At 67.5% G+C, this 57,038-nt stretch carries 49 protein-coding genes and 1 riboswitch (2 of these 50 running past the window's edge); of the genes, 22 read left to right on the forward strand and 27 right to left on the reverse strand.

Annotation, left to right across the window (positions count from 1 at the left end; translation table 11 throughout):
* Together CSC65_RS02565 and CSC65_RS02570 are read right to left on the reverse strand one after the other, a co-directional pair.
* Positions 1-486, reverse strand: the 5' portion of a protein-coding gene (locus tag CSC65_RS02565) for a CoA transferase subunit B (protein ID WP_162408410.1). The gene continues 144 nt to the left of window position 1, outside the view; 486 of the gene's 630 nt are visible here — the first part of the coding sequence; its start codon is at positions 484-486; its stop codon lies beyond the left edge, outside the window.
* On the reverse strand, positions 486-1,196 hold the full coding sequence (locus tag CSC65_RS02570; RefSeq protein WP_162408411.1) for a CoA transferase subunit A: 711 nt from the start codon (positions 1,194-1,196) through the stop codon (positions 486-488). Before CSC65_RS02570 ends, CSC65_RS02565 begins: the two co-directional genes overlap by 1 nt.
* A 159-nt stretch (positions 1,197-1,355) precedes the next feature.
* Between CSC65_RS02570 and CSC65_RS02575 the strand changes: the two genes are divergently transcribed.
* On the forward strand, positions 1,356-2,702 hold the full coding sequence (locus CSC65_RS02575) for a phosphohexomutase domain-containing protein (protein WP_162408412.1): 1,347 nt from the start codon (positions 1,356-1,358) through the stop codon (positions 2,700-2,702).
* A 22-nt stretch (positions 2,703-2,724) separates the two neighbouring features.
* The gene (locus CSC65_RS02580) at positions 2,725-4,128 is read left to right on the forward strand and encodes a mannose-1-phosphate guanylyltransferase/mannose-6-phosphate isomerase (protein WP_162408413.1); all 1,404 of its coding nucleotides are present in this window, start codon (positions 2,725-2,727) and stop codon (positions 4,126-4,128) included.
* A 38-nt stretch (positions 4,129-4,166) separates the two neighbouring features.
* Here the strand turns inward: CSC65_RS02580 and galE are convergent, their stop codons facing one another.
* The 5 genes from galE to rfbB all read right to left on the reverse strand — a co-directional run bounded on the left by galE (position 4,167) and on the right by rfbB (position 8,714).
* Positions 4,167-5,141: a UDP-glucose 4-epimerase GalE gene (galE, locus tag CSC65_RS02585; protein ID WP_162408414.1), complete on the reverse strand. Its 975-nt coding sequence runs from the start codon at positions 5,139-5,141 to the stop codon at positions 4,167-4,169.
* Positions 5,142-5,279: 138 nt separating this feature from the next.
* Positions 5,280-6,218, reverse strand: coding sequence for a dTDP-4-dehydrorhamnose reductase (gene rfbD / locus CSC65_RS02590; RefSeq protein WP_162408415.1), 939 nt, complete (start codon positions 6,216-6,218; stop codon positions 5,280-5,282).
* Positions 6,215-6,775 (reverse strand): dTDP-4-dehydrorhamnose 3,5-epimerase, encoded by a 561-nt coding sequence (gene rfbC / locus CSC65_RS02595; protein ID WP_162408416.1) that lies wholly within the window; start codon positions 6,773-6,775, stop codon positions 6,215-6,217. Before rfbC ends, rfbD begins: the two co-directional genes overlap by 4 nt.
* Complete coding sequence (rfbA, locus tag CSC65_RS02600; protein ID WP_162408417.1) at positions 6,772-7,662, reverse strand: glucose-1-phosphate thymidylyltransferase RfbA; 891 nt, start codon at positions 7,660-7,662, stop codon at positions 6,772-6,774. Before rfbA ends, rfbC begins: the two co-directional genes overlap by 4 nt.
* The gene (rfbB, locus tag CSC65_RS02605; RefSeq protein ID WP_162408418.1) at positions 7,659-8,714 is read right to left on the reverse strand and encodes a dTDP-glucose 4,6-dehydratase; all 1,056 of its coding nucleotides are present in this window, start codon (positions 8,712-8,714) and stop codon (positions 7,659-7,661) included. Before rfbB ends, rfbA begins: the two co-directional genes overlap by 4 nt.
* Positions 8,715-8,928: 214 nt before the next feature.
* Between rfbB and CSC65_RS02610 the strand changes: the two genes are divergently transcribed.
* Genes CSC65_RS02610 through wecB form a run of 3 tightly spaced genes read left to right on the forward strand, consistent with a single transcriptional unit; the run spans position 8,929 to position 11,755 of the window.
* Positions 8,929-9,675, forward strand: coding sequence for an electron transfer flavoprotein subunit beta/FixA family protein (locus tag CSC65_RS02610; RefSeq protein ID WP_162408419.1), 747 nt, complete (start codon positions 8,929-8,931; stop codon positions 9,673-9,675).
* Positions 9,675-10,625 (forward strand): electron transfer flavoprotein subunit alpha/FixB family protein, encoded by a 951-nt coding sequence (locus tag CSC65_RS02615; protein WP_162408420.1) that lies wholly within the window; start codon positions 9,675-9,677, stop codon positions 10,623-10,625. Before CSC65_RS02610 ends, CSC65_RS02615 begins: the two co-directional genes overlap by 1 nt.
* Entirely contained in the window at positions 10,622-11,755 is a 1,134-nt protein-coding gene (gene wecB, locus CSC65_RS02620; RefSeq protein WP_238390247.1) for a non-hydrolyzing UDP-N-acetylglucosamine 2-epimerase, read from the forward strand. The genes CSC65_RS02615 and wecB overlap by 4 nt, the downstream gene beginning before the upstream one ends.
* 53 nt (positions 11,756-11,808) lie before the next feature.
* Here the strand turns inward: wecB and CSC65_RS02625 are convergent, their stop codons facing one another.
* The 12 genes from CSC65_RS02625 to CSC65_RS02680 form a co-directional block, all read right to left on the reverse strand.
* Complete coding sequence (locus CSC65_RS02625) at positions 11,809-14,193, reverse strand: LTA synthase family protein (protein WP_162408421.1); 2,385 nt, start codon at positions 14,191-14,193, stop codon at positions 11,809-11,811.
* Positions 14,180-15,454, reverse strand: coding sequence for a glycosyltransferase family protein (locus tag CSC65_RS02630; RefSeq protein ID WP_162408422.1), 1,275 nt, complete (start codon positions 15,452-15,454; stop codon positions 14,180-14,182). Before CSC65_RS02630 ends, CSC65_RS02625 begins: the two co-directional genes overlap by 14 nt.
* Positions 15,455-15,476: 22 nt before the next feature.
* Positions 15,477-16,289, reverse strand: coding sequence for a methyltransferase domain-containing protein (locus CSC65_RS02635; protein WP_162408423.1), 813 nt, complete (start codon positions 16,287-16,289; stop codon positions 15,477-15,479).
* 4 nt (positions 16,290-16,293) lie between these two features.
* Positions 16,294-17,301 carry a glycosyltransferase family protein gene (locus CSC65_RS02640; protein WP_162408424.1) on the reverse strand — a complete coding sequence of 336 codons (1,008 nt, stop codon included), beginning with the start codon at positions 17,299-17,301 and terminating at the stop codon, positions 16,294-16,296.
* 67 nt (positions 17,302-17,368) lie between these two features.
* Positions 17,369-20,299, reverse strand: a complete 2,931-nt coding sequence (locus CSC65_RS02645; protein WP_162408425.1) for a glycosyltransferase — start codon at positions 20,297-20,299, stop codon at positions 17,369-17,371.
* Positions 20,289-21,749, reverse strand: coding sequence for an ABC transporter ATP-binding protein (locus CSC65_RS02650; RefSeq protein WP_162408426.1), 1,461 nt, complete (start codon positions 21,747-21,749; stop codon positions 20,289-20,291). Before CSC65_RS02650 ends, CSC65_RS02645 begins: the two co-directional genes overlap by 11 nt.
* Positions 21,739-22,545 (reverse strand): ABC transporter permease, encoded by an 807-nt coding sequence (locus CSC65_RS02655; RefSeq protein ID WP_162408427.1) that lies wholly within the window; start codon positions 22,543-22,545, stop codon positions 21,739-21,741. The genes CSC65_RS02650 and CSC65_RS02655 overlap by 11 nt, the downstream gene beginning before the upstream one ends.
* On the reverse strand, positions 22,542-23,732 hold the full coding sequence (locus tag CSC65_RS02660) for a cystathionine gamma-synthase (protein WP_162408428.1): 1,191 nt from the start codon (positions 23,730-23,732) through the stop codon (positions 22,542-22,544). Before CSC65_RS02660 ends, CSC65_RS02655 begins: the two co-directional genes overlap by 4 nt.
* A 231-nt stretch (positions 23,733-23,963) precedes the next feature.
* Positions 23,964-25,340 (reverse strand): pyridoxal-phosphate dependent enzyme, encoded by a 1,377-nt coding sequence (locus CSC65_RS02665; protein ID WP_162408429.1) that lies wholly within the window; start codon positions 25,338-25,340, stop codon positions 23,964-23,966.
* Positions 25,341-25,648: 308 nt separating this feature from the next.
* Positions 25,649-25,864 (reverse strand): HP1242/YdcH family protein, encoded by a 216-nt coding sequence (locus tag CSC65_RS02670; protein ID WP_162408540.1) that lies wholly within the window; start codon positions 25,862-25,864, stop codon positions 25,649-25,651.
* Between the two features lie 410 nt (positions 25,865-26,274).
* Positions 26,275-27,156, reverse strand: coding sequence for an OmpA family protein (locus CSC65_RS02675; protein ID WP_162408430.1), 882 nt, complete (start codon positions 27,154-27,156; stop codon positions 26,275-26,277).
* On the reverse strand, positions 27,153-27,551 hold the full coding sequence (locus CSC65_RS02680; RefSeq protein WP_425501295.1) for a DUF4398 domain-containing protein: 399 nt from the start codon (positions 27,549-27,551) through the stop codon (positions 27,153-27,155). Before CSC65_RS02680 ends, CSC65_RS02675 begins: the two co-directional genes overlap by 4 nt.
* 119 nt (positions 27,552-27,670) lie before the next feature.
* Here CSC65_RS02680 and CSC65_RS02685 point away from each other — a divergent pair, with 119 nt between their 5' ends.
* Complete coding sequence (locus CSC65_RS02685; RefSeq protein WP_162408431.1) at positions 27,671-28,807, forward strand: PilT/PilU family type 4a pilus ATPase; 1,137 nt, start codon at positions 27,671-27,673, stop codon at positions 28,805-28,807.
* Positions 28,808-28,846: 39 nt separating this feature from the next.
* Here the strand turns inward: CSC65_RS02685 and maiA are convergent, their stop codons facing one another.
* Positions 28,847-29,530 (reverse strand): maleylacetoacetate isomerase, encoded by a 684-nt coding sequence (maiA, locus tag CSC65_RS02690; RefSeq protein WP_162408432.1) that lies wholly within the window; start codon positions 29,528-29,530, stop codon positions 28,847-28,849.
* Positions 29,531-29,624: 94 nt separating this feature from the next.
* Complete coding sequence (locus CSC65_RS02695; protein WP_162408433.1) at positions 29,625-30,623, reverse strand: fumarylacetoacetate hydrolase family protein; 999 nt, start codon at positions 30,621-30,623, stop codon at positions 29,625-29,627.
* A 388-nt stretch (positions 30,624-31,011) separates the two neighbouring features.
* Here CSC65_RS02695 and CSC65_RS02700 point away from each other — a divergent pair, with 388 nt between their 5' ends.
* From CSC65_RS02700 to CSC65_RS02710, 3 genes are all read left to right on the forward strand, one after another.
* On the forward strand, positions 31,012-32,382 hold the full coding sequence (locus tag CSC65_RS02700) for a DEAD/DEAH box helicase (protein WP_162408542.1): 1,371 nt from the start codon (positions 31,012-31,014) through the stop codon (positions 32,380-32,382).
* An 83-nt stretch (positions 32,383-32,465) separates the two neighbouring features.
* Complete coding sequence (queD, locus tag CSC65_RS02705) at positions 32,466-32,819, forward strand: 6-carboxytetrahydropterin synthase QueD (protein WP_162408434.1); 354 nt, start codon at positions 32,466-32,468, stop codon at positions 32,817-32,819.
* A 221-nt stretch (positions 32,820-33,040) separates the two neighbouring features.
* Positions 33,041-33,430, forward strand: a complete 390-nt coding sequence (locus CSC65_RS02710; protein WP_162408435.1) for a phasin family protein — start codon at positions 33,041-33,043, stop codon at positions 33,428-33,430.
* A 173-nt stretch (positions 33,431-33,603) separates the two neighbouring features.
* On the opposite strand, the gene bioD is transcribed toward CSC65_RS02710, so the two are convergent.
* Together bioD and CSC65_RS02720 are read right to left on the reverse strand one after the other, a co-directional pair.
* Entirely contained in the window at positions 33,604-34,269 is a 666-nt protein-coding gene (bioD, locus tag CSC65_RS02715) for a dethiobiotin synthase (RefSeq protein WP_162408436.1), read from the reverse strand.
* On the reverse strand, positions 34,262-34,999 hold the full coding sequence (locus tag CSC65_RS02720; RefSeq protein ID WP_162408437.1) for a TMEM175 family protein: 738 nt from the start codon (positions 34,997-34,999) through the stop codon (positions 34,262-34,264). The genes bioD and CSC65_RS02720 overlap by 8 nt, the downstream gene beginning before the upstream one ends.
* Positions 35,000-35,116: 117 nt before the next feature.
* Between CSC65_RS02720 and CSC65_RS02725 the strand changes: the two genes are divergently transcribed.
* The 3 genes from CSC65_RS02725 (at position 35,117) to btuB (ending at position 38,308) form a co-directional block, all read left to right on the forward strand.
* Positions 35,117-35,605 carry a GAF domain-containing protein gene (locus CSC65_RS02725; RefSeq protein WP_162408438.1) on the forward strand — a complete coding sequence of 163 codons (489 nt, stop codon included), beginning with the start codon at positions 35,117-35,119 and terminating at the stop codon, positions 35,603-35,605.
* Positions 35,602-35,994 carry a TfoX/Sxy family protein gene (locus CSC65_RS02730; RefSeq protein ID WP_162408439.1) on the forward strand — a complete coding sequence of 131 codons (393 nt, stop codon included), beginning with the start codon at positions 35,602-35,604 and terminating at the stop codon, positions 35,992-35,994. Before CSC65_RS02725 ends, CSC65_RS02730 begins: the two co-directional genes overlap by 4 nt.
* 110 nt (positions 35,995-36,104) lie before the next feature.
* Positions 36,105-36,345: riboswitch (cobalamin riboswitch) on the forward strand.
* A gap of 121 nt (positions 36,346-36,466) precedes the next feature.
* Positions 36,467-38,308, forward strand: coding sequence for a TonB-dependent vitamin B12 receptor (gene btuB, locus CSC65_RS02735; RefSeq protein WP_162408440.1), 1,842 nt, complete (start codon positions 36,467-36,469; stop codon positions 38,306-38,308).
* A gap of 375 nt (positions 38,309-38,683) precedes the next feature.
* Here the strand turns inward: btuB and dinB are convergent, their stop codons facing one another.
* Positions 38,684-39,775, reverse strand: a complete 1,092-nt coding sequence (gene dinB / locus CSC65_RS02740; protein ID WP_162408441.1) for a DNA polymerase IV — start codon at positions 39,773-39,775, stop codon at positions 38,684-38,686.
* 232 nt (positions 39,776-40,007) lie between these two features.
* On the opposite strand from dinB, the gene fabA reads away from it, so the two are divergent.
* Complete coding sequence (gene fabA / locus CSC65_RS02745; protein ID WP_162408442.1) at positions 40,008-40,523, forward strand: 3-hydroxyacyl-[acyl-carrier-protein] dehydratase FabA; 516 nt, start codon at positions 40,008-40,010, stop codon at positions 40,521-40,523.
* A gap of 1 nt (position 40,524) precedes the next feature.
* A complete protein-coding gene (fabB, locus tag CSC65_RS02750) occupies positions 40,525-41,739 on the forward strand; it encodes a beta-ketoacyl-ACP synthase I (protein ID WP_162408443.1) in 1,215 nt (404 codons plus the stop codon).
* 215 nt (positions 41,740-41,954) lie between these two features.
* On the opposite strand, the gene CSC65_RS02755 is transcribed toward fabB, so the two are convergent.
* Positions 41,955-44,000: a M3 family metallopeptidase gene (locus CSC65_RS02755; RefSeq protein WP_162408444.1), complete on the reverse strand. Its 2,046-nt coding sequence runs from the start codon at positions 43,998-44,000 to the stop codon at positions 41,955-41,957.
* Between the two features lie 183 nt (positions 44,001-44,183).
* Positions 44,184-45,287, reverse strand: coding sequence for a PLP-dependent cysteine synthase family protein (locus CSC65_RS02760; protein ID WP_162408445.1), 1,104 nt, complete (start codon positions 45,285-45,287; stop codon positions 44,184-44,186).
* 148 nt (positions 45,288-45,435) lie between these two features.
* On the opposite strand from CSC65_RS02760, the gene CSC65_RS02765 reads away from it, so the two are divergent.
* Positions 45,436-47,181, forward strand: coding sequence for an alpha/beta hydrolase (locus CSC65_RS02765; RefSeq protein ID WP_162408446.1), 1,746 nt, complete (start codon positions 45,436-45,438; stop codon positions 47,179-47,181).
* 72 nt (positions 47,182-47,253) lie between these two features.
* Positions 47,254-49,218 carry a pyridoxal phosphate-dependent decarboxylase family protein gene (locus CSC65_RS02770; RefSeq protein WP_238390248.1) on the forward strand — a complete coding sequence of 655 codons (1,965 nt, stop codon included), beginning with the start codon at positions 47,254-47,256 and terminating at the stop codon, positions 49,216-49,218.
* Positions 49,219-49,320: 102 nt separating this feature from the next.
* Here CSC65_RS02770 and glmS read toward each other — a convergent pair whose 3' ends face one another.
* The gene (gene glmS, locus CSC65_RS02775; protein ID WP_162408447.1) at positions 49,321-51,153 is read right to left on the reverse strand and encodes a glutamine--fructose-6-phosphate transaminase (isomerizing); all 1,833 of its coding nucleotides are present in this window, start codon (positions 51,151-51,153) and stop codon (positions 49,321-49,323) included.
* Positions 51,154-51,396: 243 nt separating this feature from the next.
* On the opposite strand from glmS, the gene CSC65_RS02780 reads away from it, so the two are divergent.
* The 6 genes from CSC65_RS02780 to CSC65_RS02805 form a co-directional block, all read left to right on the forward strand.
* A complete protein-coding gene (locus tag CSC65_RS02780) occupies positions 51,397-52,671 on the forward strand; it encodes an efflux RND transporter periplasmic adaptor subunit (protein ID WP_162408448.1) in 1,275 nt (424 codons plus the stop codon).
* A gap of 58 nt (positions 52,672-52,729) precedes the next feature.
* Positions 52,730-53,458, forward strand: coding sequence for an ABC transporter ATP-binding protein (locus tag CSC65_RS02785; RefSeq protein WP_162408449.1), 729 nt, complete (start codon positions 52,730-52,732; stop codon positions 53,456-53,458).
* 10 nt (positions 53,459-53,468) lie between these two features.
* A complete protein-coding gene (locus CSC65_RS02790; protein WP_162408450.1) occupies positions 53,469-54,770 on the forward strand; it encodes an ABC transporter permease in 1,302 nt (433 codons plus the stop codon).
* Between the two features lie 127 nt (positions 54,771-54,897).
* Positions 54,898-56,136, forward strand: coding sequence for an ABC transporter permease (locus tag CSC65_RS02795; protein WP_162408451.1), 1,239 nt, complete (start codon positions 54,898-54,900; stop codon positions 56,134-56,136).
* Positions 56,133-56,687, forward strand: coding sequence for a nuclear transport factor 2 family protein (locus CSC65_RS02800; RefSeq protein WP_162408452.1), 555 nt, complete (start codon positions 56,133-56,135; stop codon positions 56,685-56,687). Before CSC65_RS02795 ends, CSC65_RS02800 begins: the two co-directional genes overlap by 4 nt.
* Before the next feature lie 36 nt (positions 56,688-56,723).
* On the forward strand, positions 56,724-57,038 hold the start of the coding sequence (locus CSC65_RS02805) for a sigma-54-dependent transcriptional regulator (RefSeq protein ID WP_162408453.1). Its footprint extends 1,023 nt past the window's final position; 315 of the gene's 1,338 nt are visible here — the first part of the coding sequence; its start codon is at positions 56,724-56,726; the stop codon falls past the right edge of the window.

A 57,038-nucleotide genomic window follows, 5' to 3' on the forward strand; every position in this document is an offset into this window, starting at 1 on the left:
CAGCGGCAGCGTGCATTCGGGGAGGATCTTGTGCTCGCCGTTCTTGGCGGTGTGCTCCATCAGCACGACCACGCGCTTGACGCCGGCGACCAGGTCCATCGCCCCGCCCATGCCCTTGACCATCTTGCCGGGCACCATCCAGTTGGCCAGGTCGCCGGTGTCGGTGACCTGCATCGCGCCCAGGATCGCCAGGTCGATGTGGCCGCCGCGGATCATCGCGAACGAGTCGTGGCTGCCGAAATAGCTGGCGCCCGGACGCGCGGTGACGGTCTGCTTGCCGGCATTGATCAGGTCGGCGTCGACCTCGTCCTCGCTCGGGAACGGGCCGATGCCCAGCAGCCCGTTCTCCGACTGCAGCCACACGTCCACGCCCTCGGGGATGTGGTTGGCGACCAGGGTCGGCAGGCCGATGCCCAGGTTCACGTAGGCGCCGTCGGTCAGTTCGCGGGCGGCGCGCTGCGCCATCTCGTCGCGGGTCCAGGCCATCACTTGTTCTCCTGGCGCACGGTGCGCTGTTCGATGCGCTTCTCGGGAGTCGGGTTGACCACGATGCGGTCCACGTAGATGCCGGGCAGGTGCACCTGGTCCGGGTCGATCGTCCCGGTCTCGACCAGTTCCTCGACCTCGGCCACGCAGACCTTGCCGGCCATCGCGCACGCCGGATTGAAGTTGCGCGCGGTCTTGCGGAACACCAGGTTGCCGGCCTTGTCGGCCTTCCAGGCCTTGACCAGCGACACGTCGGCGACCAGCGCGGTTTCCAGCACGTAATGCTTGCCGTTGAACTCGCGGGTCTCCTTGCCCTCGGCCACGACCGTGCCGTAGCCGGTGGCGGTGAAGAACGCCGGGATCCCCGCCCCGCCGGCGCGCAGGCGCTCGGCCAGGGTGCCCTGCGGGTTGAATTCCAGCTCCAGCTCGCCGCCCAGGTACTGGCGCTCGAACTCCTTGTTCTCGCCCACGTAGGACGAAATCATCTTGCGGATCTGCCGGGTCTCCAGCAGCTGGCCCAGGCCGAAGCCATCGACGCCGGCATTGTTGGAGATCGCCGTGAGCCCCTTCACGCCCGAATCGCGCAGCGCGGCGATCAGGGCCTCGGGGATGCCGCACAGGCCGAAACCGCCCACCGCCAGGGTCTGGCCGTCGGCGACCAGGTCGGCCAGCGCGGAATTCGCGTCCGGATGGAGTTTGGAAGCGGCCATACCTGCCCTCGTCTGGAAACCCAAGACCCGGATTCTAGCGGCGCATGCTGCGGCGCGACACGTACTTTCGGGCAATGGCTGACCTGGGACTGACCGCGGGGCGGGCGCCGGGCCCGGCGCAGCGACTAGAATCGATGTCCGTCCCCCGCGAGAAACCCGATGACCCTACCCGCCTTCAAGGCCTACGACATCCGCGGCCGCGTACCCGACGAGCTGGATGAAGAACTGGCCCGGAAGATCGGTGTGGCGCTGGCGGACCAGCTGGGGCCCGGCCCTGTGGTGCTGGGTCACGACATCCGTCTGAGCAGCCCGGGCCTGCAGGCCGCCCTGTCGCACGGCCTGCGCGGCAAGGGCCGTGAGGTGGTGGACATCGGCCTGTGCGGCACCGAGGAGGTGTATTTCCAGGTGGACCACCTAGGGGCCGCCGGCGGGGTGATGGTCACCGCCAGTCACAACCCCATGGATTACAACGGCATGAAGCTGGTGAAGGAGCGGGCGCGCCCGATCTCCTCCGACACCGGCCTGTTTGCGATCTCCGATGCGGCGCAGGCCGATGTCTCGCCCCCGGCGCCGTCCGCGGCGGACGAGCGCGCCCACCCCGACAAGAGCGCCTATATCGCCCACCTGCTTGGCTACGTGGACAGCTCCGCACTCAAGCCGCTGAAACTGGTGGTCAATGCCGGCAACGGCGGCGCCGGCACGATCGTGGACCTGCTCGCGCCACACCTGCCCTTCGAATTCGTCCGGGTGTTCCACGAGCCGGACGGCAGCTTCCCCAACGGCATCCCGAATCCGCTGCTGCCGGGTAATCGTCAGGCCACGGCCGACGCGGTGCGCGCGCATGGCGCCGATTTCGGCATCGCCTGGGATGGCGACTTCGACCGCTGCTTCTTCTTCGACGAGCACGGCCAGTTCATCGAGGGCTATTACCTCGTGGGCCTGCTCGCCCAGGCGATCCTGGCCAAGCAGCCGGGCGGCAAGATCGTGCACGATCCGCGCCTGGTCTGGAACACGGTCGAGCAGGTCGAGGAGGCCGGCGGCGTGCCGGTGCTGTGCAAGAGCGGGCACGCCTTCATCAAGGAGAAGATGCGCGCCGAAGATGCGGTCTATGGCGGCGAGATGAGCGCGCACCACTATTTCCGCGAGTTCGCCTACGCCGATTCCGGCATGATCCCGTGGCTGCTGATCGCCAGCCTGGTTTCCAGCAGCGGCCGCAGCCTGGGCGACCTGGTCGAAGCACGCGTGCGCAAGTTCCCGTGCAGCGGCGAGATCAACTTCCGCGTCGCCGACGCGAAAGTCGCGGTAGCACGAGTCCTTGAGCACTATGCGCCGCTGTCGCCGACGCTGGACCACACCGATGGACTCAGCGCGGATTTCGGCGCTTGGCGCTTCAACCTGCGCAGTTCCAATACCGAGCCGCTGCTGCGGCTGAACGTGGAGGCGCGCGGCGATGCAGCGCTGCTGCAAGCACGCACCGATGAGCTTTCTGGACTGATCCGATCCTGACCCTGCCTGGGAACCGCTTTCGATGAACGATCTCCTTCCCGTGATCCTGTCCGGCGGCTCCGGCACGCGTTTGTGGCCGCTGTCACGCGAGGCCTATCCGAAGCAGTTCCTGCCGCTGGCCGGCGAGTTGACCATGGTGCAGGCCACCTGGCGGCGGGTGGCCGCCATCGCCGGCCGGGCGCCGCTGGTGGTGGCCAACGAAGAGCATCGGTTCGTCGCCGCCGAGCAGCTGCAGCAGGTGGGCGCCACGCCCGAAGCCATCCTGCTGGAGCCGGTCGGTCGCAACACCGCGCCGGCCATCGCGGTCGCCGCGCTCGAGGCAGCCCGCGAGGGCGGCGATGCCATACTGCTGGTACTGCCGTCGGACCATGTCGTCCGCGATGAAGCCGCCTTCCAGCGCGCCGTCCTGGCTGCCATGCCTGCCGCCACTGCCGGCAAGCTGGTCACTTTCGGCATCGTGCCCACCGGTCCGGAGACCGGGTACGGCTACATCAAGACGGCGGCCGGGCCGCAGGTGCGGCCGGTCGAGCGCTTTGTCGAGAAGCCCGACCTGGCCACCGCGCAAGGCTATGTCGCCTCGGGCGAGTACTTCTGGAACAGCGGCATGTTCCTGTTCAAGGCCTCGCGTTACCTGGCCGAACTCCAGAAGTTCAACCCCGGGATCCTGGCTGCTGCCCGGCTCGCATGGGAGCAGGCCACGCGTGACCTGGACTTCGTGCGGCTCGACAAGGAAGCCTTCGCCGCCGTCCCTTCCGATTCCATCGACTATGCGGTCATGGAAAAGACCGCAGACGCGGTGCTCGTCCCCCTCGACGCCGGCTGGAGCGACGTCGGCTCGTGGACCGCGCTGCGCGACGTCTCGCCCCAGGATGCCAACGGCAACGCCCACCATGGCGACGTGATCGCGATCGACTGCCACGACACCTACGCCTATGGCGACCGCCTGATCGCCCTGGTCGGCCTGGACGACGTCATCGTGGTCGAGACCCCCGACGCGGTACTGGTCGGCAAGGGCGAGCGGATGCAGGAGGTCAAGGAGGTCGTGGCCCGGATCAAGCGCGACAAGCGCTCCGAAGCGACCTGGCACCGCAAGGTCTATCGCCCGTGGGGCGCCTACGACTCCATCGACAACGGCGAGCGCTTCCAGGTCAAGCGGATCTCGGTCAAGCCCGGCGCCACGCTGAGCCTGCAGATGCACCACCACCGTGCCGAGCACTGGATCGTGGTCAGCGGCACCGCCGAGGTGACCCGCGGCGAGGAGGTGATCCTGCTGACCGAGAACCAGAGCACCTACATCCCGCTGGGCGTGACCCACCGCCTGAAAAACCCCGGCAAGCTGCCGCTGGAGCTGATCGAGGTGCAGTCGGGCAGCTACCTGGGCGAGGACGATATCGTCCGCTTCGAGGACACGTACGGGCGGGCCTAGTTGACTGTAGGAGCGGATTATTGGGGACCCTGGTCCATTCAGAATCGCTGGTCGCGGTGCCAGCGCCAGGCGCTTTCGATGATTGGCTCAAGCGTAGTCCAGGTCGGCCGCCAGCCCAGGATTTCGCGCGCCTTACGACTGGAGGCCACGAGCGTGGCTGGATCGCCAGTGCGTCGCGGGGCCACCTCATAGACGATGTCCCGGCCGGCAACCTTGCCGGCGGCGGCGATCACTTCGCGCACTGAGAAGCCTTGACCATTTCCTAAGTTGAATGCGTGCGTCCCCGGATTCGTATCCATGTAGCCTATTGCCAACGCATGAGCTTGGGCCAGGTCCTGCACATGAACGTAATCGCGCACACAGGTACCATCGGGTGTGGGGTAATCGTCGCCAAATACCTTCAATGCCGGGCCAGTACCGAGTGCGGACTTGAGCACGTTCGGGATTAGGTGGGTCTCGCAGGCATGCGCCTCGCCGATTCCATGCTGCGGCAGCGCGCCAGCGGCATTGAAATAACGCAGCGCCACCGAGCGCAAGCCATACGCAACCGCAGCATCGGCGAGGATCTGCTCCACCATCAGTTTGGAGACTCCGTAAGGATTGATCGGCGCCTTCAGATGCTCCTCGTCGATCAGATCGCAGATCGGGCTACCGAACACCGCCGCGGTGGAGGAGAACACCAGCCGCTGCACCTCATGCCGGCGCATGGCCTCGAGCAGGTTGAGAGTGCCAGTAACGTTGTTGGCGTAATACGCATACGGCTCCTGCACCGACTCGCCGACCAACGAACGCGCACAAAAGTGCACCACCGCATCAAAGAAACGACCGGCGAAAGCATGCTCCAGCGAAGCCGGATCCAGCAGATCGGCCTCCAAAAATTCGCCCCACTTCACCGCCGCGCGATGGCCGGTAGAAAGGTTGTCCAAGACCGTGACCGTGTCCCCTCGCTCAGCCAACCACTGCGCCATGTGGCTGCCGATGTAGCCCGCCCCACCGCACACTAGAACCTTCATCCGACGCCCCCCGCTGCCCCTTCTTTCTCATTGTAGCTTCCTTCAGGGGTGAGCCGCAGGCTTCGGAAGATTCAACACAACGGAAATCCACCGGAGCGACGCATCGGAACATGGCGTCATGCTGACACCTGCGGGGCACTACGCCACAAGGTGGCTACAGTAACGCTGGACGGCCAGTTCAGTGATCACGTTACGGAGACTTGGCCGCCAATCAGGCAGATCGATTCCAAAGTCGCGATGGAAGCGGGAAGTATCTAACCGGGAGTAGGCAGGCCGGCGCGCAGGCATTGGATAATCGGCAGTCGTGATCGGCACTACTTTCGGCACGTGCGCGAGCAGACCAGCGACTGACGCATCCTCGAAAATCGCTTCAGCAAAACCGTGCCAGCTGGTCTCGCCGGAAGTGGCCAGATGCCAAGTGCCACCGAGATGCTCCCCACCCACCAATACCTGCGACAGCATGATGGCGGTGGCATCGGCGACCAGAGCCGCTGGTGTCGGCGAACCGACTTGGTCGGCCACCACGCGCAATTGGTCGCATCCGGCGCCCGCCCGAAGCATGGTCCGCAGGAAATTGTGACCATGGCCCCCATAGATCCAGGCAATGCGAAAGATGAAGTGCCGTGCACAGGCCGTGCGCACGGCGTGCTCGCCGGCCAGCTTGCTGGCGCCGTATACACCCAGCGGCGAGGTAGGATCGTCTTCGCGATACGGACGCGCACCCTGCCCATCGAAGACGTAATCGGTCGAGTAATGGACGAACGGAATGCCGGACGCCGCGCAGGCTCGCGCCAATGCGCCGGGCGCTTCGCCATTGGCGACGAAAGCCGCCTTGCGATCGCCCTCGGCCTTATCGACCGAGGTATAGGCGGCCGCGTTCACGACCGCCGACGGCGCGACATCCTCGACCAAGGCTGCAAGCGCGCGCGGATCAGACAGGTCGGCGACCCGGCAGGCTTCGCCAGTATCGAGCGTGCCGTTGCGAGTCGCCGCGACCACATCACCCAGAGTCGACAGGCTTCGGCACAACTCGCGCCCGACCTGGCCGTTGGCACCAACGACGAGTAGCTGCGTCATTTGGCGTAAGCCGGAAGGCGATCGCTGGGAATATCGGTAAGCAGGGGCGCGGCCTTGTCCTTGGCCGACATGACCGGATCGTCGGACACCGGCCAGTCGACGCCGATGCTGCAGTCGTTCCAGCGCACGCCGGCATCGGCTTCCTTCACGTACGCATCCGTACAAAGGTAGTTGAGCACCGCGTGCTCGGAAAGCACTGCGAAGCCGTGGGCGAACCCTTCCGGGATCCAAAACTGGCGGTGATTCTGCGCGCTGAGGATCACAGCCTCCCAGCAGCCGAACGTCGGCGAACCTCGGCGGATGTCGACCGCGACGTCATACACCTTACCTTCCAACACGCTGACCAGCTTGCCCTGTGGGCGCGGCCACTGATAATGCAAGCCGCGCAGCACGCCCTTGACCGAGGTCGAAACGTTGCTCTGCACGAACTTCGTCGGCAAGCCGTAGCGATCGAAGCGCTCCGCGTTCCAAGCTTCGAAGAATATGCCGCGCTCATCACCGAACACCACCGGTTCGATCACCACGCAGCCGGGCAGGCCGGTCTCAATTATCCTCATCGAACCACCTCACCACGCCTGGCGATCTCCAGCAGGTATTGGCCGTAGCCATTCTTCACGAGTGGAGCTGCCAAGCCTTCCAACTGGCCTGTGTCGATCCAGCCGTTGCCGAAGGCGATCTCCTCGGGACAACAGACGCGCAGTCCCTGCCGTGCTTCGATCGTTTCGATAAAGGTCGAAGCTTCCAGCAGCGACTGGTGGGTACCCGTATCCAACCAGGCATACCCGCGGCCCAACTGTTCGAGGTACAGATCACCGTGCTCGAGATAGCGCTTGTTGAGGTCGGTGATCTCCAGTTCGCCGCGTGACGAGGGCCTGAGTTCAGAGGCGTACTCGCTGGCCCGGCCATCGTAGAAATACAGGCCGGTCACCGCATAGTTGGAGCGCGGTTGCGCCGGCTTTTCCTCGATTCCGACCACGCGCCCCTCACCGTCGAATTCGGCCACGCCATAGCGTTCCGGATCGCGCACCCAGTAGCCGAATACGGTTGCACCCTGCTGGCGCTCCCCGGCGCGCCTCAGCAGAGCGGTCAGGCCGTGGCCATGGAAGATGTTGTCACCCAGCACCAGGCAGCTGGGCTGGCCGGCGACGAAGTCGCGGCCGATCAGGTAGGCCTGGGCCAGTCCATCCGGGCTGGGCTGCACCGCATACTCGATGCGCATGCCCCACTGCGAACCGTCGCCCAGCAAGGTCCGGAACAGCGCCTGTTCGTGCGGGGTGTTGATGATCAGAACCTCGCGGATCCCCGCCAGCATCAGCACGCTGAGCGGGTAGTAGATCATCGGCTTGTCGTAGACCGGCAGCAGCTGCTTGCTGATCGCGCGGGTGATCGGATACAGCCGGGTACCGGAACCACCGGCCAGGATGATGCCCTTGCGTGCGCTCATGCCGTCACCCCGATGCGCTCCAGACGATAGCTGCCATCGAGCACCCGCTGCACCCAGTCCTGGTTGTCCAGGTACCAGTCGACGGTGGTGGCGATGCCCTGTTCGAAGGTGTACTTCGGCTCCCAGCCCAGCTCGTCCTTCAGCTTGGAGGCGTCGATCGCGTAACGGCGGTCATGGCCCGGGCGGTCGGCGACGAAGGTGATCTGGCTGCTGCGCGGCTGGCCGTCCTCGCGCGGGCGGCGCTGGTCCAGCAACGCGCAGATCGCGTGGACGACCTCGATGTTCTGCTTTTCGGAATTACCGCCGACGTTGTAGGTCTCGCCCACCCGGCCCTTCACCAGCACCGTGCGGATCGCTTCGCAGTGGTCGGCCACGAACAGCCAGTCGCGTACCTGCTTGCCATCGCCATAGACCGGCAGCGGCTCGCCGGCCAAGGCCTTGGCAATCACCAGCGGGATGAGCTTTTCCGGGAAGTGGTACGGGCCGTAGTTGTTGGAGCAGTTGGTGGTGAGCACCGGCAGCCCGTAGGTATGGTGGAAGGCGCGGACCAGGTGGTCGGACGCGGCCTTCGACGCGGAGTACGGCGAGTTGGGGGCGTACGGGGTGGTTTCGGTGAACTTGCCGGTCTCGCCCAAGGTGCCGTAGACCTCGTCGGTGGACACGTGCAGGAAGCGGAAACCGTCCCTGGCGGCGCCCTCCAGCCCCTTCCAGTAGTCGCGCACGGTTTCCAGCAGGCCGAGCGTGCCGACCACATTGGTTTCGATGAATGCGGCCGGCCCGTCGATCGAGCGATCCACGTGGCTCTCCGCGGCGAAGTTCACGACCGCATCGGGACTATGTTCGGCCAGGAGCCGGGCGACCAGATCGCGATCCCCTATGTTCCCTTCCACGAACACGTGGCCGGGGTTGCCCGCCAGGGACGACAGGGTGTCGAGGTTGCCCGCGTAGGTCAGGGCATCCAGATTGACCACCCTCACACCACGCGCCACCGCATCGAGGACGAAGTTGCCGCCGATAAAACCGGCGCCGCCGGTAACCAGCCAAGTTGCCAAGCGAGACTCCTGTCCGTTCGTGGAGCCGAAGAATCAAGGGTCGCTAGAATAGCGCCCCAATGAACCACCGGGTCGACGAGGTCCGCTCCCGGCGGCAGCCCGAGGGGACCATACCCGATCGCATGGAGCCCCCTCACCCGGTAGAATCGGCGGTCCGTCCCGGGCCTGCCGCCGCGGCCGGGCCGCCCCGCTATCCCGAAGGAATCCCCGCACGATGAAGATCCTGGTCGCCTACAAGCGCGTCGTGGACTACAACGTCCGCATCCAGGTCAAGCCGGATGGCTCCGGCGTGGTCACCGACGGCGTCAAGCTCTCGCCCAACCCTTTCGACGAGATCGCCCTGGAAGAAGCCCTGCGCCTGCGCGACAAGGGCATCGCAACCGAGGTGGTGGTCGTCACGATCGCCCCGGCCGATGCCCAGGCGCACCTGCGCAACGGCCTGGCGATGGGCGCCAACCGCGCCATCCACGTGGTCACCGACCAGCCGGTGCAGCCGCTGGCGGCCGCCCGCACCCTGCTCAAACTGGTCGAGAAGGAACAGCCGGACCTGGTGATCCTGGGCAAGCAGGCCATCGACGACGACGCCAACCAGACCGGGCAGATGCTGGCCACGCTGTGGGGCCGCCCGCAGGCGACCTTCGCGTCGAAACTCGAAGTCGCTGATGGCAAGGCCACCGTCACCCGAGAGGTCGATGCCGGCCTGGAAACGCTGGAAGTCGACCTTCCCGCCGTGGTCACCACCGACCTGCGCCTGAACGAACCGCGCTTCATCAAGCTTCCGGACATCATGAAGGCCAAGAGCAAGCCGCTGGAGACCCTGCAGCTGGCCGAGCTTGGCGTCGAGGCGGGCGCGGAACTGAAGACCACCGCATATGCGCCGCCGGCCAAGCGCAGCAAGGGCGTGATGGTGAAGGACGCGGCCGAACTGGTCGCTGCACTGAAGCAGAAGGGGTTGCTGTGATGACCAAGGTGCTGATTGTCGCCGAACACCTCGACGGCAAGCTCAACGGATCCACCGCGCGTACCGTCAGCGCGGCGCAGGCGCTGTCGCCCGAGGCGATCGACGTGGTCGTGCTGGCCGCCGATCCGGCCGACGTCGCAGCCGAAGCCGCGCAGATCGCCGGCGTGACGCGCGTGCTGGCGGTTGCCAATACCGCCAACACGCAGGCTATAGCGCAGGTGCTCGGCCCGCAGGTCGCGCAGCTGGCGGCCGGCTACAGTCATGTGTTCGGACCCTCGACCACTTTCGGCAAGGACCTGATGCCGGTGGTGGCAGCGCTGCTCGGCGTCAACCAGGTCTCGGACCTGATGGCGGTCGAGGGCAGCCACACCTTCAAGCGGCCGATCTATGCCGGCAACGCGATCATCACGGTCGACGCACCGGACGGGCAGACCGTCGTCGCCACCGTGCGCACCGCATCTTGGCCGGAAGCGGCCGGGGGCGGCAGTGCTTCGGTGGAGGCGGTGAACGTGGATGCCACCCTGCCTTCGCATACCCGCTACGTCGGCTTGGCCGCAGGCAAGTCGGATCGTCCGGACCTGCAGGGCGCGCGCCGCGTCGTCTCCGGCGGCCGCGGCGTCGGCTCGGAGGAGAACTTCCGTATCGTCTACAGCCTGGCCGACAAGCTAGGCGCGGCGGTGGGCGCCTCCCGGGCGGCGGTCGACGCCGGCTACTGCCCCAACGAGATGCAGGTCGGCCAGACCGGCAAGATCATCGCCCCGGAGCTGTACATCGCCATCGGCATCTCCGGCGCGATCCAGCACCTGACCGGGATCAAGGACGCCGGCACGATCGTGGCGATCAACAAGGACCCTGAAGCGGCGATCTTCGAGGTGGCCGACATCGGGCTGGTGGGGGATCTCTTCACACTGCTGCCGGAACTCGAAGCCAGTCTGGATATCCAAGCATGAGCAAGCGCGTAATGGTCGCCTTCGGGACACGCCCCGAAGCAATTAAGATGGCCCCAGTAGTCCGGGCGTTGCAGGCAACCCCCGGAATCGAGACCATCGTCGCGGTGACGGCTCAGCACCGGCAGATGCTGGATCAGGTACTTGAACTGTTCCGGATCGTGCCTGACGTCGATCTGGACCTGATGCAGCAGGGCCAGAGCTTGCCGGCCCTTTTCGGCAGGATTCTCGACGGCATGACCTCCGCATTGGCGCAGCACCGGCCGGATCTGGTTCTGGTGCACGGCGATACCAGCACGACCCTCGCGACAGCGCTTGCCGCCTTCTATGCGAAGGTGCCGATCGGGCACGTCGAGGCCGGACTGCGGACCGGGAACATGTCCGCGCCCTGGCCGGAAGAGGCCAATCGCCGCCTGACCGCGCCGCTGGCGGCCATCCATTTCGCGCCTACCGACGGCGCAGCTGGCAATCTACGCGCTGAAAACATCCCCGCCGACCATGTGCATGTCACTGGCAACACCGTGATCGACGCGCTGCTGTCGGTCGCACGCGAGATCAAGGAAAGCCCCAGGCTCGAACAGGAACTGTATGCGCGCTTCCCTTTCCTGGCCCCGGACCTGCGCATGGTGCTCGTGACCGGGCATCGCCGGGAGAATTTCGGACACGGCTTCGAGCAGATCTGCCAGGCGCTGGCCGATATCGCTGCCCGTGGCGACACCCAGATCGTCTATCCCGTGCACCTCAACCCGAACGTCCAGGAGCCGGTAAAGCGCATCCTCGGCGGCGTCCGCAACGTGATCCTCATCGAGCCCCAAGACTATCTGCCATTCGTGCACCTGATGATGCGCGCAGATCTCATCCTGACCGACTCCGGAGGCATACAGGAAGAGGCGCCGTCTCTGGGAAAGCCCGTGCTGGTAATGCGTGAAACCACCGAACGCCCCGAAGCGATCGAAGCAGGCACGGTACGCCTCGTCGGCACCGACCGCGCCCGCATCGCCGCCGAGGTGAACAAGCTTCTCGAAGACGTCGAGGCATATCGGGCAATGTCGCTGGCGCACAATCCTTACGGCGACGGCGACAGCAGCGCCCGCATCGCGTCACTCGCTGCCGAATTCCTCTCGGCGAGCTGATGTTTCGCGGCATCGCCGCCCGGTGGGCACGGACGCCCCAGTAACGCCGGCCCTTACTCGCCCACGACGATCCGTCCAATCCTCATCGCCTCGCCCTTCTCGCCGTCGACCAGCGATACTTCATGCGCCCCGTCGCGCAGCAGCATCGATGATGGCAGTCTGCCTGTCACCAGGTTGCCTGACTGACTCGTGGCCAGCGGCTTGCCGTCCAGCACGAGCCGGGCCTTGGCCGGCATGCAACCCGCCTTCACGAAGATGCCGATACCGCCCTCCGGAAGCGATGGAGGGTGCTCCGATCGCCTGATCACCTGAGGTCCCCATTCGTTGGCGGGACACAGGTTCGCCAGGCTCCTGCCATCGGGCAACAGGGCGCGCGGCGCGCGGGCGTTGACGGCAAACTCGGCCACCGGCTGATACGTACGCTCCAGAGTGCTTATGACGTCGATCCGACGGGGTCCTGGCGGCGCGACTTGGAGCAGCTCCTTTGGCACCAGCGCCAGCAACGTGTCTTCGCTGTCGCGGAACGTCTGCAACCTCTGGTTCTCGAACCGCAGCTGCAGGTCGCGCCGCAAGGGCTCGCTCGATTTGAACCACAGGCTGAGGCCCTCTTCGGGAATCGGATCACCGAGGGAAATTTCCTGCGGCCCCCAGGATTCGAAAGCAGCCAGGTCCGCAACTCGCACACGCTGCGTCCGCTCCGGCAGCGACCCGACGTCCTCCCAGGGCAGGGAGCGCGCCAGATCCGGAAGTAGGCCAGCCGACGGGTCGGCCACACCATCCTTCCGTTGCGACAGGAGCACATTCAGCGAAGCGAAGTACTTGGACATCGGAAGGCCGACCGCATCCATCATCACCGCCGGGAGCTCGTAAGTGCTTAGGTCCATCGACCCAGGAGCAATAGCTCCGCGCGTGTCCACGACCAGCCACGGGACCGGCTGCTGCTGCGCGGACTTCCCGTCGCGAAACCCAAGGCTGTCGAACACCGGGGAGAGCGCCGGCAGGTGGTCGCCATAGAACACCAGCACTGCTGGCCTGTCGCGCTTTTTCAGCGCTTCCCACAACTTGAGGAGGGAGGCGTCCGCGTTCCGGTGGTGGTGCAGGTAACGCTGCAGCTCCGTGGCCTCGTCGCTGCCCAGCCTTGAAGGCAGATCGGGAACCGACGCTTCGACCTGCTCACCCCGCCTCTCGTCCCAGGGCGAGTGGTTTTCCATCGTGATCGCCATCACGAAGGTCGGCTCGGTTTCACTCAGAATCTCGGTGATCCGGTTCACCAGCGCGGCATCGCCGATATAGAGACCGTCCCGCTCTTCGGGAGAAAACTCGTTGATGCCATGGAACGAGTCGAAGCCAAGCTTCCGGAAGTAATCGGCGCGGGAATAAAATGCGGGATCGTTCGGATGGACCGCACGCGTGGCGTATCCATGCGCCTTGAGCGCACTGGCCAACGACTGCACAGGCCTGTCACGGAATGCGGCATAGGGGTGCTGTACGTTGGAGTAGGCCGCAAGCAGAGGGATGCCCGTCAGGAACTCGAACTCGGTACGCGTCGTGAGCCCTCCGAACGTCGGGGCCGTCATGTTCCCGTGCAAGCCGAGCGCGGACAGCTCGCGGTAATGGGCGCCACCGGCATCGGGCCCGATGCCGTTGAGCCTCGACGGATCGAAATACGCTTCGCTCTGGATCACTATGATATCCGGCAGGTCTCCCTTCGCCCTACCTTCCGCGAACCACTTAAGCTGCCGCTCGTGTTCGCCCTGGAACGCCTGAACGCGCGCCCCGTCAACCGGCACATCGGTCGGTGTCATGGCCAGCCTCGCATAGACGAGGTAGTAAGTGCCGCCCAGCGCATGCGCAGCAGCAACCTGGTCCCAGTGCGGGAATTCGCGTTCGTCTGCGCCGTAGAGCCTGTGCCAAGGACCGGTCGCCGTTATCAGGGCCGCCAGCAGGATGCCACATGCCGTGGAAAGCGCCGCGCGACCACGCAGCGTCTTCGCTCCGGTCGGCGGTTCCATCCAAGCAAGCATAATCATCAACGCCAACGCTATCCACCATCCAGGGCCGAACTCGACGTACTGCTTCATCATGTCGGCATGGACAAGCACATTACCGATCATCGCCGCGTCGCCCGGCAGGATCGGCAGGTGCAGGTTCGCGATCTTCGCCGCCTGAGCCGCCTGGAACGCGGCATGGAGGGCCGATGCGAACATCGCCGAGAACACGCCCTTTCGCGTCGCCCCCCACAGTGCCAGCCAGAAAAGGACCCACGGCAGGGCGTTGCGCGCCAGCAGGCCAGGGTCGGCAGTGGCAAGGGCCGGATCCAGCCACTTGACGGAAACGACCACGGTGAACAATCCGAGTACGGACACCAGCCAAACGGGAAACCACTTCTGTGGCATGTGGAATCGCGCAAGGCGGTTCAGTTGCTCATTCTTGTGCATGTACGTCTTGTAAATCGAACTCGGAAAGGATACGGGCCAACGACGCCACCTGCGCTCGCCATGTGTAACCGCATGCGGCGTTGGCATTCATATCGAAGCGGCTATCTAGCGATCCTTCGCTCCAATCCGCCACGAGCCGTTGCAGCTCCAAGGATATCCCGGCTGGCGCCACAGAAACTCCCCGCCCCGTGGCGGCGAGAAGACCTGCAGTTTCATCGGCGGTCTCGGCGATGTGCATCACGGGACGCCCTGCGCCCAGATACTCGTAGATTTTCCCGGGGGTCTGTGGGAGGCCTGCGTTGCCAATACTGAGTAAAACATCCGCTCCTGCCTGCAGGCCCCGAGCATAGGCATGCGACACCTCGCCATGCAACATCACCCGGTCCGGAAACAGCTCGGCCGCCCGCACCAGTTCAGCCGGCGGTTCGGGTCCTGCGACGTGCAGCACTACACCATCTACTTCCCGCATAGCCGACAGCAACGGCACGACAGAGCGGAACGCATAGAGCCGCCCGGTATAGACCAAGTTCATCCGCTCCGGCGCCAGCGCGACCGGCTTTGGCGCGTCGCGATTGTCGAAACCCTGCGTGATGACCGTGATCCGGTGTTCAGGCAAGCCATGCCTGTGCGCGATCAGGTCCTTCGTGGCCCTGTTTGTCACGGTGACGTGCGTGGCGCCGGCAGAGACGTCCCGCTCGAGCCTGAATGCGGAGTTCCGCCAATGTGCCAATGTGTACTGCGCTAGGACCGGATCGGCTAGATCCGCGATCCACGGAACGCCGGCACGGACGAAGCTGGAGGCGAGCAACAGAGCGCCGCCAGGCTCGTGCATGACAATGGCACGGTCGACCGCTCCCGAGGCAAGCAATGATTCAACCAGCGGGCGCGCATTGCGTGCCCAGACCACGGTCGCGTCCGGGAAGCAGATCCAGTGCATTCCGCGGCGGAGCCGCCGCACCAGGCGGCCTTTCCAGTTCAATCCGACCGCCGGGGCGGGACGCTCCGCGCCTTCGCTGGCTACCGCGCCCCCGCCTGCGCCTGCGCGACGGCGCGCAGCACGGTTGACCAGGGACTCCAGCGGCCCCGGAGAGACCCGACGCACGTCCACTCCCAACCGGTCCGCTTCCACAACGCCGCACTCGCGGGTGACTACGGTGATGTGCGCGCCGGCCAATGCGAGCTCCGACGCGAATGCCGCAGCGCGGATCGACTGCGGACTGCGTACCGGCGGAAAATCGTGAGCGAGCAGCAGGACCCGCATCCCGTCGAGCCGGACTGTTGGACTATTGGTCACCAACTGAGTCCTGGCTTCGCGCGAAGAAGAGCCAGTCCGCGGCCGGCCTTCGATTGTTCGGTACGTCGGTCCGGCGAAGGATGAAATAGAACTCGCCCAGCTGCGGGATCTCGCCGTACTCGGCCAGTTCGTAGCCCAGCCATCCCAGCGCCAGGAACGGCTCGAGGACGCGGCTGCGGAACGTCGGTCCCTGGAACACGTGCACGTGCATCCCCGGATGGTGCGACTTGATCGCATGCTCGATGAATCCAGGATCAAGCCGGGGCGAAGGATCGACCGTCTCCCCGCCGACGCGCGAACCGTCGTAGAGCAGCCCCGCGTCGACGCAATGCTCCGGCAGGGACTTCTCGCCGCCGAACAGGTAGTCGGCAACGAAATGCGCGAACGCCGTGTCCGTTCGCGCGTGATCGAAACTGAACCTCTTGTCCGGCAGCGTGATGAAGACCGCGCCACCCTCGTTCAGGCATGGCTCGATCTGCTTGAGCCAACGGAACGGATCCACGAGGTGCTCGAGAACGTGGTTGGCCACGATCCAGTCCACGCGCCCCCGGAACGCCTCCCACAGCTCCTGCTCCGCGAGCCGTATGGTCACTGGGGCCACTTGGCGGTTTACCCCCTGCGCGCCGGCCTGCGACTGGAGCTCGTCGGTCCCGTAGTAGTCGGCGAAGATGGTCTGAGCCTCCCCGGGAAGGATGGTCGGCCGGTAAAACGCGCCGACCTCGATCACGCGGTGGTCCCGGTGGACGTGCCTGAGCAGCACGTCCCGTCGAAGCTCCTGCAGCAGGTCGATCTCGTACCCCATGTGCTCACCCTCGCAAAGCGATCAATTCAGCTGCACCGATGCGGAACCGGTCGCGCAGTTTCCGCGCCACACCCAGGTTGTCATCGATCATCCATGCCCGCGAGGAGCTGTCCGGGAAGAGCCCCGAACTGAACTCCTCCTCGGTGACATACCGGTAGCCCAGCGACTGGAAATCGCCCAGCCGGGGAGATCGCACGATCGGAATCACGCCGCATTGAAGATACTCGAAAATCTTCGTCGGCGAAGAGACCCTGTTGACGGGCGAATCGTCGCGGAGCGCAAAACCGAAATCGGCCGCGGCGTACTCGGCGGCCAGTCTGGACTTGGGGGAGAACAGGCACTCGATGCCTTCCTGTATGCCCAGCTCGGCCGCCCGGCGCCTGATGAGTTCGTGGTCGTGGGACAGGAAGCGGAAACGGCCGACCGACTGGCTGCTCCTGGCGACACCAAGCATCGCATCCAGGTTCTGCCAGGCCTGCGTGCCGCCCGCATAGACCACCCGAACCGGCAACTCGCCGTCGCGGCGCCCCCTCGACTCCGCCTCCATCGCCTCGACGATCGGGAGGATGATGCACCGCCGAGGGCTCAATTGGGGGTACTTCGCTATGTAGTGTTCCTGCATGGCCTGCGACACCATCACGCATGCCATGGCCCCCTCGAGTACTTGCTGCTCGATCACCTCGTATTTCGGCGCCAATTCCGGCCGCCCCAGCATGGTTTCCTCTTCCGGGACCACGCCATGGAAGTCAACGACGATCTTCCCCGTATCAAGCCACGGCGCCACGAACTCCGCCAGGTGCACGGTGTGGACGTAGAGGAACCGCACGTGATCGAGCAAACTGCCGATGGTGTCGCGGTGCGCGTGCTCGGTGACATTCAGGCAGATCTCGTGGAGCCCGTCGCCATGGTCGTGGATGATTTCGCCATCCGCCTTCGAGTGATGGCTACCCAGGTGCACATACAGCCGTGGGCCGTCGCCAAAGATGGCGTCGACCGCTGCGATCCGGCTCATCCAGCCTTCCTGGACGCGCTCTCCGTAAGGGCATGGCGCAACGAAAGCCACCCGGAACTTCGAAAAATCATGCGCCATTCTGGGCTCCACGCTGGCCTTCTTCCACTATCGGAACGAGCGCGCAGTAATTTGCTGCCGTCGCGCTCACGCTGTAGGAATCATATTTCTCCGCTGCATCCAATGCGCGCGACAGCCAGTTCCCGTAGTCCTCGACCATCGCGCACATCGAACCTGCAAGTGACTGCACCGATTCCATGTCGGGCTGATAGAAGCGTTTCCTCACCATCTCGGCGGACAGTTCGTCGAAGCCTGTAGCCGCGCCGGCCGCCATGAGAACGTGCCCGAACCGCTGCGAGAGCTCGTTGCTTGCCCCGGTTTCAGAGAGGACGCTCGGCAGGCCGAAATAGGCGAACTCGAGCGTAGAGATGCTGAATCCCTCCAGCTGTGTCGGGAGCAGCGCCACATGCGCGCGCGCAAACTCCTTCGACATCCGCCTGCGGCCCACTGACCCGGCCAGGGTGAGCGACCCGGATTCCACCAGTGGCGCCGCCAGCACCTCAACGGCATGCCGCGCCTCGGCGTCCCCGCCCAGCGAACCGAGCATCACTAGGTGCGCGTCCGGGTAGCGCTTGACCACCTCAGCGAAGCTCCGGATGACAAGCAGGTGGTTCTTCTGGAAATGCAGGTTCCCCGCGAACAGGAACCTAGGCGAGCCGATGGACTCGCGGCGATGCGCCGCTACCATAGGCAGCGGTGGCCTGATGAAGCCGTGCGTGTTCAGGCCGTTGTTGATCAACGTGATGCTGCCCGGATCGAGCCCGAGCCGCTCGACGGAGTAGTCGCGCACGAATCCAGATACCGCGACGTACGCGTCGACGCTGCGCGAACGCAGGTGTGTGAACCAGTCGGATCCGACCTGCCAGTGATAGGCGTTGTGGAGCACCTCGATCACGCGCACGCCGTTGGCATGGATTGCGTCCAGGCCCGTGTAGGCATGGTGGGTGAAGCACACCTTCGCGCCAAGGCGCTCGGCCTCGGATAGCACTCCGACCGGGTCGTTCTTGCACGCCACCACTTCGATCCCGGCCTGCCGCGCCTCCTCGGCGATGTCGCCGAGATGGCCGAGCACGGCCACGGCGGGCCGGTACCCCAGCCTGGTCATTTCGACGCAGAGGTCGAGAACCACACGCTCCAGGCCACCGCCCACGAAGTCCTGGACCAGGTGCAGGATGTCGGCCAGCGGCTCCTGGGACTGCGGCTGCGACAGTGGCTCCACAGGTGGGCGGCGCACTTCATGCACCCGGGGCTCAATCGGAACGGCGGCCATACCGCTCGGCCGCATGCCCATCGATGCGGCCCGTCGGGCAGCGATCGAACGCTTGATCCGCCTGAGAAGCCGCGCGGCTTCCCGCAAGGGGGAGGTGATGCGCCAGCTCCTGCTGCGGTACATGTCCGCCAGCTGTTGCTCGAGCGACTGGATGTGCGCCCCGCGCCCAGCCAATGCAGCGTCGCGGAACGCCAGCTCGATGCCGGACTGCCTTTGCTCGATCTCGACCTGCCTGCGCAGATCTTCTATCCGGGCGCAGCGCTCGGCCAAGAGCACGGCGGCGGCCTCCAGTTCCGCGCCCAGCCGTTCGCGCTCGCTCGTCCAGTCGCGGGCCGCTACCTGCATCTCCTCGCGGCCCTCCTCCAGCTTCGACCTCGCCTGATCCAGCTCGGCCAGCAGGGCCGCCCTGTCCAAGAGCCCATCCTGGACCTTCGTTTCGGCCTCGCTCGCGGAGCGGCGCGCTTCCTGGAGCTGCTCTTCGATCTCGCTCGCGGAGCGGCGTGCTTCCTGGAGCTGCGCTTCGGTCTGGCTCGCGGAGCGGCGCGACTCCTGGAGCTGTCCATCGAGGTCCATCTCGCGCAACTTCGATCCTTCGATCGCATCGCGCAATCCGTGCAGCTCCAGCGCAGCGGTGGCAGCGGACTCCTCGGCCGCGCGCGTCCTAGCCTGGAGGTCGGCCAATTGCTCGCCGATCGACCCGACCCGCTCGCGCATTTCCACCGAAACGGACTCGCTGATCAGCCAGGGAGCGATCGCCTGGACGGCGATTTCGAGCTGGCGCGCGTCCTTTTCCTCTCGCTCGGCCATGGCCCCGGTGAAAGCGGAGGTTCCGACGGACTGATTGGTGCGCGTGATGAGGACATGCCGCAGGAGGCGGCGCAGAGCCTCAGCCTCGCCCGCGGACTCCGGTCGCGACTCAGCGACCGCCGCCAGTGCGCTGTCCAGCTCATGCGCCAGCCCTTCGACCTGCTCACGCACCGGCACGAACGTGCTAGGCGGCAGCAGCTCGATGTCCATGTCCGAAAGATGCAGGCCAAGCTCCCTGGCCCATTCCGGATCCACCCAGATCGCCAGCAGCTGCTCGCCCGGCCAGTTACAAGGCTCGTCGGAGCTCACGTCGCGTACGCGTACATGGGCGAGCACCTTGCCGTCTCCAAGCACCATCGGCACGTTGTCTGGATGGAAAGTCACGTGGTGCTCATCGATGCGCTGCCATTCGCGGAATGGCAACAGCAATGCGACCGCGCGTTGCGCCCGCGCCGATAAGGTCCCGATGACCTTCCACGGTTCGTGGAAGTGCTCCAGCGTATTGGAGCTGAAGACCACATCGAAAGCCTCGCCTTCCGGATCCCTAGAGACCCAGTCCTCAGCGACGAACTTCTGGCCCGGGTAGTGCTGCCGGGCGTCCTCGATGGCGACTGGGGAGAAATCCACTCCGGTCATGTCGACGCCAGCCAGGTTGATGGCCAGCTCGTTGGTTCCATCGCCGAGCGCACAACCCCAGTCGCACCAGCTCAACCCTTCCGCCGAAGCGGCGATCAGCCATTTCGGCAGCAAGCTGAACGCAAGCGCACCGAAGAACCGGGATTGCGCGCGCCCTTGGCGCTCCTCCCAGTCCGACGTGAAGCGCGTATCCCAGTAATCCTTTGAATTGACCAAATTATCCGACACGTGTCGACTCGCTGTAGCTGTGACTGATCCGTGGCTGATAAACGCCGAAGTACCGCTTGTCGGCCACCGAGGAGAAGTAGCGGGCGCCTTCCAGATATTCGTAGTATTCGACTACTGGGCCGGTACGCCGCTCCAGCGCGGCGACGAGAAAATACTTGCCTTCCACCAACCCATTCTCGAATTCGAATTCCACGGTGACTCGCTCGTCCGCAGACCAGTGCATGTCGCCGCCGCCGTCGCGGTCGTGGCTGCTGGATACGATAATGTCGGATCCCTTCAGGTCCTTTATCGAGAACGCGACTCCGAACGTCTCCGGCGAATACTCGTGCGGCAAGCTGAACCTGATACGTATCCGGCAACACTCGCCCCAGCGCGCCAGATCCAACGGCTGGCCATCCCCATCCAGGATCTCCGCCGACTCGATCAGTCCGACCTGCTCGCCCCAATGGGATACCGGCCGAGAATCTATGCCGGCTGGCGCAGACTCCACGACATGGCGCATCTGGTCGTATTCGTCCGGCGAGTGCACAGGGCTCCCATCCCCCAGGTCCGATACGCGCTCGGTCTCGGCCTCAGCCTCGGTCGGCTCCTCGGCGCCGGCCGCGACTTCCCCGACCTCCGGCCCGTCGCCCGCGGCATCCGCTGCGACGCCCTCGACCACAGGGCGGTCGGGCGAGGCGTCGGGGTCGTCGGCGAATATGGACTCCATGTAGCGCGACGTAACCTGCAGGACAGGTCCCAGCATCCTCATCCTTCCCGAATCCAGCCAGAGCGCCCTCTGACAAAGCGTGCGAACGGTGGAGACGTCATGGCTGACGAACAATACCGACGCACCGCCGTCCTGAATCTGCCGTATCCGTTTCATGCACCGCGCTTGGAAGCGGGCATCGCCTACAGCCAGCGCCTCGTCGACTATCAGGACGTCGGCATCGACCGAGGTGGCGACCGCGAACGCAAGGCGCACGAACATTCCGCTTGAGTACGTCTTGGTGGGCTCGTCGATGTACTGCCCGATGTCGGCGAATGCGGCGATTTCATCGAATCTCGACTCCACCGCATCCCGCGACAACCCCAGGAGCATTCCGTTTAGGAGTACGTTCTCGCGCCCGGTGAACTCCGGGTTGAACCCGGCACCGAGCTCCAGGAGTGCCGCAATGCGGCCGGATAACGAAAAATCGCCCTCGGTCGGCGACAGCGTCCCGCAGATCATCTGCAGGAGCGTGCTCTTGCCCGAACCATTGCGCCCGACGATGCCCAGCGTCTCCCCGCGGACGACGTCAAAGTCGACATTCCGCACCGCCCAGACTTCTCGCCCCCTTGACTTCGCGCGCGACCCCAGCGCCCGCGACACAGGACTAGTCAGCATATGCAGCAGCCGGTCGCTCGGCGAGGAGAATATCTCGAAGCGCTTGCCCAGATTGCTCGCCCGTATCACCGCCTCAGAGGACATCGGCAAACCCCTTACGGACGTAACGGAACCAAGCTAGACCGAGCACTGCGATCACCAGCGACGCAAGCATCTGCCAGCCGATCACCGACCAGTCCGGGAGCCGTCCAAAAACGAGTACTTCGCGGGCCGCGTCCACCACGCCTGTGATCGGATTCATCTCCACGATATGCCTATACCTCTCCGGGATTGCGGTGATCGGATAGAAGACGGGGGACATGAACAGCAGGGCCATGGACAGCAGCGGCATCAGCTGACCGAGGTCACGGAGATAGACTCCGGTCGAAGCTAGGAACCACGATACCCCGAGTGTAGCCAGCAACAGCGGGAATACCACCAGCGGGAAAAGCAGCGCCGTCCAAGGCACGCCACCCTGCACGAACAGCATTGCCATGAACAGGACCACCAGACTCACCAGCATGTGAAAAATGGCAGCCAGCACGCACGAGACGGGCAGCACCTCAAGCGGAAAAACGACCTTTTTGACGAACTGCGGGTTGTTTGCGATCAGCGCCGGGGACTTCACCAGGCACTCGGAGAACATCCCGAATACGATCAGCCCGGCGAACAGGATCAGGGCGAACTCGGTCGTCGACTGCTGGCCGTCCGGAACCGTCCACTTCGAGCGGAAAATTACGCCGAATACGAACGTATAGACGCCGAGCATCAGCACTGGGAAGAAGAAAGACCAGGCGACCCCGACGGCCGAGCCCCGGTATCTTGAGTACACCTCGCGCTTGGCCATTTCCCACGCTAGCTTTCGGTTCGTCCACAGTCTTGAAACGAAATTCCCCTTCATCGTACCTGCTCCATTGCTCGTTCGAGATCCGACTTGAGATCCCCAACCCCCTCCACCCCCACACTCAACCGCACCAGGCCACCCGAAATCCCCAGCTTCTCCCGCCGCTCCACCGGCACCGACGCATGCGTCATCACCGCCGGATGGTTCACCAGGCTCTCCACGCCCCCCAGCGACTCCGCCAGGGTAAACAGCTCGGTCCGCTCGCAGAACCGCTTCGCCGCCTCGAATCCGCCCTTGAGCACCACCGAGACAATGCCGCCGAACCCCTGCATCTGCCTTGCAGCCAGTGCGTGCTGCGGATGCGACGCCAGGCCCGGATAGATCACCTTCTCCACCGCCGGCTGGCTCTGCAGCCACTGCGCCAGCGCCAGCGCATTCTCGTTGTGCGCGCGCATGCGCAGCGGCAGGGTCTTCAGGCCGCGCAGGGCGAGGAAGCTGTCGAACGGGCCCTGCACGGCGCCGATCGAATTCTGCAGGAACGCCATGCGTTCGCCGAGTTCGTCGTCGCCGGCCACGACCATGCCGCCGACCATGTCCGAATGGCCGTTGAGGTACTTGGTCGCCGAATGCATCACCAGGTGCGCGCCCAGCTCCAGCGGGCGCTGCACGATCGGCGAGGCGAAGGTGTTGTCGACCACCACCAGCAGGCCGTGCTTGCGCGCGATCTCCGCGACGGCGGCGATGTCGACGATCTTGAGCATCGGATTGGTCGGCGTCTCGATCCAGACCATGCGCGTCTTCGGCGTGATCGCGGCCTCGAACGCGGCCAGGTCGCACAGGTCGACGAAGCTGAAATCCAGGCCGGCGCTGCGTCGGCGCACGCGCTCGAACAGGCGGTAGCTTCCGCCGTAGAGGTCGTCCATCGCCACGATGTGGTCGCCGCTGTTCAGCAGCTCCAGCACGGTCGAGGTCGCGGCCATGCCCGAGGCGAAGGCGAAGCCGCGGGTGCCACCTTCCAGCACCGCCACGCAGCGCTCGTAGGCGAAGCGGGTCGGGTTGTGGGTACGCGAGTACTCGAAACCCTGGTGCTCGCCCGGGCTGCTCTGGGCGTAGGTCGATGTGGCGTAGATCGGCGGCATCACCGCCCCGGTGCTGGGGTCCGGTGCCTGGCCGCCGTGGATCGCCAGGGTCGCAAGCGACAGCTTGCGCCCGTCCGGGGCGGCGTGGGTGGGCTGGTCCGTCATGGCCTTCCTCTGGAGATGACCGCGAATTCTAGCAGCCCGGGCTTAACGGACCGGGAGCCCGGGAGCGAATGTCCCGCAGGCTTCCGGCGGCCAGGATTCACCCGGCTGCCCCGCCGGACCCGCAGCCCGTGACCACGGTCACGGGACAGGCCGTCGAAGCAGAACCAGCCGCGCCCGTGCAAGTGGCGCCAGTCCCGATGCCCCACCGCCCACCGGGACTCCAGCCGGCCCCTACTGCACCCGCCGCCGCAGATAGTTCAGCAGGTCGATCCGGGTGATCAGGCCCAGGAACCGCTCCCCGTCCATCACGATCGCCACCTGGCCCCGGTCGAACACCGGCAGCAGGGCCTCGATCGGCGACTTCACGTCCAGCCGGTCCAGCTTGCTGACCATCGCCACCGAGACCGGGTCGCGGAAGCGGGCCTCGTCGCCGTACACGTGCAGCAGCACGTCGCTCTCGTCGATGATGCCGACCAGCTGCTCGCCGTCCATCACCGGCAGCTGCGAGACGTCGTACAGCTTCATCCGCTGGTAGGCGGTGGTCAGCAGGTCCTTCGGTCCGACCACCACGGTGTCGCGCTGGCTGTACGGGCGCAGGATCAGGTCGCGCAGGTCGCCGTGCTGCGGGCGCTCCAGGAAGCCGTTGTCCAGCATCCAGTAGTCGTTGTACATCTTCGACAGGTACTTGTTGCCGGTGTCGCACACGAACACCACTACACGCTTGGGCACGGTCTGCTCACGGCAGTACCTGAGCGCCGCCGCCAGCAGGGTGCCGGTGGAGGAGCCGCCGAGGATGCCCTCGGTGGCCAGCAGTTCGCGCGCGGTGTGGAAGCTCTCGGCATCGGAGATCGCATAGGCCTTCTTCACCCGGCTGAAATCGGAGATCGCCGGCAGGAAATCCTCGCCGATGCCTTCCACCAGCCAGCTGCCGGACTTGTCGCTGAGCACGCCTTCGTTGATGTACTGGGTGAGGATCGAGCCGACCGGATCGGCCAGCACCAACTCCACCCCGGGCGCCTCCCGCGCGAAGCACCGCGACAGCCCGGTCATGGTGCCGGAGCTGCCGCAGCCGAACACGATCGCGTCGAAACCGCCTACTTCAGCCATCTGCGCGATGATCTCCGGGCCGGTGCCGGTCTCGTGCGCCACCGGGTTGTCCGGGTTGCCGAACTGGTTGATGAAGTAGGCACCCGGCGTCTCGGCGGCGATGCGCGCGGCCAGGTCCTGGTAGTACTCCGGATGGCCCTTGCCCACGTCCGAGCGGGTCAGCCGCACCTCGGCGCCCATCGCCTTGAGGTTGAAGATCTTCTCCCGGCTCATCTTGTCCGGGACCACCAGGACCAGCTTGTAGCCTTTCTGCTGGGCCACCAGCGCCAGGCCCAGTCCGGTATTGCCGGCGGTGCCCTCGACCAGGGTGGCGCCGGGCTGCAGGTCGCCGCGTTTCTCGGCCGCCTCGATCATCGACAGGCCGATGCGGTCCTTGATCGAGCCGCCGGGATTGGCGTTTTCCAGCTTGAGGTAGAGCTCGCAGACGCCGGTGTCCAGGCGCCGGGCCTTGACCATGGGCGTGTGCCCGATCAGTTCGAGCACGGAGGCATGCGGGGCCATCATCGATCCGGTTGTGCTGGGCCGCGATGCGCGGCGGAACCGGGATTATCGGCCGGATGCGGGGGTCAAGTCAGCGTTCCGGCGCAGCCGCGCTGTCCGTCCTTGTAGGAGCGGGCATGACCGCGACACCGACGCCTTTGGCACGGGCGGCGCCTTCGTGGATTCGGCACCCTCGGTGTCGCGGTCATGCCCGCTCCTACAAGGAGGGAAAGCGCGGGGAGGTACTGGCGCAAGTGACGTGGGCGGTGGCGGACCGACGAGGAAGCCGCCACCGCCCACGACGTGAAGCGTTTACCGGTAACGCGCGGTCAGTGCGCCCGGTCGTAGATGCGCAGCAGTTTTTCCTTGGCGTGCAGCTTTTCGCGCTTCATCTGCCCGAGCGTGAAATCGTCGATCGGCAGGACCCCGAGATCGGCATCCATCACCTTCTTGTCCAGCGTGCGATGTCGCTGGTAGAGCTGCTTGAATTCGGGGTCGCGCTTCATGAGCGCATCGATTTCGGCCTGCGGCTGCCCTTCAAACATGTCTGCACCTCCTGGGGGTTTCGCGCATCCCTGCCGCGGATGCCGGCCTTCCTGGCCAGCCCTGGAAAGCAAAACGCCCCGGGCCTGCAAGGTCCGGGGCGTCGCATTTTTCGGAGCAGGGGTGGCACGGTGCGGCCCGGGCACCACCGGAAATCCCCGGGCCGGCTGCGGCCCGACGGCGATCTCCAGTGAAGCGTACAGCGGCTGCATCGGCAGGGTGCTCCTGTCAGCCAGATGGCGGAAGCACCATCCGGGTAATTGACCCTACTCCTCGCCCCGGAGGGCGGCAACCCGCCCTGCAACCTGTTGATTCGAAATAGGAATCGCCGTCAGGGCAGCCTCGGGCCCGGCCGGCCGAAAGCCTCGGTCTCTCGTGTAAATTCCTGATGTAACTGCGATTTCCACTGCGCCTACTGGGCGACGATGACTTCGGCCGCCTTCTTCGCCGTCGCCGCCGATTTTTTGCCCGCCGCCTGGATCTGGGACGCAGGCACCCCGCCCGCCACCAGCGCCGCCTTCAACGCGTCGGCCCGTGCCTGGGCGACCTTGCCGTCCTTGTCGTATGCCTCGACCCGCACCCGCCCCCGCTTGCCGATCTGCAGGTAGGTGGCCAGCGCTCCGGCACCGGCCTTGCCGTCCGTGCTCAGGGCGCCCTTGCCCGGGGCATAGGCACTTGCCGGCAGGGCGAACACTTCCCCGCGCGACTCGAAGGCCGAGGGCGGCAGCTTCGTGCCCGACACCAGTTCGGCCTCCTGCCGCGCCAGCTCGGCTTCCTTGCGCCGCGCCGCGCTCAGCTGCGCCGTCTGCTTGCCAGTCACCGTGGAGAGGGTCTGTTCGACATCGGTCCGTGCCGCGGCTTCGGCCTCGGCGGCCAGGCGCAAACGCTCGGCTTCCTCGGCCTGGATCTGCGACTGGATCCGCAGATGTTCGGCCTCCTGGCGGGCGCGCTCGACTTCGCGACGGCTGGCCTGCAACAGCAGCTCGCTGCGCTGCAGGTCAAGTGTGGCCAGCTCGCGCCGTGCCATTTCGGCGCCCGCCGCGGTCTCGGCGATCTCGATACGGCGCTCGGCCAGGTAGAGCGCGCCCGGTCGCTCACCGCGACGGGCCTCGGCCAGGACGGTGATCGCCTGGCGCGCCTCCATCTGCTCGAACGCCGCAAGGCGGCCCAGCGCAGGGTCGGCCTGCAGCCGGTCCAGGCGCGCCTGCAGGCGCATTGCGTCCGGATCGTCCGCGGCCCGGGCGGGGGCAGGCATCAGCAGTGACGCAGCAAGGACAAAAGCGAGGGCCTTCATGGCGCGCCCTCCGCAGGCAGACCAAGCGTCTGCCGTAGTCCCGCGATCTCTTCCCGACGCTGGTGCAACGCCGCGTCGGCCTGCGCGCGGTCGCTGCGCACCCGTGCCAGGTCGGCATCGGCTGCCGCACGCCTGGCCAGCTCGTCCGCATCGCGGCGCTCCCCCCGGCTGCGCGACAACGCCCCCGCCTGCGCCTGGATCAGCGCCTGCCGGGCCGTGTCGAGCAGGTCCGGTGCGTACTGGTCGGCATCGGCGGCCTGCGCGTTCTGCACGGCCTGCTGGGCGCGCAGCAGGTCCGGCGAGGCGACCTGGGCCTGGGCTGTGACCGCAAGCCCGGATGCGGCAACCAGCGCATACAGGCACCGGCGGAAGTGTGCGAAGCTAGAGTCGATCATCAGGGGACGTCGTGTCGTTTCGGCACGGCCATTGTCTGTAGCCTGCGGCGCGCATGCAACGGCACCGCGCGGGCCAGACCGGGAATCGACAAAAAACGAGCAGTGGGGATCGTCGCGCAATGGATATCGGCTACTTCCTGAAGCTGATGACCGAGAAGAACGCCTCGGACATGTTCCTGACCACCGGGGCCCCGGTCTACATCAAGATCGAGGGCAAGCTGTACCCGCTGGGCAACACCGGCCTGCCGCCCGGCATGGTCAAGAAGATCGCCTACTCGCTGATGGACGAGGGCCAGGTGCCCCAGTTCGAGCGCGAGCTCGAGCTCAATATGGCCATTGCGCTGGCCGATGCCGGCCGCTTCCGCGTCAACGTGTTCAAGCAGCGCGGCGAGGTAGGCATGGTGATCCGCGCGATCCGCAGCGTGATCCCCAGCATCGAGGACCTCAACCTGCCCGACGTGCTGAAGGACATCATCATGACTCCGCGCGGGCTGGTGCTGCTGGTCGGCTCCACCGGCTCGGGCAAGTCGACCTCGCTGGCCTCGATGATCGACTACCGCAACAGCAACACGACCGGGCACATCCTCACCATCGAGGACCCGATCGAGTACCTGCACAAGCACAAGAAGTCGATCGTCAACCAGCGCGAAGTCGGCCTGGACACGCACGCCTTCCACAACGCGCTCAAGAACGCGATGCGCGAAGCGCCGGACGTGATCCTGATCGGCGAGATCCTGGACGCGACCACGATGGAGGCGGCGATCGCCTTCGCCGAAACCGGCCATCTGTGCCTGGCGACGCTGCACTCCAACAACGCCGACCAGACCATCGAGCGCATCCTCAACTTCTTCCCCGAGAGCGCGCACAAGAACGTGCTGATGAACCTGGCGCTGAACCTGCGCGCCGTGGTTTCGCTGCGCCTGGTCAAGGGCCTGGACGAGCGCCGGATCCCGGCCACCGAGGTACTGATCAACACGCCGATGATCCGCGACCTGCTGCGCCGGGGCCAGGTGCACGAGATCAAGGCGGCGATGGAAGGTTCGCTGGAAGAAGGCATGCATACCTTCGACCAGTGCCTGTTCCGGATGGTCAAGCAGGGCCGCATCGAGCAGGAGGAAGCGCTGCGCGCGGCCGACTCGCGCGACGGCCTGGCGCTCAAGTTCCGCCTGTCCGAGGGTGCCGATGCCGAGCACGACCCCTACGCCGACGTGAACGCGATACCGGCCACGCCGACCATCACCCACGGCTTCACCTAGGTACCAGCCTGGCGCGTGCCGGCCGGGGCGACCCCAGGGTCACGCCCCCTTCGGCGCATCCGGCTGGGATTCGGGCGCCGCCTGGCGGAACGCCGGCAACACCTGGCAGGCCTGTTCGATCCGCGCCAGCGTCGGCCATTGCGCCACTTCCAGCCCGAAGCGCCGCGCGTTGTACAGCTGCGGCACCAGGCAGCAATCGGCCAGCCCGGGCGCGTCCCCGTGGCAGAACGCACCTGTGGCCGGATCCTCGTCGACCAGCGCCTCGAATGCGGCGAGTCCATCCACGATCCAGTGCCGCACCCACTCGTCGCGCTCGGCCTGCGGCACGTTCCAGTGCTGCTCGAAGAACTGCAGCACGCGCAGGTTGTTGAGCGGGTGCACGTCGCAGGCGACCAGCTGTGCCAGCGCGCGGACCCGGCCGCGCTCGCGCGCGGTGCCGGGCAGCAGCGCCGGCGTGTCCGGCCAGACCTCCTCGAGGTACTCGAGGATCGCCAGCGACTGGCGCACCGCGCGGCGACCATGCATGAGCAACGGCACCAGCTGCTGAGGATTGAGTGCGGCGTAGTCGGCCGCGTGCTGCTGCCCACCATCCTTGAGCAGGTGCACAGGCACGGTCTCGAACTGCAGACCTTTCAGCGCCAGGCCTATTCGCACCCGGTAGGCGGCGCTGGAGCGCCAGTACGAATACAGGTGCAGGCCTTCGTCGGTGATCCTGTCCAACATGCGCCTCCCGGGAACGACCGTTCCGCGCGCACGATAGCGCGGCCTGCTCCACCTGCCACGGCCGCCGGTCGCGGCCGCGACACCGCCTGCCGGTTCAGGCCGCGCCGGGAGCCGGCTGCCGCTCGATCCGCTGCTCGATCGCGCCGAACAGGCTGCGGCCCTGGCGATCCAGCATCTCGATCCGGACCGTGTCGCCGAACTTCATGAAGGGCGTGCTCGGCTTGCCATCGCGCAGCGCCTCGACCGTGCGCCGCTCGGCGAAGCAGGACGCGCCGCGCGAGACATCCTGGTTGGCGATCGTGCCGGAGCCCACGATCGTGCCGGCCGCCAGCGGGCGGGTCCTGGCGGCATGGGCGACCAGCTGGGCGAAGTCGAACTGCATGTCCTCGCCGGCCTCCGGCGCGCCGAACCACTCGCCGTTGATGTGGGTCAGCAGTGGCAGGTGCAGCTTGTTGCCCTGCCAGGCCCCGTCCAGCTCGTCTGGCGTCACGAACACCGGCGACAGCGCCGAGCGCGGCTTGGATTGCAGGAAGCCGAAGCCCTTGGCCAGCTCGCCCGGGATCAGGTTGCGCAGGGAGACGTCGTTGACCAGGCCGACCAGCTGGATGTGGCCCGCCGCCTGTTCTGGCGTCACCGCCATCGGCACGTCGTCGGTGATGACCACGATCTCGGCTTCCAGGTCGATCCCGTGGTCCTCGCTGGTGACGCGCACCGGGTCGCGCGGACCGTAGAAGCCGGCGCTGGTGGCCTGGTACATCAGCGGATCGGTGTAGAAGCTCTCCGGCACCTCGGCACCGCGGGCGCGACGGACGCGCTCCACGTGCGGCAGGTAGGCGCTGCCATCCACGAATTCGTAGGCGCGCGGCAGCGGCGCGGCCAGGCTCGCCGGATCAAGATCGAAGGCCTCGGTCGCTTCACCCGCTTCCAGGGCAGCCGCCAGCGCGTTCAGCCGCGGCGCCGCGCGCTGCCAGTCGTCCAGGGCCTGCTGCAGGGTCGCGGCGATGCCCGAGGCCCGGACCGCGCGTGCCAGGTCACGCGAGACCACCACCAGGGTGCCGTCGCGGCCGCCTTCCTTGAGGGAACCAAGTTTCATGGCGGCATGCACTCCTTCGGGCTGGGCTGGCGATTGTACGGATTCGCGTTCATGGTTTCATTGGAAACATTGGCTCCCCACCCGCATCCGCCCCGCTGCCGACCTCGTTCGCCTCGCCTAGCTGAACGGATGGCTCGGCATCCTCCCCATTCATCGCGTAGAATCCGCGCCCTGATAGCTAGCGGCCGTCCGTTTCCCTCCGGGACCGGCAGCGTCGGTTCACCCCGACGTCCGCCCCACTCCGACGCCATTCGCAGCCATCGGGCCGGACATTCCGGCCGTATACCCTCTCGCAGCGCGGTTCACGGGAACGCTCCGAGCCACTAGATCGAATATCGATCCGCCCGCCGACACCTGTCCGCGGGCTGTTGCCATGGAGCTTTCCAAGATGTCCTTCGAGTCGCTGGGCCTGGCGCCCTTCCTCCTGCGTGCCCTGTCCGAACAGGGTTACGAGAACCCCACCCCGATCCAGCAGCAGGCGATCCCGCTCGCGCTGGCCGGCCATGACCTGCTCGCCGGCGCGCAGACCGGTACCGGCAAGACGGCCGCGTTCGGCCTGCCGCTGCTGCAGCACCTGGGCACCGCCCCGCAGAGCGTGGGCCAGGGCCCGCGCAAGCCGCGCGCCCTGATCCTGACCCCGACCCGCGAGCTGGCCACCCAGGTGCACGACAGCCTGCGCGGTTATGGCAAGCACCTGCGCATCCCCAGCGCGGTGATCTACGGCGGCGTGGGCATGGGCAACCAGCTCGACGCGCTGCGCCGCGGCGTGGACCTGGTGATCGCCTGCCCGGGCCGCCTGATCGACCACATCGAGCGTCGCAGCGTCGACCTGTCCGGGATCGAGATCCTGGTGCTGGACGAGGCCGACCGCATGCTCGACATGGGCTTCCTGCCCTCGATCAACCGGATCCTGGCCAAGCTGCCCAAGCAGAACCGGCAGACGCTGCTGTTCTCGGCGACCTTCCCCGAGAGCATCAAGACGCTGGCGATGGAGTTCATGCGCAACCCGCGCGAAGTGCAGGTCACCCCGCAGAACACCGTGGCCGAGAAGATCGCCCACCGCGTGCACCCGGTCGACGGCGGCCGCAAGCGCGAACTGCTGCTGCACCTGCTGGCGCAGGATTCGCGCGTGCAGACCCTGGTGTTCGCGCGGACCAAGCACGGCAGCGACAAGCTGGCCGGCTTCATCGAGAAGTCCGGCATCCAGACCGCGGCGATCCATGGCAACAAGAGCCAGGGCCAGCGCATGCGCGCGCTCAGCGACTTCAAGGCCGGCAAGGTCAAGGTCCTGGTCGCCACCGACATCGCCGCGCGCGGCATCGACATCGACCAGCTGCCGCGGGTGATCAACTTCGACCTGCCGATGGTGGCCGAGGACTACGTGCACCGCATCGGCCGCACCGGGCGCAATGGCTCGACCGGCGAGGCGATCTCGCTGGTCGCCCAGGACGAGGCCAAGCTGTTGCGTGCGATCGTGCGCATGCTCGACCGCGACATGGACATCCGCGACGTGCCGGGCTTCGAGCCGCAGGTGCCGATCCGCTGGGGCAACAGCGCCCCGGGCAAGGCCGAGCAGCCGGGTGGAGATCGCGCACCGCGCAAGCCGGGCGGCGGTCGCGGTCGTCGTCCGCACGGCGGCGAAGGCCAGCGCCATGCGCATGCCGGCCCCAAGTCCCACACCGGCCAGCGCGACGGCGCACGCAAGCCTGCCGACGGCCGTGGCCGTGGCGGCGGTCCGCGCCGGGACGCGCAGCGCTGACCTGATGTCGCAGTGGCCGGGCGCGAACGCGTCCGGCCCGTTGCGTAGTATCGACCCGCATTCCCGTTCCACCGGATCCCGCCATGGACATCTTCAAGGTCTTCACCCTGGAGGCGGCGCACCGCCTGCCCAACGTACCGGCGGGGCACAAGTGCGCGCGCCTGCACGGACACTCGTTCCGGGTGGAGATCCACGTCTCCGGCGAGGTCGACCCGCAGACCGGATGGGTGATGGATTTCGCCGAGATCAAGGCCGCGTTCAAGCCGCTGTACGAGCAGCTGGACCACCATTACCTCAACGATATCGATGGCCTGGACAACCCGACCAGCGAACGCCTGGCCGCCTGGATCTGGGCTCGCCTGAAGCCGGCATTGCCCCTGCTCAGCGAAGTGGTGGTGCACGAGACCTGCACTTCGGGCTGCCGCTTCCGCGGCTGAGCCGACGCACGCCCTTCAGGGGCTTGCCCGCCCCCGCCCGGCGCAAAATCGCCCACCGGAAGCGTCACAGCCCGCAAAGGGCGCGATGACTCAGCCCGTATCTATTTGATATTTATTGCATTATTCAAGGCGGGAAAATAATTCCCGAAAGTTGTTGCGTTGCAACAAAAGCAGGTCTATGCTGCGTCGCACCATAGAGGCAAATCCTCACGGAGTCCGCCATGTCCTACCAGTTCAATGACCAGTTCAGCGCCTACACCCACCAGTTCGCCGCCGTTGCCGCGCGCTTGAACCGGCTGGCCCTGGAAAACGCCGAGACCGTATTCGGTGTGCAGCTGCGCACGCTCGAGAAGAACGTCGATGCGACCACCAGCTTCCTGGGTGAGCTCGTCGAGGTCCGCGACCTCGAGTCGTACAAGACCCTGGTGCCGAAGGGCCTGCAGGTCGCCCGCGACAACGCCGAGCGCGTCGCCGCTGCCGGCCAGGAAGTGTTCGGCCTGACCCTCAAGACCACCGAGGCGTTCGGCCAGCTGGCCAAGAACCAGTTCGAGGCGGCCACCGAGCAGGCCCAGGCCACCGTGGCCAAGGTTGCCAAGGCCACCAAGCGCTGATTCCAGTGCGGTAATGCTTCAAAGAATTTGCGCGGCTCCCCTCCCTCCGCGCAAACCCAGACCCGGCAGCTCCCTCCCGCTGCCGGGTCTTTTTTTTGCGTCGTCATCGGCCAAGGTCGCCGCCGGGGTCGCCCGTCCTGCGCTCACGCATGCCGCCAGGCGTGGCGAGGGCGCTAGGGCAAAAGGATCCGGTGGGCCAGCTCCACGGGCTGCGGGTCCGCCATGGGCGGCAGGTACCCCAGGCGCGGGGCCGGCAGGCGCGCATCGAGCAGGGCCAGGTTCTCCTCGCGGCATGCCATCAGCGGGTCGACTCCGCAGGCGATCCAGCCGGCCAGTTCGCAGCCGTCCGCGCGGATCGCGTCCGCGGTAAGTCGCGCGTGGTTGAGGCAGCCAAGCCGCAGCCCGACCACCAGCACCACCGGCAGGCGCATCGCCCTCACCAGGTCACGCTGGTCCAGCGTTGCCGACAGTGGCGCCGCCCAGCCGCCCACGCCCTCCACCACCACCATGTCCGCATGCGTGCTCAGGCGCGCGAACGCGGCCAGGATCGGTTCGGCGGTGACTTCAATGCCGGCCGCACGCGAGGCCAGCTCCGGCGCCAGCGGCTCGGGCAGTGCGAACGGATTGAGGTCTTCGTAGACCGGGCGCGGTTCGCTTGCCGACTGCAGCGCCAGTGCATCGGCATTGCGCCAGCCACCCGGCATCGATTCGCAGCCACTTGCGACCGGCTTCATGCCGATGGCGCGCAGGCCCCGCGCACGCGCAGCATGGAGCAGCGTCGCGCTGGCCAAGGTCTTGCCTGCGCCGGTGTCGGTACCGGTGACGAACAGACTACGCATTCGCCGCTTCCTGGACCGCCACGCCGCCCAGCCGGCGCAATGCCGCGCGCCGACCCAGCATGTGCACCAGCCCCGTCAGCGAAAGCAGGAAGTACAAAGACCCGGGAATGGCCACCTGCCACGGCGCGGCATGCGCCGGCAGCAGGAGCACCACGGTCGCCGACAGCAGCCCGACCGCGCAGAAATAGACATAGGCGGCCACTTCGCCCGCGGCCGTGGCCGCAGCGCCGTCGTCCAGTCCCAGCCGTGCGCGCCGGCACCACGCCAGCAGGTAGAGGCCGCCCATGCATGCGGGCATCGAAGCGAAGGCGAGGCCGTAGAACACGAACGCGATCTGCTTGGCGCCGGTGATGTTGGAGAGCGGCATCGGCAACCAGCCGCCGCTGATCCATGCGAAAAACGTGCCCAGCAGCAGGCGCAGCGGATAGACGTAGACCAGCACCAGGAACACCAGCAGGAGGCTGAGCAGCGTCGCGATCGCGCCGTCGAGCCGGTAGTTCCTGCTCCAGCGCACGTGTGCGTACCAGAACAGCGCCAGCAGGGCGAAGCCGGCGGCGAAGGCCGGGACCTGCTTGAGCGCGACCAGCAGGGACTCGACGCTGTCGGGGATGCGCTCGGCGGAAATCACCAGCAAGGTCACCGCGAAGGCGAACGCGGCATCGACGAACGCTTCCAGCCGCGTCGTGGCGCCCCCCCGCCAGCCGTCCCGCGAACCCGTTTCGTTGTCCACTGCGGCCACCCCCTTGCGTCATGGCGGCGATGATAGACCGGCCATGCCGGGAGGACGCCACGGACGCCCGCCAAGCCGGTGGACGGGAGGAGCGGCCATTGGGGTTAGACTCGTGCAATGTCCTTCTCCACCATTCCCCTCGACGGCAGCAAGCCGGAACAGTACGCACAGCTGCTCGGCCAGGCCCGCGCACTGCTCGCCGGCGAGCGCGATCGCATCGCCAACGCCGCCAACCTGTCCGCGCTGGTGTCCCACGCGCTGCCACAGTTGAACTGGGTCGGCTTCTACTTCTACGACGGCACCGAACTGGTGGTCGGCCCCTTCCAGGGCCTGCCGGCGTGCGTGCGGATCCCGCTGGACAAGGGTGTGTGCGGCGCAGCGGCGAGCAGTCGCCAGACCCAGCGCGTGGCCGACGTGCATGCATTCCCCGGCCACATCGCCTGCGATTCGGCATCACGCTCGGAACTGGTCGTGCCGCTGGTCGACGCGGACGGCGCACTGCTCGGCGTGCTCGACCTGGACAGTCCCGTGCCGGACCGCTTCGATGCCGACGACCAGCGGGGCCTGGAAGCGATCGCCGCCGCTTTCATCGAGGCACTGCGGTGAGTACCTCGCAGTTGCGCAATATCGGTCCGAAGAGCGCAGCCTGGCTGCGCCAGGTCGGCCTGCGCAGCCCCGAGGACCTCGTTGCGGCAGGTGCGGTGCATGCATTCCTGAAGGTCAAGCGCGCCGGCTTCAAGCCCAGCCTCAACCTGCTGTACGCGCTGGAAGGCGCGCTGCTGGACTGCCACTGGCACGACGTCCCCGAGCCGCGCCGGGCACAACTGCTGGCCGAACTCGAAACCGCAAGCGCCGCATTGCCGCCCCCACGCGGCAAGCCGGTCGGCGGGCCGGTGACCACCGCGTTCTATGGCGACAGTGGCGAAAGCACCGATGCGTCGCTCGCCTCGGAATCGCCTGCGTCCGAGGACGACGGCGGCAACCGTTTTACCTGATCGGCCGGTCCGGGCGGGTCCGTCCCATAACTCCCGGCACCACGCCACATAGCTGCCGCCAGGTGACCTGGATCAAGCCGGTCGCGGACGCGCGCGGGTGCCGATGGCATACAATCCCGGCCCTGCAAGGTGACCTGGCCGGCGACCGCCGGACGGGTTGAAACGGGAAGCCGGTGCGTCCGCGGGTGAAACCAGGACAAGGCCGGCGCTGCCCCCGCAACGGTAAGCGACCGCAACGCGCGCGACATCCGCCACTGTGCACGGCACGGGAAGGCGTCGCCGCTGGAGTCCGGCACTCATGCCGGTTTCCCGATCGTGAGCCCGGAGACCGGCCTTGCGGAACCCAGGTTGCGATGCGGAGGGCATTGCGGCGTGCCGACGCCGCGTGGCGTCTGTCCGCTCCGTGCACCTTCCTTTCGCGACTCCCCACACTGGCGCCGGGTGCGGCGCCACGCACGCATGGAGTTGCCCGATGACGTTCCGCCCGCTGACCACCGCCGTCGCCCTGGCGCTGGCCCTGCCCCTCACTGCCTGGGCCAACCAGGCCACCGACCTCGACGAAGTGCTGGTCACCGCCACCCGCACGCAGATCGCCCTGCGCGACAGCCTGTCGCCGGCCCAGGTCATCGGCCGCGCCGAGATCGAGCGCAGCCAGTCCACCTCGCTGCAGCAGCTGCTGGCCGGCCGCGCCGGCATCAACCTGACCAACACCGGCGGCATGGGCAAGCAGACCTCGCTGTTCCTGCGTGGCGCCGGCTCCAACCAGCTGCTGGTGCTGATCGACGGCGTGCGTATCGGTTCGGCCACCGCCGGCTTGCCGGCGCTGCAGGACCTGCCGGTCGAGCAGATCGAACGGATCGAGATCGTGCGCGGCCCGCATTCGAGCCTGTACGGTGCTGATGCGATCGGTGGCGTGATCCAGATCTTCACGCGTCGCGACACCGGCGCCCTGCAGCCGCGCGCGATGGCCGGCATCGGCAGCAACAACCTGCGCGAAGCCAGCGCCGGCCTGGGCCTGGGCGGCGAGCGCGGATGGTTCGGCGCCGACTTCGCCTTCCTGCGCACCGACGGCATCAACGCTTGCGATGGCACCGCCGCCGGCTGGGGCGCCGGGTGCTTCGCCGACGAACCGGACCGCGACGGCTATCGCAACCGCTCGGCCAACCTGCGCGGCGGCGGCAAGCTCGGCGAGGCCTGGACACTCGAGGGCACCGCGCTGCGCGCCGAAGGCTACAACCACTACGACGGCAGCTGGGCCAACTACTCCGAGACGGTGCAGCAGGTGTTCTCCGGCAAGCTGCGCTTCGCACCCTCGACCGCGACCGCATTCCAGGCCACCGTCGGCCGCAGCTACGACGAGTCCGACGACTACGGCGCCACCGGCTTCGTCGGCGGTCTGGAGACACGTCGCGACCAGGCCTCGGTGCAGGGCGATTTCATGCTGCGCGAAGGCCAGACGCTGACCGCCGGCCTGGACTGGCTGGACGACCACATCACCGGCAGCACCGCCTACGACGTGGACAGCCGCGACAACACCGGCGTGTTCGCCGAGTACCAGGGCCGCTTCGGCGCCCAGCAGCTGCAGGCCGGCCTGCGCGGCGACGACAACGAGCAGTTCGGCAGCCACAACACCGGCAACCTGGGCTGGGGCTGGCACTTCGATGGCGGCCTGCTGCTTTCGGCGCGCTACTCCACCGGCTTCCGCGCACCGAGCTTCAACGACCTGTACTACCCGTACTACGGCAACCCCGACCTGCAGCCGGAAGAATCGAAGAACATCAACGTCGGCCTGTCCGGCGAAGTGCAGACCTGGCGCTGGACGCTGGACGTGTTCGAGAACCGCGTCGACGACCTGATCAGCTTCGATTCGGCCACCTTCCTTCCCGGCAACATCGACACCGCGCGCCTGCGCGGCGGCGAGCTGACGGTGGCGACCACGTTCGCCGGATGGGACCTGGCCGCGCAGTACAGCCATGTCGATCCGCGCAACCGCTCCAATGGCACCAACCGCGGCAACCTGCTGCCGCGCCGCGCGCGCGATACCGGCCGCATCGACCTGGACCGCGACTTCGGCGACTTCGCCTTCGGCACCACGCTCAACGCCGCCGGCAGTCGCTATGACGATGCGGCCAACCTGGTGCGCGTGGGCGGTTACGCGACCTTGGACCTGCGCCTGGAATACGCGCTGGGCAGCGACTGGACCGTACTGGCTCGGGTGACCAACCTGTTCGACCGCGATTACCAGCTGGTGGACTGGTACAACCAGCCCGGCCGCGAGTACGGCCTGAGCGTGCGCTGGCAGCCGGCACGCTGAGCGAGGGCGCGAAACCCGGCATCGCGACGATGCCGGGTTTCCGTGCGACGGCGAATCATCCCGACGCCCGCCAGCCGCGCCCTCGTGGCTTCCAACGACGCGCCAAGCCTGCTGCGCACGCCCAGCAACCACTGGCGCCACACGTTCGACGTGCGCCGCGACAGCGACACGCACGCCCCTCTCCCGTTCACCGAAGCGCCGGCGCGGACTTCGAAGTCGAGGGCGATACCCTGCTGATCAAGGTCGTCCACGACGACGGAGCCGGCATGGTGCGGCTGCGAGAAGTGAGCGGATCGCACTGCGACGCTTCGCCCGCGACGAGACCCTGGATTCCCACTGGCAGGCCCGGGTCGGCCGACCGCTCGAACGGCACGGTCAGTCCGCGGCGAACAGGTCGGCCTGGGACGCGACCTCCTCCGGCTCGCGGAAGCCGGACAGGCCGACGCCAACCAGGCGGTAGCGCGTGCCCGCCGGCATCGCCACCTTGGCCCGCAGCGCCAGCGCGATCGTGGCCAAGGCCTGCGCCGAGTCCGGTGGCGCATCGGGCGTGAGGCTGCGGGTCAGGATCCGGAACTGGGCCGTCTTGAGCTTGAGCACGACGGTACGGGCGACCCGCCCGGTCTTGCGCGATGCCTGCCACGTCTTGTCCGCCAGCTGCCGGATCGCCGGTTCCAGGGCGTCCAGCGGCAGGTCTTCGGCGAAGGTGTCCTCTGAGGAGACCGACTGCACCGGCTGGTCCGGCTCGACCGGCCGCTCGTCGATGCCGCGTGCGCGCCGGTGCAGCGCGGCGCCGAAACTTCCGAAGCGCCGTTGCAGTTCCTCCAGCGACAGTGCGCGCAGGTCGCCAACCGTGGCTATGCCCAACGCTTCCAGCTTGCCCTGCATCACCTTGCCCACGCCCGGGATGCGGCCGACCGGCAGCGGGGTCAGGAACGTCTCGACCTGGCGCGGACGCAGCACGAACAGGCCATCGGGCTTGTTCCAGTCCGAGGCGATCTTGGCCAGGAACTTGTTCGGCGCCACGCCGGCCGAGGCGGTCAGCGCGGTCTCCTCGCGGATCCGCGCGCGGATCGCCTCGGCCACGGCGGTGGCGCTGGGCAGGCCGGACTTCGCCTCGGTGACGTCGAGATAGGCCTCGTCCAGCGACAGCGGTTCGACCAGGTCGGTATGGGCCAGCATGATTTCGCGGATCTGGCGCGACGCGGCCTTGTAGCGGATGAAGTCCGGCGGCACGAACACCGCGTCCGGGCACAGCCGCTCGGCCCGCAGCGCCGGCATCGCCGAACGCACGCCGTATTTCCTGGCCTCGTACGAGGCCGCGCACACCACCGAACGCGCGCCGCGCCAGGCCACCACCACCGGCCGCCCGCGCAGCGAGGGGTCGTCGCGCTGCTCCACCGACGCGTAGAAGGCGTCCATGTCCACGTGGATGATCTTGCGCGACGGCTGCGGAACTTCGGGAGGCATGCCCGCCTATTGTGCCGGCAACCCCGGCGGACGGCCGTGCGTGCGCCGGGCCTGCCGTCCGCGCCGGTACACGGCGTCGGCTTGCGGGCGGGGCTTCCCGCGCAGCAGCAGCGGGCCTTCGCGCGGCGCACGCCGGAGACGCCCACGCGAACAGACGCCCGCGTATGTCCAACATTTGATTGAAACAGTATTTCTCGGGCACCATTTAACGCTTTTCCTGCCCGGAACCCCCATGACTCGCGCCTCCTCGTTCACCCGCGAACAGCTGGTCGCCAGCGGTCGCGGTGAACTGTTCGCCTCCGGCGACGCCCGCCTGCCCGCCGACCCGATGCTGATGTTCGACCGCATCGTCGAAATCAACGACGACGGGGGCAAGTACGGCAAGGGCTTCATCCGCGCCGAACTCGACATCCGCCCGGACCTGTGGTTCTTCCAGTGCCACTTCATCGGCGACCCGGTGATGCCCGGCTGCCTGGGCCTGGATGCGATGTGGCAGCTGGTCGGCTTCTACCTGACCTGGCTGGGCGCGCCCGGCCGCGGCCGCGCACTGGGCTGCGGCGAGGTCAAGTTCACCGGCCAGGTACTGCCCAAGGCCACGCTGGTCACCTACGAGATCGACATCAGCCGGGTCATCAACCGCAAGCTGGTGATGGCCCAGGGCGACGCGCGCATGCTGGTCGACGGTCGCGAGATCTACACCGCCAAGGACCTGCGCGTGGGCCTGTTCACCTCCACCGAGGACTTCTGACATGGCACGCCGCATCGCCATCACCGGCATGGGCATCACCTCGTGCCTGGGCAATGATCTCGACACCGTCTCCGCCGCGCTGCGCGAAAGCCGCGCCGGCATCCGCGCCCTGCCCGACCACGCCGAACGCGGCCTGCGCAGCCAGGTCGGCGGCGCGGTCGAACTGGACCTGGACGCGGAGATCGACCGCAAGCTCAAGCGCTTCATGAGCGACGCGGCGGCCTACAGCTACGTGTCCATGCGCGACGCCATCGCCGACGCCGGCCTGGACGAGGCGCAGGTGAGCAACCCGCGCACCGGCCTGATCGCCGGTTCCGGTGGCGGCTCCAGCCGCTGGCAGGTGGAAACGGCAGACCTGCTGCGCGAGCGCGGGGTGCGCAAGGTCGGCCCGTACATGGTCCCGCGCACGATGTGCTCGACCGTGTCGGCCAACCTGGCCACCGCGTTCAAGATCAAGGGCCTGAGCTATTCGATCAGCGCGGCCTGCGCGACCTCGGCGCACTGCATCGGTGCCGCGGCCGACCTGATCCGCCACGGCGCCCAGGACATCGTCTTCGCCGGCGGCGGCGAGGACCTGGACTGGACCATGAGCGTGATGTTCGACGCGATGGGCGCGCTGTCGTCCTCGTTCAACGACACGCCGGAGAAGGCTTCGCGTCCGTACGACGCCGGCCGCGACGGCTTCGTCATCGCCGGTGGCGGCGGCATGCTGGTGCTGGAGGACTGGGATCACGCGGTGGCCCGCGGCGCACGCATCCATGCCGAGCTGGTCGGCTACGGCGTGACCTCCGACGGCGCCGACATGGTCGCCCCGTCCGGCGAAGGCGCAGTGCGCTGCATGCACATGGCGCTGGAAGGTGTGCGTGGCCGCAAGGTCGATTACCTCAACACCCACGGCACCTCCACGCCACTGGGCGACGTGACCGAGCTGCAGGCGGTGCGCGAGGTGTTCGGCGAAGCGGTGCCGCCGCTGTCCTCGACCAAGGCCCTGTCCGGCCACTCGCTCGGTGCGGCCAGCGTGCACGAGGCGATCTACTGCCTGCTGATGATGCGCGACGGCTTCATCGCCGGATCGGCCAACATCGAGAACCTCGACCCGCGCGCGGAAGGCTTCCCGATCGTGCGCGAAAGCCGCGACGCGCAGCTGGACCTGGTGATGTCCAACAGCTTCGGCTTCGGCGGCACCAACGGCACGCTGGTGTTCGCGCGGCCCTGAGCGCAGCGCCGGTTACGTGACGTGAAACGGAGAAGCCCGGCGCAAGCCGGGCTTCTTGTCATGGGGAAGCAGCGGCTCTGCGGGCAGCGAGGACGCTGCGCTGCCCGCATCCCGGCTACGCGCGCATCCGGGCCCGACCGGCAAGCAAAGGATCCTGGATCCCCTCGTAGCGCGGGGCCTGCGCCGTTACGAACGCTTCCCCATCCTGCGCCGGCTCAGGCCGCCATCCCCGAGTGCCGCAGCAGCGCATCGATGTTCGGCGCACGGCCGCGGAAGGCGGTGAAGTTCTCCAGCGCGCTGCGACTGCCACCGCGCGACAGCACCTCGGCGAGGAAGCGCGCGCCCGTGGCTGCCAGCTGGTCCGGGGCTTCCTCGAAGGCGGCATAGGCATCGGCGCTGAGCACCTCGGCCCACTTGTAGCTGTAGTAACCGGCACCGTAACCACCGGCGAAGATGTGGCTGAACTGGTGCGGGAAGCGATGCCAGGACGGCGCACGATTGACCGCGACCTCGTCGCGCACGCGTTCCAGCAGCTGCAGCACGCTTTCCTGTTCCGGCATGAAGCGACTGTGCAGTTCCATGTCGAACAGGGCGAACTCCAGCTGGCGGACGGTGAACATGCCGCTCTGGAAATTCCGGGCTGCCAGCATCCTGTCGAACAGTGCGCGCGGCAGCGGCGCGCCGCTGTCCACGTGCGCCGTCATCGCCTGCACGCGTGCCCACTCCCAGCAGAAGTTCTCCATGAACTGGCTGGGCAGCTCCACCGCATCCCACTCCACGCCGTTGATCCCGGCCACCGGCAGCTCGCCGATCGCGGTCAACAGCTGGTGCAGGCCGTGACCCATCTCGTGGAACAGGGTGGTGACCTCGTTGTGGGTGAAGGTGGCCGGCTTGCCGTCCACGCCCTTGCCGAAGTTGCAGACCAGGTAAACGAGCGGTGTCTGAACAGCCGGCGGCGTCTGGGTAGCGGCCGCGCGGGCACGGCGATTGCGGCAATCATCCATCCAGGCGCCACCGCGCTTGCCTTCGCGCGCGTACAGGTCCAGGTAGAACTGGCCCAGCAGCTGGCCATGCGCATCCTCGACCCGGTAGAAGCGCACGTCCGGGTGCCACGCCGGCGCGGTGTCCGGCTTCACCTTCACCGCGTACAGCGATTCGATCACCGCGAACAGGCCGGCCAGGACCGGCTCCTCGGAGAAGTACTGCTTCACTTCCTGCTCCGAATAGCTGTAACGCGCCTGCTTGAGCTTCTCGCTGGCGTAGCCCAGGTCCCAGGGCTGCAGCTCGTCCAGGCCCAGTTCGGTGCGGGCGAACACTTCCAGCTCGGCGCGATCTCGGCGCGCGAACGGCAGCGCGCGGCCAGCCAGGTCGCGCAGGAAAGCCAGTACCTCGTCGGGTGATTGCGCCATCTTGGTGGCCAGCGAGTACTCGGCGTAGCTGGCGAACCCCAGCAGCCCGGCCAGTTCGGCGCGCAACGCGAGGATGCGGTCGATGAGGGCGCTGTTGTCCAGCTCCGCCGGACCGGCCTCGGAAGCGCGCAGGCCGTTGGCGCGATACAGCGCCTCGCGCAGCGCGCGGTCGTCGCCATAGGCCTGCACCGGCAGGTAGCACGGCATCTGCAGGGTCAGCTTCCAGCCCGGCCTGCCCTCCTTCTCCGCGGCCGCGCGCGCGGCCGCGACCACGTCCGCCGGCAGGCCGGACAGCCGTGCCTGGTCCTCGACGTACAGCGCGAACGCGTCGGTCGCGTCGAGCACGTTCTGCGAGAACTTCGCCGACAGCGCCGCCAGCTCCTCCTGCACCGCCGAGTAGCGCTGCTTGCCGGCGTCATCCAGCTCCGCGCCGCCGAGGCGGAAATCACGCAGCGCGTTGTCGACCACCTTGCGCCGCACCGCGTCGTAGCCGGCGTACTCCGGTGCGGCCACCAATGCCTTGTACTGCGCGAACAGCTGCAGGTTCTGGCCCAGCGACGCACCGAAGCGGGTCACCTTGGGCAGGTTGGCGTTGTAGGCCTCGCGCAGCGCCGGGGTGTTGACCACCGCCTGCAGGTGCCCGACCTGGCCCCAGGCGCGCCACAGGCGTTCGGTGGCGTCCTCCAGCGGGACGACGAAGCTGTCCCAGGTCAGCGGCGCAACGGCCTCGGCATCCTTCACCGCCGCTTCGGCCTGGGCGAGCAGCGCGTCGATGGCGGGTGCCACGTGCTCGGGGCGGATCGCGTCGAAACGGGGGAGACCGGAAAAATCGAGCAGCGGATTGGCTTGCATGGAGGGCCGTGGATCGTGGGTTCACCGGATAGATGCCGCCAGCCGGGGCGGAAATCAAGCGCGCCGGACCGTTGGCCAGACACCCGCGCAGGCCTGCGCCACGAATCCGACACGCGACGGGATCGTGGAACCAGCGGATTCGTCGCCCGCCGCTGGCGGCCCGGCCGCCGGCGAGGCGCCGCGCTACAGCTCGCCGCAGGCCGGCAGTCCGTCCAGCATCCCGCCCGCCACGGCCGCGGCGATTGCCTGGTCCGCGCCCTCCACGTCGATCCCGTGCCGCACGTACCAGGCCGGGTCGTAGTAGCTGTGCGCATAGCGCGCGCCACTGTCGCAGAGGATGCTCACGATCGAGCCGCCCTGCCCGGCTTCGTGCATCGCCTGGGCGGCGCGCAGCACGCCGACGAAATTGGTACCGGTCGAACCGCCCACGCGGCGACCCAACGCGGCGCTGACGTGCCGCATCGCGGCCAGGCTCAGCGCATCGGGCACCTTGACCATCGCATCGACGCAGCCGGCAATGAAGCTGCGCTCCACCCGCGGCCTGCCGATGCCTTCGATCCGCGAACCGCCGCCGATGGCCAGGCCGACATCGGCGCGACCCTCGCGACAGGACACGTAGTAGTCGTAGAACACCGACGTTTCCGGGTCGGCGCAGAGCACCCGCGTGTCGTGGCGTCGGTAGCGCACGTAGCGACCCAGGGTCGCGCTTGTGCCGCCGGTACCCGGGCCGCACACGATCCACGTCGGCACCGGATGCGGCTCCTCGGCCATCTGCTTGAAGATCGACTCAGCGATGTTGTTGTTGGCGCGCCAGTCGGTGGCCCGCTCGGCGTAGGTGAACTGGTCCATGAAGTGGCCGCCGGTCTCGCGCGCCAGCGCTTCGGACTCTTCGTTGAGCGAGCAGGCGCTCTCGACCAGGTGGCAGCGGCCGCCCTGGAACTCGATCGCCGCGATCTTCTCGGGCGAGGTCGAGGCCGGCATCACCGCGATGAACGGCAGCCCGAGCAGGCGCGCGAAGTAGGCCTCCGACACCGCGGTCGATCCGCTGGACGCCTCCACCACCGTGCTGCCTTCGCGCAGCCAGCCGTTGGCCAGCGCGTAGAGGAACAGCGAACGCGCCAGGCGGTGCTTGAGGCTGCCGGTGGGGTGGCTGGACTCGTCCTTCAGGTAGACGTCGACGCCCGGGTAGCCCGGCAGCGGCAGCGGGATCAGGTGGGTATCGGCCGAACGGTTGAAGTCGGCCTCGATCGTGTGGATGGCGGCGGCCACCCAGGCGCGCTGGGACATGGACGTGCTTGCGGATTCGGTATCGCGATCTTACCGGGACGGATCGACCCCGCGGAGACGGGAAGCGCGACCGCGGTCACGTCAATGACCCGGGCCGCTATAGTGGTCCCGGGGGCGCCTTGTGCGCATACAGGCTAGGGGGAACCGGATGGGAAACTCCGCGACTGAAGCAGGTGACACACCCGGCAGGCGCGGCGGCGCCCTGGCCAGCACGATCCGCCAGCGCCTGTTCGGTCGCTTCGGCAACACCGGACTGGTGCTGGGTGCGCTGTTTTTCTTCGCCTCGCTCACTCCCAGCCTCACGCCGCGCATCACCGTCGCGCAGGCGGTGCTCTCGGGACTTTGCCTGGCCGCCGGCTACGGACTGGGCGTGCTGCTGCGCTGGCTGTGGGCCTACCTCGAACTGCCGCTGCCGGGCGCTGGCGGCGAAAAACCGCGCCGCCGCATCGTGCTCGCGTCCTGTGCCGCGCTCGCCGCCATCGCTTTGTGGCGCAGCCAGCACTGGGACGACATCGTCCGCACCCTGATGCACCTGGAGCCGGCTGCACCCGCGCGCGCCCTGGGCGTGCTCGCGGGTGCGCTCCTGGTCGCCGTGCTGGCCGTCGTGGTCGGACGCGCGGCACTGGCGGCCGTGCGCGCGGTGATGGGCCTGGTCGCGCGTCGCGTGCCGCGCCGGATCGCCCGCGTCGTGGGCGCGATCGCTGGCGTGCTGCTGCTGGTGGGCCTGGTCAACGGGGTGATCTTCAGTGCGATCCTGGACATGCTCGACGCCTCGTACCGGCAGGCCGACAGCCTGATCCCGCCCGAAATGCAGGCGCCGCAGGCGCCGGACAGCCCCGGCAGCGCGCAGTCGCTGGTGGCCTGGAACGAACTGGGCCGGATGGGCCGGCGTTATGTCGATGCACGGCCCACGGCCGCCGACATCGCCCAGCTCGCAGGCCCCGGCGCCAAGGCGCCGCTGCGCGTCTACGCGGGCCTGCCCACCGGCGACACGCCGGAAGAACGGGCCCGCCTGGCACTGGAAGAACTCAAGCGGGTCGGTGGTTTCTCGCGCAAGGCGCTGGTGATCATCACCCCGACCGGTACCGGCTGGGTGGATCCGTCGGGCATCGACGGAATCGAATACCTGTACCGCGGCGACATGGCCAGCGTCGCGGTGCAGTACTCGTACCTGTCCAGCCCGCTCACCCTGTTCCTCGACCCCGATACCGGCGGTGTCACCGCGCGCGCGCTGTTCCGCGAGGTGTACGGCTACTGGCGCACGTTGCCGGCCGGGCAGCGGCCCAAGCTGTTCCTGCACGGCCTGAGCCTGGGCGCGCTCAATTCCGAGCGTTCGTTCGAGCTGTTCGAGCTGCTGGAAGAACCATTCGATGGCGCGGTCTGGAGCGGGCCGCCGTTCGCGGCCTCGCAATGGGCCGGGCTGACCCGGGCGCGCACTCCGGGCACGCCGGTGTGGCTGCCGCAGTTCGAGGACGGCTCGTTCGTCCGCTTCATGAACCAGGAAGGCAGCTCCACCCCGCCCGGCACGCCCTGGGGACCGATGCGGCTGGTGTACCTGCAGTACGGCAGCGACGCGGTGACCTTCTTCGACCGGAACAGCTTCTTCCGCCGGCCCGAACTGCTCGATGCCCCGCGCCCTCCGGATGTATCCCCGGCCATGCGCTGGTATCCGGTGGTGACCGCGATGCAGATGGCGATGGACACCTCGCTGTCGATGAGCGCGCCGATGGGTTTCGGCCACGTCTACGCGCCCTCGCACTACATCGATGCATGGCTCGAAGTCACCGGCATCGATGACTGGTCGCCGGAGGACGTGGCCCGGCTGCAGCGCCACCTGGACGAACGCCGCGCCTCGGAACTGTCCAAGGTCCCGGACCAGACCGTCGACGGCTGAGCCGCCGGACCATCCACCGCCGGTTTGATCCAGATCAGGGGCCAACCGGGCACGTCGGCATAGGCTGCCCGCATGTCCGACCCACGCCTGGCCAATGCCGCCCTCCCGATGGATTCCGCTGCCCCCGGCGCGGAGCAGCGTCGGCTCGACGCCTGCTTCCTGGGCCCCTACGGCGAGAACGACTCGCTGCTGGAAAAGCTGGTGGTGGAATTCCTCCGCGACCACGTGCACTGGCGCCGCAATTTTCATCCCGAGGATCCGCCCGCCATCCCCACCACCGCGGCGCAGCATCCGCAGTACCAGGCGCTGGAAGCGAAGATGCGCCGCGAGCTGCACCAGCTGTCGGCTGCGCTGAAGCAATCGGTGCCTTTCCACAGCCCGCGCTACATCGGCCACATGGCCTCGGACCTGCTGCTGCCCGGACTGGCGGCGCAGATCCTCGCCTTGCCCTACAACCCGAACAACGTCAGCGAGGACGCCGCGCCGATCACCGTGCAGCTGGAGATCCAGGCCGGGCTGCAGCTGGCGCGCATGCTCGGATATCCCAGCGACCCCACGCGGCCGGACTGCGCATTCGGCCACCTGACCTCCGGCGGCACCCTGGCCAACTACCAGGCCCTGCGGCTGGCGCTGGCGCTGAAGGCGTTCCCGGTCGCGCTGCGCGCGGCGGACGTACCGGACATCGGCGTGCCCGAAGACGATTGGCAGGCTTTCAACCTGGAGCCGGCCGCCGCGATCGCATTGCTGGTGCGATGGCAGGACTGGCTCGCCAGGCTGGATGACGGCGAGGCCCGGGCCTGGCGCGAACGCTTCCAGGCCCAGCGCCCGGAGACCCTGGGCCTGGTCGAATTCTTCGCCCGCCACCGCGACCTGAAGGTCCCGCAGGTACTGGCGCCGATCACCGCGCACTACTCCTGGAGCAAGGGCCTGAAGATGCTCGGCCTCGGTCGCGCGCAGCTGCGCCTGGTGGCGACGCGCGGCATGCGCATGGATGCCGACGCCCTGCGCCAGGTGCTCGACGATTGCGAACGCGAGCGCCAGCCGGTGCTGACGGTCGTGGGCGTGCTGGGCAGTACCGAGTACGGCACGATCGACCCGCTCGACGAGATCGTGCAGGCGCGTCGCGACATGGCCGCGCGCGGGCTGGGCTTCGGCATCCACGTCGATGCGGCCTGGGGCGGCTACCTGGCCACGCTGTTCCGCAATCCCGACGGCAGCCTGCGCACGCCAGCGGAAATCCGCGGCGAGTACCGCGACTTCCCGCAGCCGGAGGTGCATGCCGCCTTCGCGGCCCTGGCCGAAACCGATTCGGTGACGGTGGATCCGCACAAGCTCGGCTACCTGCCCTACGGCACCGGTGCCTTCATCTGCCGCGACCATCGTGCGACCGCGCTGATCGCCGAACAGGCCGACTACGTGTTCATGGAAGGCGCATCCGGCGACTACATGGCGCGCTACCGGCAGCTGGGCCAGTACATCCCCGAAGGCTCCAAGTCCGGCGCGGCGGCCGCGGCCGTCTACGTCACCCACCGCGTGCTGCCCCTGGACCATGCCAACTTCGGCCTGATGCCCCGGCAGACGGTGCTGGCCGCCGAGGCGTTCCAGGCGCGCGCGCAACGGTTCGCGCGGGACATGCAGGGCGTGGTCTCGGCCTGCGTGCCGTTCCCCCCCGACAGCAACCTGGTCTGCCTTGCGCTCAACCCCCACGGCAACCGCGACCTGGCTACCGCCAACGCCTTCGTCCGCCGGCTCTACGACGAGCTGCGCTGCGACCCGCACAAGCCCCTGCAGGTCAAGCAGTTCTTCTCATCGATCACAACCTTGCAGCGATCGATGGTCGGCGACGCGGAGCTGCATCGCATCCTGGACGGGCTGGGCATCGATACGGGGACGCTGGACCACGACCGGGCCGACCGGCTGGTGATCCTGCGGCACACGCTGATGAATCCCTACCTGATCGACCACGAGAACGGCATCAGCTACATCGACCGGTACTTCGAATACCTGGGCGTGCTGCTGGGCACCGCGCGGGGATAGCCGCCACGGCGCTGACGCGGGCGGCCGTTGGCCGGCCACGCGGCGGAGCGGCCGCCACCGGGCAGGCCAGAGCGTCACCAAGGACGGGCCTGGCCCGTCCGGTCACTCCACCGTGACCGACTTGGCCAGGTTGCGCGGCTTGTCCACGTCGGTGCCGCGCGCCAGGGCGGTGTGGTACGCCAGCAGCTGCACCGGGATCGTGTGGATCACCGCGCTGAGCACGCCGGCGTGGCGCGGGGTGCGAATCACGTGCACGCCTTCGGACTCGCTGAAGTGGCTGTCCTGGTCGGCGAACACGAACAGCTCGCCACCGCGCGCGCGCACTTCCTGCATGTTCGACTTCACCTTCTCCAGCAGGCGGTCGTTGGGCGCGATCACCACCACCGGGATGGAGGCATCCACCAGCGCCAGTGGACCGTGCTTGAGCTCGCCGGCCGGGTAGGCCTCGGCGTGGATGTAGGTGATTTCCTTGAGCTTGAGCGCGCCTTCCAGTGCGATCGGATAATGCAGGCCGCGGCCCAGGAACAGCGCGTTCTGCTTGCCGGCGAAGCGCTCGGCCCACAGCGCGATCTGCGGCTCCAGGTTCAGCGCGTGCTGCACGCTGCCCGGCAGGTGGCGCAGCTGCTCGAGGTAGTCGGCTTCCTGCTCCGGGGTGATCCGCCCGTGCAGCTTGCCAAGCACCATGGTCAGCTGGAACAGCGCGGCCAGCTGGGTGGTGAACGCCTTGGTCGAAGCCACGCCGATCTCGGCGCCGGCGCGGGTGTAGCAGACCAGTTCGCTGGCGCGCGGAATCGCGCTCTCGGGCACGTTGCAGATCGACAGGGTATGGCGATGGCCCAGCGACTTGGCGTACTTGAGCGCCTCCATCGTGTCCAGGGTTTCGCCGGACTGGGAGATGGTGACGATCAGGTGGTCCGGATCGGCGTAGGCATCACGGTAGCGGTACTCGCTGGCGATCTCGACCGAGCACTGCAGGCCGGCGATCGCCTCGATCCAGTAGCGCGCGGTCAGGCCCGCGTAGTAACTGGTGCCGCAGGCCAGGATCTGTACGCCGGTCACGCCGCGCAGCACTTCTCCGGCCTTGGCGCCGAACAGCCCGGGCTCGAATCCGCCCGCGTCGATCGCCGCTTCGATCGTGTCGGCGATCGCGCGCGGCTGCTCGTGGATTTCCTTCTGCATGAAGTGCCGGTACGGGCCCAGCTCAAGCGAAGCCAGCGACACGTCGGAGACGTGCACCTCGCGCTCCACCGGGGCATCGTCGCCGTCGAACACGCGCACGCCGGCGCGGGTGAGTTCGGCGGTGTCGCCTTCTTCCAGGAAGATCACCCGGCGGGTGGCCTGGAGGATCGCCGAAACATCGGACGCGACGAAGTTCTCGCCCTCGCCCAGGCCCACCAGAAGCGGGCACCCCATCCGCGCGCAGACCAGGCGTCCGGGCTCGGAACGGCTGAGCACGGCCAGGGCATAGGCGCCGGTCAGTTCCTTCACCGCCGCCTGGAGCGCGGCCAGCAGGTCGCGGCCACCGGCCATGTGGTGGTGGATCAGGTGCGCGATGACCTCGGTGTCGGTCTGCGACTCGAAGACGTAGCCCAGCGAAGCCAGCCTTTCGCGCTGGGCTTCATGGTTCTCGATGATCCCGTTGTGGACCAGGGCCAGGTCGCCGTGGCTGATGTGCGGGTGCGCGTTGGCCTCGGTCACTCCGCCATGCGTCGCCCAGCGGGTATGGCCGATGCCCAGCACGCCGCGGAAGCCCTCGGCCACTGCCGCCTGCTCCATCTCGGCCACGCGCCCGGTGCGGCGTACGCGGCGCACGCTGGTGGCGTCGGCCACCGCGATGCCGGAGGAGTCATAGCCGCGGTACTCAAGGCGCTTGAGGCCCTCGACCAGGACCGGTACCACATCGCGATCCGCGATCGCGCCGACGATGCCGCACATGCTGTCATCCAGTTGCAGGGAAGATCGCGATTCTAGCGGAGTCGGTCCCGCCACTGGCCGGGCCCTGTCCCTCCACGACCCGGATCTGTCTTCGCGCTGTCCGCCCGGCGCGGAAGTGTCCGGGAGTGTCCGCTGGACGCGACGGACACTTTCTTGCGAGCAAGTTTTTCTTTCAATTCATATAGTTGAAGTTGGCACGCCGCATGCGTTGTTGGGTACGACCTTTCTTGCCCGTGGCCGCGCATGATCCCCGACACCTCCGCCCAGGACCGCCCGCTCTCCTCCGCCTCGCAAGCCCGCCCGGCCTGGCGCCGCTGGCTGTGGCCGGCGCTGGCGGCGCTGCCGGTCCTGGCGCTGCTGGCCTGGGTGGTCGCCGGCTGGGGCGCTGGCTCGCGCTCCTATGACGCCTCGCGGGTCCGCGTGGCCGAGGTCAAGCGCGGCGACCTGGTCCGCGACATCTCCGCCGACGGCCGGGTCATCACCGCCAACAGTCCGACCCTGTACGCCATCGCCGGCGGCACGGTCAGCCTGCAGGTGGTCGCCGGCGATGCGGTGAAGAAGAACCAGCCGCTGGCGGTGATCGACAGCCCGGAACTGCGCAGCAAGCTGGTGCAGGAGGAATCGACCCTGGCCAGCATGGAGGCCGAGGCCAGCCGCGCCCAGCTCGACGCGCGGATCGCCCGGCTCAATGCGCGCAAGGCGCTGGACCAGGCCGAGATCGACCATGTCGCCGCGCAGCGCGACCTGGAACGCTACGAGCGCGGCCACGCCGGCGGCGCGGTTTCCAACATCGAACTGGCCAGCGCCCGCGACGAACTGAAGAAGGCGCAGATCGGCCTGAAGACCACCCAGAGCGACGCCGGCCTGCAGGACCAGGGCGCGAGCCTGGACGCGCGCAACAAGCGCCTGCTCGCCGACCGCCAGCAGGCGGTGGTGGCCGAGCTGCAGCGCCAGGTCGCCGCACTGACCCTGCGCGCGCCGTTCGACGGCCAGGTCGGCCAGGTGCAGATTTCGCAGGGCACCAACGTGGCGATCAACGCGCCGATCCTGAGCGTCGTCGACCTGAGCGAGTTCGAGGTCGAGATCCGCGTGCCGGAAAGCTTCGCCCGCGACCTGGCGATCGGCGTCCCGGCGCAGGTGACCAGCCAGGGCACGCCGTTCGCGGCCAAGGTTTCGGCGGTGTCGCCGGAAGTGGTCAACGGCGAGGTCACCGCGCGCCTGCGCTTCGACGACGGCAAACAGCCACCGGGCCTGCGCCAGAACCAGCGCCTGTCCGCGCGCATCGTGCTCGACACCCGCCAGGACGTGCTGATGGTCGAGCGCGGCCCGTTCGTCGAGCAGGACGGCGGCCGCTGGGCCTGGGTGGTGGACGGCCGCAGCGCCACGCGCCAGCCGATCCAGACCGGCACCAGCAGCCTGGGCTACGTGGAAATCGTGTCCGGGCTGAAGGAAGGCGACCGCATCGTCGTCTCCGGCAGCGACCAGTTCGGCGACGCCGAACGCGTGGCGATCAACTGAACCCCTGCATCCCTCCCCCTTTCCCGCACCACCCGACATCACCAAGAGGAATCCCGCCATGCTGGAAATGCGCCAGGTCTCCAAGATCTACCGGACCGCGATGGTCGAAACCCACGCACTGCGCTCGCTCGACCTGCACGTGCGCGAAGGCGAGTTCGTCGCGGTGACCGGCCCGTCCGGCTCGGGCAAGACCACCTTCCTCAACATCGCCGGATTGCTCGAAACCTTCAGCGAAGGCGACTACCTGCTCGACGGCGAGAACGTGCGCGGTCTGTCCGACGATGCGCGCAGCCGCCTGCGCAACCACAAGATCGGCTTCATCTTCCAGGGCTTCAACCTGATCCCGGACCTGAACCTGTTCGACAACGTCGACGTGCCTTTGCGCTACCGCGGGCTGTCGGCCGCCGACCGCAAGGCGCGGATCGAGAAGGCGCTGGGCCAGGTCGGCCTGGCCTCGCGGATGAAGCACTACCCGGCCGAACTGTCCGGTGGCCAGCAGCAGCGCGTGGCGATCGCCCGCGCCCTGGCCGGCGAACCCAGGCTGCTGCTGGCCGACGAACCGACCGGCAACCTCGACTCGCAGATGGCGCGCGGGGTGATGGAACTGATGGAGCAGATCAACGCCGCCGGCACCACCATCGTGATGGTCACCCACGACCCGGAACTGGCCGCGCGCGCGCAGCGCAACGTGCACATCGTCGACGGCGTGGCCACCGACCTGTCGGTCGAGCCCAGCCTGAGCCGGCTGGCCCGCACCGATGTCGCCGCATCCGACGCTACGGCCTGAGGAGGTGTCCATGTTCGCCTACTACTGCAACCTGGCCCTGCGCAGCTTCCGCCGCGACAAGGCCCTGACCGCGCTGATGGTGTTCGCCATCGCCCTGGGCATCGGCGCGTGCATGACCACGCTCACCGTGTTCCATGTGCTTTCCGGCGATCCGATGCCGGGCAAGAGCCACCAGCTGTTCTACGTGCAGCTGGATCCGGCCGAGATGAATGATTTCACCCCGGGCGAGGAACCCAGCGAGCAGGTCACCCGCTACGACGCCGAGACCCTGCTGCGCGAGAAGCGCGGCGACCGCCAGGCGATGATGACCGGCGGCGGCGTATCGGTCACGCCCGACCGCGAAGGCCTGGTCCCGTTCGTGTCCGACGCGCGCTACACCACCGCCGACTTCTTCCCGATGTTCGACGTGCCGATGCTGTACGGCAACGGCTGGAGCGCGAAGGAGGACGAGGCGCATGCGCGCGTGGCGGTGATCTCCAAGTCACTCAACGAGCGCGCATTCGGCGGCGCCAACAGCGTCGGCAAGCAGCTGCGCATCGACCAGACCGACTTCACCGTGGTCGGCGTGATCGAGGACTGGCGGCCGACCCCGCGCTTCTACGACATGAACAGCGACCGCTACGGCGCGCTGGAAGACGTGTTCCTGCCGTTCTCGACCTCGCGCGACCTGGAGATGGGCCGCAACGGCAGCATGGACTGCTGGGGCGACAGCAACGGCGACTCCACCAGCGTCAGCGCGCCGTGCGTGTGGATCCAGTACTGGGTCCAGCTCGATACCGCCGAGAAGGCCGGCGCCTACCGTGACTACCTGGTCAACTACTCCGACCAGCAGCGCACCGCCGGCCGCTACAAGCGCCCGACCAACGTGCGCCTGCGCAACGTCATGGAATGGCTGGAGTTCAACCGCGTGGTCCCCAACGACGTGGTGATGCAGCTGTGGCTGGGCTTCGGCTTCCTGCTGGTGTGCCTGGTGAACACCGTCGGCCTGCTGCTGGCCAAGTTCCTGCGCCGCGGCAGCGAGATCGGCGTGCGCCGCGCGCTCGGTGCCTCGCGCGGGGCGATCTTTACCCAGTGCCTGGTCGAAGCCGGCGCGATCGGCCTGGCTGGCGGCATCCTCGGCCTTGGCCTGTCGCTGCTGGGCCTGTGGGCGGTACGCCTGCAGCCGGCCAGCTACGCCGAGCTGGCGCACCTGGACGTGGGCATGCTGCTGCTGACCTTCGTGCTGGCCATCGTCGCCAGCGTCCTGGCTGGCCTGCTGCCCGCCTGGCGCGCGATGCAGGTCACCCCGGCGATCCAGCTCAAGAGCCAGTGACGCAGCGCGGGGCCCGCCCCGCGACTGCCGTCAATCGAAACAGCGGTCGACCGGGCCTGCCCGCCGACTACAAGGTCCGAAGCAGCGGGCACGCCCCGCTCTACGCAAGACAACCCGGAGACGTTCCATGGACATCCGACCGATCCTCTCGACCCTGATGCGGCACAAGACCGCCGCATCGCTGATCGTCATCGAGATCGCGCTGACCTGCGCGATCATCTGCAACGCGCTGTTCATGATCAGCGACCGCCTCACCCAGATCCGCGAGGTCAGCGGCCTGGCCGAGGACGAGCTGGTCCGCGTGCAGATCCTCAGCATCGGCAGCGACGCCGACCAGAACGCGCGGACCCGCACCGACCTCGCCACGCTGCGCGCCATCCCCGGGGTCAAGGACGCGACCGTGCTCAACCAGGTGCCGTTCGTGAATTCGTCCTGGAACAGCGGCGTGCGCCTGAAGCAGGAGCAGCAGCAGTCCACGCTCAGCGCGACCACCTACATGGCCGAAGACCAGTTCATCGAGACCCTGGGCCTGAAGCTGGTCGCCGGTCGCGACTTCAACGCCGACGAATACAGCGACGCCTCGTCCCTGCTGGATGGCCTGACCGACGGCGACAACGGCATCCCGGGGGCGATCATCACCCGCGCGCTCGCCGACAAGCTGTTCCCCGGCGAGGACCCGATCGGCAAGGGCTTCTACAGCTGGAGCGACAAGCCGACCCGCGTCGTGGGCGTGGTCGAGCACCTGGTCCGCCCGAGCAACCAGGGCGGCCCCACCGCGCGCGAATACTCGATGGTTTTCCCGCTGCGCCCGCACTACAACCTGGGCGGCAACTACCTGATCCGCACCTCGCCCGAGCGCCGCGCCGAAGTGCTTGAAGCGGCCAAGAAGGTGCTGCAGGCCAACGGCGCCGACCGCATCATCATGGAAGAAAACACCAAGACGGTCGAAGAGCTGCGCGGCGAATTCTTCCAGGCGCCGCGCGCGATGGCCTGGCTGCTGGGCATCGTCTGCGTGGTGCTGCTGCTGGTGACCGCCCTGGGCATCGTCGGCCTGGCCAGCTTCTGGGTGCAGCAGCGGACCAAGCAGATCGGCGTTCGCCGCGCGCTGGGTGCGACGCGCGGCCAGATCCTGCGCTACTTCCAGACCGAGAACTTCCTGCTGGCCAGCATCGGTATTGCGCTTGGCATGCTGCTGGCGTTCGCGATCAACCAGCTGCTGATGGGCAAGTACGAGATGGCGCGCCTGCCGCTGTTCTACCTGCCTGCCGGCGCGGTCCTGCTGTGGGCGCTGGGCCAGGTCGCGGTCTGGGCGCCCGCGCGGCGCGCCGCCTCGATCCCGCCGGCCGTGGCGACCCGCAGCGTATGAACCGCCGCTACCAGCACGCACGCCCGTCCACCACCGCGCGGATCGTGGCGCCCAATGCCGCATGGGCCTGCGTGCTGGCCGGCATCGCCTGGCTGGCGTCCGGACTCCCCGCTTCGGCGGCCGAGCCCGAACAGCCGCCCACCGGAGCCGGGCTCACCGCGACCATCGCCGCGCTGGACGCGGCCGTGTTCGACGCGTTCAACCGCTGCGCCGAACCGGGCCAGCTCGACCGCCACGCCAGCTACTTCGACCCGGCGGTCGAGTTCTACCACGACACCGGCGGGGTGACCTGGACGCGCGAGGCGATGCTGGACAACACGCGCAAGTACGTCTGCGGGAAGTTCACCCGCGAGCTCGTGCCCGGCAGCCTCGCCGTATATCCCGTGGCCGGCTTCGGCGCGATCGCGCGCGGCGAGCACCGCTTCTGCCAGTCCGGCGCGGGCACGTGCGACGGCCAGGCGGAGTTCGTCATCGTCTGGCGCCTGCGCGACGGCCAGTGGCAGATCACCCGCGTGCTCAGCTTCGGCCACCGCGCCGCCGGGAACGGGTAGCCTTTACCCTCCCGCCAGGAACACGACCCCGCCTGCATGTCCACGATCCTCGTCATCGACGACAACCCCGCGGTCGCCACCGCGCTGGAAGTGCTGTTCTCGCTGCACGACCTTTCGACCGTGCATGCCGCCTCGCCCGAAGCGGGGCTGGCCCTGCTCGACAGCGAGGCGGTCGACCTGGTGATCCAGGACATGAACTTCACCGCCGACACCACCTCCGGTGACGAGGGTCGCGCCCTGTTCGCAGCGATCCGGCAGCGCCACACCGACCTGCCGGTGGTGCTGCTCACCGCGTGGACCCACCTGGAAAGCGCGGTGGAACTGATCAAGGCCGGCGCCGCCGACTACGTG

The sequence above is a fragment of the Pseudoxanthomonas daejeonensis genome (assembly GCF_010093205.1).
Taxonomy (GTDB): domain Bacteria; phylum Pseudomonadota; class Gammaproteobacteria; order Xanthomonadales; family Xanthomonadaceae; genus Pseudoxanthomonas; species Pseudoxanthomonas daejeonensis.

What these genes read in the sequence shown, in the direction of transcription:
- CSC65_RS02570 (WP_162408411.1), bottom strand. Translation starts at nt 1,196, where the DNA reads ATGGCCGCTTCCAAACTCCATCCGGACGCGAATTCCGCGCTGGCCGAC.
- CSC65_RS02575 (WP_162408412.1), top strand. Translation starts at nt 1,356, where the DNA reads ATGACCCTACCCGCCTTCAAGGCCTACGACATCCGCGGCCGCGTACCC.
- CSC65_RS02580 (WP_162408413.1), top strand. Translation starts at nt 2,725, where the DNA reads ATGAACGATCTCCTTCCCGTGATCCTGTCCGGCGGCTCCGGCACGCGT.
- galE (WP_162408414.1), bottom strand. Translation starts at nt 5,141, where the DNA reads ATGAAGGTTCTAGTGTGCGGTGGGGCGGGCTACATCGGCAGCCACATG.
- rfbD (WP_162408415.1), bottom strand. Translation starts at nt 6,218, where the DNA reads ATGACGCAGCTACTCGTCGTTGGTGCCAACGGCCAGGTCGGGCGCGAG.
- rfbC (WP_162408416.1), bottom strand. Translation starts at nt 6,775, where the DNA reads ATGAGGATAATTGAGACCGGCCTGCCCGGCTGCGTGGTGATCGAACCG.
- rfbA (WP_162408417.1), bottom strand. Translation starts at nt 7,662, where the DNA reads ATGAGCGCACGCAAGGGCATCATCCTGGCCGGTGGTTCCGGTACCCGG.
- CSC65_RS02610 (WP_162408419.1), top strand. Translation starts at nt 8,929, where the DNA reads ATGAAGATCCTGGTCGCCTACAAGCGCGTCGTGGACTACAACGTCCGC.
- CSC65_RS02615 (WP_162408420.1), top strand. Translation starts at nt 9,675, where the DNA reads ATGACCAAGGTGCTGATTGTCGCCGAACACCTCGACGGCAAGCTCAAC.
- wecB (WP_238390247.1), top strand. Translation starts at nt 10,622, where the DNA reads ATGAGCAAGCGCGTAATGGTCGCCTTCGGGACACGCCCCGAAGCAATT.
- CSC65_RS02625 (WP_162408421.1), bottom strand. Translation starts at nt 14,193, where the DNA reads ATGCACAAGAATGAGCAACTGAACCGCCTTGCGCGATTCCACATGCCA.
- CSC65_RS02630 (WP_162408422.1), bottom strand. Translation starts at nt 15,454, where the DNA reads ATGCGGGTCCTGCTGCTCGCTCACGATTTTCCGCCGGTACGCAGTCCG.
- CSC65_RS02635 (WP_162408423.1), bottom strand. Translation starts at nt 16,289, where the DNA reads ATGGGGTACGAGATCGACCTGCTGCAGGAGCTTCGACGGGACGTGCTG.
- CSC65_RS02640 (WP_162408424.1), bottom strand. Translation starts at nt 17,301, where the DNA reads ATGAGCCGGATCGCAGCGGTCGACGCCATCTTTGGCGACGGCCCACGG.
- CSC65_RS02650 (WP_162408426.1), bottom strand. Translation starts at nt 21,749, where the DNA reads ATGTCCTCTGAGGCGGTGATACGGGCGAGCAATCTGGGCAAGCGCTTC.
- CSC65_RS02655 (WP_162408427.1), bottom strand. Translation starts at nt 22,545, where the DNA reads ATGAAGGGGAATTTCGTTTCAAGACTGTGGACGAACCGAAAGCTAGCG.
- CSC65_RS02660 (WP_162408428.1), bottom strand. Translation starts at nt 23,732, where the DNA reads ATGACGGACCAGCCCACCCACGCCGCCCCGGACGGGCGCAAGCTGTCG.
- CSC65_RS02665 (WP_162408429.1), bottom strand. Translation starts at nt 25,340, where the DNA reads ATGGCCCCGCATGCCTCCGTGCTCGAACTGATCGGGCACACGCCCATG.
- CSC65_RS02670 (WP_162408540.1), bottom strand. Translation starts at nt 25,864, where the DNA reads ATGTTTGAAGGGCAGCCGCAGGCCGAAATCGATGCGCTCATGAAGCGC.
- CSC65_RS02675 (WP_162408430.1), bottom strand. Translation starts at nt 27,156, where the DNA reads ATGAAGGCCCTCGCTTTTGTCCTTGCTGCGTCACTGCTGATGCCTGCC.
- CSC65_RS02680 (WP_425501295.1), bottom strand. Translation starts at nt 27,551, where the DNA reads ATGATCGACTCTAGCTTCGCACACTTCCGCCGGTGCCTGTATGCGCTG.
- CSC65_RS02685 (WP_162408431.1), top strand. Translation starts at nt 27,671, where the DNA reads ATGGATATCGGCTACTTCCTGAAGCTGATGACCGAGAAGAACGCCTCG.
- maiA (WP_162408432.1), bottom strand. Translation starts at nt 29,530, where the DNA reads ATGTTGGACAGGATCACCGACGAAGGCCTGCACCTGTATTCGTACTGG.
- CSC65_RS02695 (WP_162408433.1), bottom strand. Translation starts at nt 30,623, where the DNA reads ATGAAACTTGGTTCCCTCAAGGAAGGCGGCCGCGACGGCACCCTGGTG.
- CSC65_RS02700 (WP_162408542.1), top strand. Translation starts at nt 31,012, where the DNA reads ATGTCCTTCGAGTCGCTGGGCCTGGCGCCCTTCCTCCTGCGTGCCCTG.
- queD (WP_162408434.1), top strand. Translation starts at nt 32,466, where the DNA reads ATGGACATCTTCAAGGTCTTCACCCTGGAGGCGGCGCACCGCCTGCCC.
- CSC65_RS02710 (WP_162408435.1), top strand. Translation starts at nt 33,041, where the DNA reads ATGTCCTACCAGTTCAATGACCAGTTCAGCGCCTACACCCACCAGTTC.
- bioD (WP_162408436.1), bottom strand. Translation starts at nt 34,269, where the DNA reads ATGCGTAGTCTGTTCGTCACCGGTACCGACACCGGCGCAGGCAAGACC.
- CSC65_RS02725 (WP_162408438.1), top strand. Translation starts at nt 35,117, where the DNA reads ATGTCCTTCTCCACCATTCCCCTCGACGGCAGCAAGCCGGAACAGTAC.
- btuB (WP_162408440.1), top strand. Translation starts at nt 36,467, where the DNA reads ATGACGTTCCGCCCGCTGACCACCGCCGTCGCCCTGGCGCTGGCCCTG.
- dinB (WP_162408441.1), bottom strand. Translation starts at nt 39,775, where the DNA reads ATGCCTCCCGAAGTTCCGCAGCCGTCGCGCAAGATCATCCACGTGGAC.
- fabA (WP_162408442.1), top strand. Translation starts at nt 40,008, where the DNA reads ATGACTCGCGCCTCCTCGTTCACCCGCGAACAGCTGGTCGCCAGCGGT.
- fabB (WP_162408443.1), top strand. Translation starts at nt 40,525, where the DNA reads ATGGCACGCCGCATCGCCATCACCGGCATGGGCATCACCTCGTGCCTG.
- CSC65_RS02755 (WP_162408444.1), bottom strand. Translation starts at nt 44,000, where the DNA reads ATGCAAGCCAATCCGCTGCTCGATTTTTCCGGTCTCCCCCGTTTCGAC.
- CSC65_RS02760 (WP_162408445.1), bottom strand. Translation starts at nt 45,287, where the DNA reads ATGTCCCAGCGCGCCTGGGTGGCCGCCGCCATCCACACGATCGAGGCC.
- CSC65_RS02765 (WP_162408446.1), top strand. Translation starts at nt 45,436, where the DNA reads ATGGGAAACTCCGCGACTGAAGCAGGTGACACACCCGGCAGGCGCGGC.
- CSC65_RS02770 (WP_238390248.1), top strand. Translation starts at nt 47,254, where the DNA reads ATGTCCGACCCACGCCTGGCCAATGCCGCCCTCCCGATGGATTCCGCT.
- glmS (WP_162408447.1), bottom strand. Translation starts at nt 51,153, where the DNA reads ATGTGCGGCATCGTCGGCGCGATCGCGGATCGCGATGTGGTACCGGTC.
- CSC65_RS02780 (WP_162408448.1), top strand. Translation starts at nt 51,397, where the DNA reads ATGATCCCCGACACCTCCGCCCAGGACCGCCCGCTCTCCTCCGCCTCG.
- CSC65_RS02785 (WP_162408449.1), top strand. Translation starts at nt 52,730, where the DNA reads ATGCTGGAAATGCGCCAGGTCTCCAAGATCTACCGGACCGCGATGGTC.
- CSC65_RS02790 (WP_162408450.1), top strand. Translation starts at nt 53,469, where the DNA reads ATGTTCGCCTACTACTGCAACCTGGCCCTGCGCAGCTTCCGCCGCGAC.
- CSC65_RS02795 (WP_162408451.1), top strand. Translation starts at nt 54,898, where the DNA reads ATGGACATCCGACCGATCCTCTCGACCCTGATGCGGCACAAGACCGCC.
- CSC65_RS02800 (WP_162408452.1), top strand. Translation starts at nt 56,133, where the DNA reads ATGAACCGCCGCTACCAGCACGCACGCCCGTCCACCACCGCGCGGATC.